The organism is Mesorhizobium amorphae, assembly GCF_014843845.1.
GTDB lineage: Bacteria > Pseudomonadota > Alphaproteobacteria > Rhizobiales > Rhizobiaceae > Mesorhizobium > Mesorhizobium amorphae_A.
The window spans coordinates 1-57,546 of sequence record NZ_JHQS01000008.1; the positions used below are offsets into that span (position 1 = coordinate 1).

54 protein-coding genes (1 of these 54 only partly in view) are annotated in these 57,546 nt (G+C 62.1%); 36 read left to right on the forward strand and 18 right to left on the reverse strand.

Annotated elements, in window-relative coordinates; translation table 11 throughout:
• The 13 genes from DH08_RS04105 to DH08_RS04165 form a co-directional block, all read left to right on the forward strand.
• Positions 1–770, forward strand: a 770-nt coding sequence (locus tag DH08_RS04105) for an NAD(P)(+) transhydrogenase (Re/Si-specific) subunit beta (RefSeq protein ID WP_192178028.1), incomplete at its 5' end; no start/stop codon positions are given.
• A gap of 123 nt (positions 771–893) precedes the next feature.
• Positions 894–1,856, forward strand: coding sequence for a quinolinate synthase NadA (gene nadA / locus DH08_RS04110; protein WP_192178029.1), 963 nt, complete (start codon positions 894–896; stop codon positions 1,854–1,856).
• On the forward strand, positions 1,853–3,394 hold the full coding sequence (locus DH08_RS04115; RefSeq protein WP_192178030.1) for an L-aspartate oxidase: 1,542 nt from the start codon (positions 1,853–1,855) through the stop codon (positions 3,392–3,394). Before nadA ends, DH08_RS04115 begins: the two co-directional genes overlap by 4 nt.
• Entirely contained in the window at positions 3,394–4,248 is an 855-nt protein-coding gene (nadC, locus tag DH08_RS04120) for a carboxylating nicotinate-nucleotide diphosphorylase (protein WP_192178031.1), read from the forward strand. The genes DH08_RS04115 and nadC overlap by 1 nt, the downstream gene beginning before the upstream one ends.
• A 123-nt stretch (positions 4,249–4,371) precedes the next feature.
• Positions 4,372–5,346: a biotin synthase BioB gene (bioB, locus tag DH08_RS04125; RefSeq protein ID WP_192178032.1), complete on the forward strand. Its 975-nt coding sequence runs from the start codon at positions 4,372–4,374 to the stop codon at positions 5,344–5,346.
• On the forward strand, positions 5,343–6,482 hold the full coding sequence (locus DH08_RS04130) for an 8-amino-7-oxononanoate synthase (RefSeq protein ID WP_192178033.1): 1,140 nt from the start codon (positions 5,343–5,345) through the stop codon (positions 6,480–6,482). Before bioB ends, DH08_RS04130 begins: the two co-directional genes overlap by 4 nt.
• Entirely contained in the window at positions 6,479–7,114 is a 636-nt protein-coding gene (gene bioD, locus DH08_RS04135; protein ID WP_192178034.1) for a dethiobiotin synthase, read from the forward strand. Before DH08_RS04130 ends, bioD begins: the two co-directional genes overlap by 4 nt.
• On the forward strand, positions 7,114–8,379 hold the full coding sequence (locus tag DH08_RS04140; protein WP_192178035.1) for an adenosylmethionine--8-amino-7-oxononanoate transaminase: 1,266 nt from the start codon (positions 7,114–7,116) through the stop codon (positions 8,377–8,379). Before bioD ends, DH08_RS04140 begins: the two co-directional genes overlap by 1 nt.
• Positions 8,376–9,359, forward strand: coding sequence for a beta-ketoacyl-ACP synthase III (locus DH08_RS04145; protein WP_192178036.1), 984 nt, complete (start codon positions 8,376–8,378; stop codon positions 9,357–9,359). Before DH08_RS04140 ends, DH08_RS04145 begins: the two co-directional genes overlap by 4 nt.
• 105 nt (positions 9,360–9,464) lie before the next feature.
• Entirely contained in the window at positions 9,465–9,917 is a 453-nt protein-coding gene (panD, locus tag DH08_RS04150) for an aspartate 1-decarboxylase (protein ID WP_192178037.1), read from the forward strand.
• A gap of 698 nt (positions 9,918–10,615) precedes the next feature.
• Positions 10,616–12,355: a retron Ec67 family RNA-directed DNA polymerase/endonuclease gene (locus tag DH08_RS04155; protein ID WP_192178038.1), complete on the forward strand. Its 1,740-nt coding sequence runs from the start codon at positions 10,616–10,618 to the stop codon at positions 12,353–12,355.
• A 158-nt stretch (positions 12,356–12,513) separates the two neighbouring features.
• The gene (locus tag DH08_RS04160; RefSeq protein WP_192178039.1) at positions 12,514–14,499 is read left to right on the forward strand and encodes an AAA family ATPase; all 1,986 of its coding nucleotides are present in this window, start codon (positions 12,514–12,516) and stop codon (positions 14,497–14,499) included.
• A 104-nt stretch (positions 14,500–14,603) separates the two neighbouring features.
• Positions 14,604–16,460 carry a UvrD-helicase domain-containing protein gene (locus DH08_RS04165; RefSeq protein ID WP_192178040.1) on the forward strand — a complete coding sequence of 619 codons (1,857 nt, stop codon included), beginning with the start codon at positions 14,604–14,606 and terminating at the stop codon, positions 16,458–16,460.
• Positions 16,461–17,766: 1,306 nt separating this feature from the next.
• On the opposite strand, the gene DH08_RS04170 is transcribed toward DH08_RS04165, so the two are convergent.
• From DH08_RS04170 to DH08_RS04180, 3 genes are read right to left on the reverse strand one after another with little or no spacing between them, the layout of a single operon-like run.
• The gene (locus tag DH08_RS04170; protein ID WP_192178041.1) at positions 17,767–18,282 is read right to left on the reverse strand and encodes a hypothetical protein; all 516 of its coding nucleotides are present in this window, start codon (positions 18,280–18,282) and stop codon (positions 17,767–17,769) included.
• 14 nt (positions 18,283–18,296) lie between these two features.
• Complete coding sequence (locus tag DH08_RS04175) at positions 18,297–18,575, reverse strand: helix-turn-helix transcriptional regulator (RefSeq protein WP_210328531.1); 279 nt, start codon at positions 18,573–18,575, stop codon at positions 18,297–18,299.
• Positions 18,572–19,222, reverse strand: coding sequence for a hypothetical protein (locus DH08_RS04180; protein ID WP_192178042.1), 651 nt, complete (start codon positions 19,220–19,222; stop codon positions 18,572–18,574). The genes DH08_RS04175 and DH08_RS04180 overlap by 4 nt, the downstream gene beginning before the upstream one ends.
• A 660-nt stretch (positions 19,223–19,882) precedes the next feature.
• On the opposite strand from DH08_RS04180, the gene DH08_RS37065 reads away from it, so the two are divergent.
• Complete coding sequence (locus DH08_RS37065; protein WP_345892349.1) at positions 19,883–20,125, forward strand: toll/interleukin-1 receptor domain-containing protein; 243 nt, start codon at positions 19,883–19,885, stop codon at positions 20,123–20,125.
• An 11-nt stretch (positions 20,126–20,136) separates the two neighbouring features.
• On the forward strand, positions 20,137–20,343 hold the full coding sequence (locus tag DH08_RS37070) for a hypothetical protein (protein ID WP_345892344.1): 207 nt from the start codon (positions 20,137–20,139) through the stop codon (positions 20,341–20,343).
• A gap of 13 nt (positions 20,344–20,356) precedes the next feature.
• Here the strand turns inward: DH08_RS37070 and DH08_RS04190 are convergent, their stop codons facing one another.
• The 3 genes from DH08_RS04190 to DH08_RS04200 all read right to left on the reverse strand — a co-directional run bounded on the left by DH08_RS04190 (position 20,357) and on the right by DH08_RS04200 (position 21,250).
• Entirely contained in the window at positions 20,357–20,782 is a 426-nt protein-coding gene (locus DH08_RS04190; protein ID WP_192178043.1) for a hypothetical protein, read from the reverse strand.
• 80 nt (positions 20,783–20,862) lie between these two features.
• Complete coding sequence (locus tag DH08_RS04195) at positions 20,863–21,090, reverse strand: hypothetical protein (RefSeq protein WP_192178044.1); 228 nt, start codon at positions 21,088–21,090, stop codon at positions 20,863–20,865.
• On the reverse strand, positions 21,083–21,250 hold the full coding sequence (locus DH08_RS04200) for a hypothetical protein (RefSeq protein WP_192178045.1): 168 nt from the start codon (positions 21,248–21,250) through the stop codon (positions 21,083–21,085). Before DH08_RS04200 ends, DH08_RS04195 begins: the two co-directional genes overlap by 8 nt.
• Positions 21,251–21,468: 218 nt before the next feature.
• On the opposite strand from DH08_RS04200, the gene DH08_RS04205 reads away from it, so the two are divergent.
• The 3 genes from DH08_RS04205 (at position 21,469) to DH08_RS04215 (ending at position 23,500) form a co-directional block, all read left to right on the forward strand.
• Complete coding sequence (locus DH08_RS04205; RefSeq protein WP_192178046.1) at positions 21,469–21,771, forward strand: PadR family transcriptional regulator; 303 nt, start codon at positions 21,469–21,471, stop codon at positions 21,769–21,771.
• Entirely contained in the window at positions 21,768–22,340 is a 573-nt protein-coding gene (locus DH08_RS04210; protein WP_192178047.1) for a hypothetical protein, read from the forward strand. The genes DH08_RS04205 and DH08_RS04210 overlap by 4 nt, the downstream gene beginning before the upstream one ends.
• A gap of 317 nt (positions 22,341–22,657) precedes the next feature.
• Positions 22,658–23,500, forward strand: a complete 843-nt coding sequence (locus tag DH08_RS04215; protein ID WP_192178048.1) for a PhzF family phenazine biosynthesis protein — start codon at positions 22,658–22,660, stop codon at positions 23,498–23,500.
• 650 nt (positions 23,501–24,150) lie between these two features.
• On the opposite strand, the gene DH08_RS04220 is transcribed toward DH08_RS04215, so the two are convergent.
• The 6 genes from DH08_RS04220 to DH08_RS04245 form a co-directional block, all read right to left on the reverse strand.
• Entirely contained in the window at positions 24,151–24,444 is a 294-nt protein-coding gene (locus DH08_RS04220; protein WP_192178049.1) for a GYD domain-containing protein, read from the reverse strand.
• A 163-nt stretch (positions 24,445–24,607) separates the two neighbouring features.
• A complete protein-coding gene (locus tag DH08_RS04225; RefSeq protein WP_192178050.1) occupies positions 24,608–26,179 on the reverse strand; it encodes an indolepyruvate oxidoreductase subunit beta family protein in 1,572 nt (523 codons plus the stop codon).
• Positions 26,172–28,325 carry a thiamine pyrophosphate-dependent enzyme gene (locus tag DH08_RS04230; protein ID WP_192178051.1) on the reverse strand — a complete coding sequence of 718 codons (2,154 nt, stop codon included), beginning with the start codon at positions 28,323–28,325 and terminating at the stop codon, positions 26,172–26,174. The genes DH08_RS04225 and DH08_RS04230 overlap by 8 nt, the downstream gene beginning before the upstream one ends.
• Before the next feature lie 46 nt (positions 28,326–28,371).
• A complete protein-coding gene (locus DH08_RS04235) occupies positions 28,372–28,854 on the reverse strand; it encodes a MarR family winged helix-turn-helix transcriptional regulator (RefSeq protein WP_192178052.1) in 483 nt (160 codons plus the stop codon).
• Complete coding sequence (locus DH08_RS04240) at positions 28,854–30,425, reverse strand: phytoene desaturase family protein (protein WP_192178053.1); 1,572 nt, start codon at positions 30,423–30,425, stop codon at positions 28,854–28,856. Before DH08_RS04240 ends, DH08_RS04235 begins: the two co-directional genes overlap by 1 nt.
• Positions 30,426–30,583: 158 nt before the next feature.
• On the reverse strand, positions 30,584–31,375 hold the full coding sequence (locus DH08_RS04245; protein ID WP_120012139.1) for a cyclase family protein: 792 nt from the start codon (positions 31,373–31,375) through the stop codon (positions 30,584–30,586).
• 119 nt (positions 31,376–31,494) lie between these two features.
• On the opposite strand from DH08_RS04245, the gene DH08_RS04250 reads away from it, so the two are divergent.
• The 12 genes from DH08_RS04250 (at position 31,495) to DH08_RS04305 (ending at position 44,634) form a co-directional block, all read left to right on the forward strand.
• Positions 31,495–33,069: an FAD-dependent oxidoreductase gene (locus DH08_RS04250; RefSeq protein WP_192178054.1), complete on the forward strand. Its 1,575-nt coding sequence runs from the start codon at positions 31,495–31,497 to the stop codon at positions 33,067–33,069.
• A 106-nt stretch (positions 33,070–33,175) separates the two neighbouring features.
• Positions 33,176–34,705: an ABC transporter substrate-binding protein gene (locus DH08_RS04255; protein WP_192178055.1), complete on the forward strand. Its 1,530-nt coding sequence runs from the start codon at positions 33,176–33,178 to the stop codon at positions 34,703–34,705.
• Positions 34,706–34,776: 71 nt separating this feature from the next.
• The gene (locus DH08_RS04260; RefSeq protein WP_192178056.1) at positions 34,777–35,784 is read left to right on the forward strand and encodes an ABC transporter permease; all 1,008 of its coding nucleotides are present in this window, start codon (positions 34,777–34,779) and stop codon (positions 35,782–35,784) included.
• Positions 35,777–36,625 carry an ABC transporter permease gene (locus DH08_RS04265; protein ID WP_192178057.1) on the forward strand — a complete coding sequence of 283 codons (849 nt, stop codon included), beginning with the start codon at positions 35,777–35,779 and terminating at the stop codon, positions 36,623–36,625. Before DH08_RS04260 ends, DH08_RS04265 begins: the two co-directional genes overlap by 8 nt.
• The gene (locus DH08_RS04270) at positions 36,622–37,503 is read left to right on the forward strand and encodes an ABC transporter ATP-binding protein (protein WP_192178058.1); all 882 of its coding nucleotides are present in this window, start codon (positions 36,622–36,624) and stop codon (positions 37,501–37,503) included. The genes DH08_RS04265 and DH08_RS04270 overlap by 4 nt, the downstream gene beginning before the upstream one ends.
• Positions 37,496–38,332 (forward strand): ATP-binding cassette domain-containing protein, encoded by an 837-nt coding sequence (locus DH08_RS04275; protein ID WP_192178059.1) that lies wholly within the window; start codon positions 37,496–37,498, stop codon positions 38,330–38,332. The genes DH08_RS04270 and DH08_RS04275 overlap by 8 nt, the downstream gene beginning before the upstream one ends.
• Before the next feature lie 144 nt (positions 38,333–38,476).
• Positions 38,477–40,771 carry a bifunctional salicylyl-CoA 5-hydroxylase/oxidoreductase gene (locus DH08_RS04280; protein ID WP_192178060.1) on the forward strand — a complete coding sequence of 765 codons (2,295 nt, stop codon included), beginning with the start codon at positions 38,477–38,479 and terminating at the stop codon, positions 40,769–40,771.
• Positions 40,768–41,541 carry an SDR family NAD(P)-dependent oxidoreductase gene (locus DH08_RS04285; RefSeq protein ID WP_192178061.1) on the forward strand — a complete coding sequence of 258 codons (774 nt, stop codon included), beginning with the start codon at positions 40,768–40,770 and terminating at the stop codon, positions 41,539–41,541. Before DH08_RS04280 ends, DH08_RS04285 begins: the two co-directional genes overlap by 4 nt.
• Positions 41,535–42,005 (forward strand): MarR family winged helix-turn-helix transcriptional regulator, encoded by a 471-nt coding sequence (locus DH08_RS04290; protein WP_192178062.1) that lies wholly within the window; start codon positions 41,535–41,537, stop codon positions 42,003–42,005. The genes DH08_RS04285 and DH08_RS04290 overlap by 7 nt, the downstream gene beginning before the upstream one ends.
• A complete protein-coding gene (locus tag DH08_RS04295) occupies positions 42,002–42,814 on the forward strand; it encodes an enoyl-CoA hydratase family protein (protein WP_192178063.1) in 813 nt (270 codons plus the stop codon). The genes DH08_RS04290 and DH08_RS04295 overlap by 4 nt, the downstream gene beginning before the upstream one ends.
• Positions 42,815–43,023: 209 nt before the next feature.
• On the forward strand, positions 43,024–44,172 hold the full coding sequence (locus tag DH08_RS04300; RefSeq protein WP_192178064.1) for an acyl-CoA dehydrogenase family protein: 1,149 nt from the start codon (positions 43,024–43,026) through the stop codon (positions 44,170–44,172).
• 66 nt (positions 44,173–44,238) lie between these two features.
• Positions 44,239–44,634 (forward strand): RidA family protein, encoded by a 396-nt coding sequence (locus DH08_RS04305; protein WP_192178065.1) that lies wholly within the window; start codon positions 44,239–44,241, stop codon positions 44,632–44,634.
• 1 nt (position 44,635) lies between these two features.
• Here the strand turns inward: DH08_RS04305 and DH08_RS04310 are convergent, their stop codons facing one another.
• On the reverse strand, positions 44,636–45,727 hold the full coding sequence (locus DH08_RS04310; RefSeq protein WP_192178066.1) for an LLM class flavin-dependent oxidoreductase: 1,092 nt from the start codon (positions 45,725–45,727) through the stop codon (positions 44,636–44,638).
• A gap of 124 nt (positions 45,728–45,851) precedes the next feature.
• Between DH08_RS04310 and DH08_RS04315 the strand changes: the two genes are divergently transcribed.
• The 5 genes from DH08_RS04315 (at position 45,852) to DH08_RS04335 (ending at position 51,096) form a co-directional block, all read left to right on the forward strand.
• Complete coding sequence (locus DH08_RS04315) at positions 45,852–46,628, forward strand: HpcH/HpaI aldolase family protein (RefSeq protein ID WP_192178067.1); 777 nt, start codon at positions 45,852–45,854, stop codon at positions 46,626–46,628.
• A 180-nt stretch (positions 46,629–46,808) separates the two neighbouring features.
• Positions 46,809–48,005 (forward strand): pyridoxal phosphate-dependent aminotransferase, encoded by a 1,197-nt coding sequence (locus DH08_RS04320; protein WP_192178212.1) that lies wholly within the window; start codon positions 46,809–46,811, stop codon positions 48,003–48,005.
• Between the two features lie 73 nt (positions 48,006–48,078).
• Positions 48,079–48,876: an ABC transporter substrate-binding protein gene (locus DH08_RS04325; RefSeq protein ID WP_192178068.1), complete on the forward strand. Its 798-nt coding sequence runs from the start codon at positions 48,079–48,081 to the stop codon at positions 48,874–48,876.
• A gap of 219 nt (positions 48,877–49,095) precedes the next feature.
• Positions 49,096–49,770, forward strand: a complete 675-nt coding sequence (locus DH08_RS04330) for an amino acid ABC transporter permease (protein WP_006202866.1) — start codon at positions 49,096–49,098, stop codon at positions 49,768–49,770.
• 45 nt (positions 49,771–49,815) lie between these two features.
• A complete protein-coding gene (locus DH08_RS04335) occupies positions 49,816–51,096 on the forward strand; it encodes a cysteine desulfurase-like protein (protein ID WP_192178069.1) in 1,281 nt (426 codons plus the stop codon).
• Positions 51,097–51,132: 36 nt separating this feature from the next.
• Here the strand turns inward: DH08_RS04335 and DH08_RS04340 are convergent, their stop codons facing one another.
• Genes DH08_RS04340 through DH08_RS04360 form a run of 5 tightly spaced genes read right to left on the reverse strand, consistent with a single transcriptional unit; the run spans position 51,133 to position 56,376 of the window.
• Complete coding sequence (locus tag DH08_RS04340; protein WP_006202864.1) at positions 51,133–51,963, reverse strand: dipeptide ABC transporter ATP-binding protein; 831 nt, start codon at positions 51,961–51,963, stop codon at positions 51,133–51,135.
• A complete protein-coding gene (locus tag DH08_RS04345) occupies positions 51,960–52,817 on the reverse strand; it encodes an ABC transporter ATP-binding protein (protein ID WP_192178070.1) in 858 nt (285 codons plus the stop codon). Before DH08_RS04345 ends, DH08_RS04340 begins: the two co-directional genes overlap by 4 nt.
• The gene (locus DH08_RS04350) at positions 52,817–53,677 is read right to left on the reverse strand and encodes an ABC transporter permease subunit (protein WP_246800684.1); all 861 of its coding nucleotides are present in this window, start codon (positions 53,675–53,677) and stop codon (positions 52,817–52,819) included. Before DH08_RS04350 ends, DH08_RS04345 begins: the two co-directional genes overlap by 1 nt.
• 47 nt (positions 53,678–53,724) lie before the next feature.
• Entirely contained in the window at positions 53,725–54,732 is a 1,008-nt protein-coding gene (locus DH08_RS04355; protein WP_192178072.1) for an ABC transporter permease subunit, read from the reverse strand.
• Positions 54,733–54,777: 45 nt separating this feature from the next.
• Positions 54,778–56,376 carry an ABC transporter substrate-binding protein gene (locus DH08_RS04360; protein WP_192178073.1) on the reverse strand — a complete coding sequence of 533 codons (1,599 nt, stop codon included), beginning with the start codon at positions 56,374–56,376 and terminating at the stop codon, positions 54,778–54,780.
• A 469-nt stretch (positions 56,377–56,845) separates the two neighbouring features.
• Here DH08_RS04360 and DH08_RS04365 point away from each other — a divergent pair, with 469 nt between their 5' ends.
• Positions 56,846–57,546 carry the beginning of a long-chain-fatty-acid--CoA ligase gene (locus tag DH08_RS04365; RefSeq protein ID WP_192178074.1) on the forward strand. 1,279 nt of this gene lie beyond the right edge of the window, so the window shows 701 of its 1,980 coding nt (coding positions 1–701); the start codon lies at positions 56,846–56,848; its stop codon lies off the right edge, out of view.

Below are 57,546 nucleotides of genomic sequence, written 5' to 3' on the forward strand. Positions count from 1 at the left end.
TCGGCGGCGCCGACATGCCGGTCGTCGTGTCGATGCTGAACTCCTATTCCGGCTGGGCGGCGGCGGCACTCGGTTTCACGCTCGGCAATTTGGCGCTGATCATCACCGGCGCGCTGGTCGGCTCGTCCGGTGCGATCCTGTCCTACATCATGTGCAAGGGCATGAACCGCTCGTTCATCTCGGTCATCCTCGGCGGCTTCGGCGGCGAGACGGCAGCAGCGGCCGACGACGGCATCGAGCGTACGGTCAAGCAGGGCTCGGCCGACGATGCCGCCTATCTGATGATGAACGCGCAGAAGGTCATCATCGTGCCCGGCTACGGCATGGCGGTCGCCCAGGCGCAGCATGCGTTGCGCGAAATGGCCGACAAGCTCAAGGCCAATGGCGTCGACGTCAAGTATGCGATCCACCCGGTCGCCGGCCGCATGCCCGGCCACATGAACGTGCTCTTGGCCGAGGCCAACGTGCCTTACGACGAGGTGTTCGAGCTCGAGGACATCAACTCGGAATTCGCACAGGCCGACGTCGCCTATGTCATCGGCGCCAACGACGTCACCAACCCGTCCGCGCGTGATGACAAGAGCAGCCCGATCTACGGCATGCCGATCCTCGACGTCGACAAGGCCCGCACCTGCCTGTTCGTCAAGCGCTCGCTCGGCTCCGGCTATGCCGGCATCGACAACACGCTGTTCTACAAGGACGGCACTATGATGCTGCTCGGCGACGCCAAGAAGATGACGGAAGAGATCGTCAAGGCCATGGATCACTGATCCGTCCGCTTTTACCGAAAATCGTGGGTAACAAAACCAGTTGGCACCCGATTCTCTCGCTCGGCCTCAGCGCGGCAGCCGCGTCATTGACTAGGCAATGAGCACCTGTAGGAGACGACAAAAATGACAGCAAGCGCCGCGCTCTACGACCGCGTACGGCGGGTCATTCCGTCCATCGAATGGCCGGCATTCACCGATGATATCGAGGCCATTCTCGATCTGAAACAGCAGCGAAACGCCGTCATCCTGGCGCACAACTACCAGACGCCGGAGATCTTCCACTGTGTTGCCGACATCGTCGGCGACAGCCTGGCGCTTGCCCGCAAGGCGATGTCGGTCGAAGCCGATGTCATCGTGCTGGCCGGCGTGCATTTCATGGCCGAAACGACGAAGCTGCTCAATCCGCAAAGGACCGTGCTCATTCCCGATTTGCGCGCAGGCTGTTCGCTGGCGGACTCGATTACCGTCGAGGACATCCGGCTGCTGCGGCAACGCTATCCGGGCGTGCCGGTCGTCACCTATGTCAACACCTCGGCCGAAGTGAAAGCCGAGTCCGACATCTGCTGTACATCCGGCAATGCGAAAGCCGTGGTGGAGTCACTAGGCGTTCCCTGGGTCATCATGCTGCCGGACGAGTATCTCGCCCAGAACATCGCCGCCCAGACCGACGTGCAGATCATCGCCTGGAAAGGGCATTGCGAGGTGCATGAGCGCTTCACGCCGGCCGACATCAGAGAGTTGCGCGACAGTCATCCGGGCGTGACGGTGCTCGCGCATCCCGAATGTCCGCCCGAAGTGGTAGCCGTAGCCGATTTTTCCGGCTCGACCGCTGCCATGTCCGATTATGTCGGAAGGCAGAAACCGCCCCGCGTCGCGTTGATGACGGAGTGCTCGATGAGCGACAATGTCGCAGTCGAGCATCCCGAGGTCGAGTTCATACGGCCCTGCAATTTGTGCCCGCATATGAAGCGGATAACGCTCGCCAATATCCGTACGGCACTCGAGCAGAACCGCCATATCGTCACCATCGAGCCGGAGATCGCCGGGCGCGCGCGGCTGGCCGTCGAGCGGATGCTGGCAGTATGAGCGTGGACATCCGCGATCTCGCCGGCCGGCCGGTCATCATCGGCGGCGGCATAGCCGGTCTGACGACCGCGCTGCACCTGGCGCCCGAGCCGGTGCTTCTCCTGTCGAGACCTCCGCTTGGCGCGGACGCGTCCAGCGCGTGGGCGCAAGGCGGGCTTGCGGCCAGCCTGGGTGAGGATGATGACCCGGCGCTCCATCTTGCCGACACGCTCGCAGCAGGCGACGGTCTTTGCGATGCGCAAGCGGCAAGGCACATCTTATACGGCGCGCCCGCCGCGATCGAGGATCTGGCACGCCTTGGGGTTCGCTTCGATCGGACACCGGCAGGCGTTCTTCGTCTCGGGCTGGAGGCCGCGCACAGCCGGCGGCGCATCGTTCATGCCGGGGGTGACGGTAGCGGACGGGAGGTCATGCGCGCCCTGGTCGCCGCAGTGCGCTCCACGCCGACAATAGAGGTCATCGAGGGCGTCGAAGCACGCCGGCTGCTCGTGGAGGATGGCAGGGTCACCGGCGTGCTGGCGAGTTGTTCGACGGGTCCAGCGTTCCTCGCCACGGGACGGGTCGTTCTCGCCACTGGCGGGATTGGCGGGTTGTTTCTCGACTCAACCAACCCGATGGGCAGTTGCGGACAGGGCCTGGCGCTCGCAGCGCGCGCTGGTGCCGTGCTTGCCGACCTGGAGTTCATCCAGTTCCACCCGACAGCCCTTGACGGGCCCCGCCGTCCAATGCCGCTCATCAGCGAGGCGGTTCGCGGCGAAGGTGCGGCGCTCGTCGACGAGACAGGGCGGCGCTTCCTCGACGGCGTGCGCGGCGCGGAACTCGCACCGCGCGACATCGTCGCGCGCGCTGTCTGGAAGCATCTCGCGGACGGCCATCGCGTCTTCCTCGACGTGCGCGAAAGGCCGGGCGCGGCATTCGCGCAGCATTTTCCAACGATCGCTTCAGCCTGCAGCAAGGTCGGCATCGATCCGGCGCGTGACCTCATTCCCATTCGGCCGGCGCAGCACTACCACATGGGTGGCGTCGCCGTGGATCTGGGCGGGCGCACGTCGGTTCCGGGACTTTGGGCTTGCGGAGAGGTCGCCTCGACCGGGCTGCACGGCGCCAACCGGCTTGCCAGCAACTCCTTGACCGAGGCCGTCGTCTGCGCGCGCTGGGTTGCGGAAAGCCTGACGGGAACCCCTGCCCGCCGAACAAAGCCGGCGATTGCAAGCGACTGCCCTTCACCCGACCCGACAACCGTGCGCCCTCTTCTATCGCGCGCGCTCGGCGTCTTGCGGGACGGTGAGCCATTGAAAGCAGCCGCACGCGCCTTGTTGCCGCTCGCCGAGCGCAAGGATGCGGCATCGGATCCCGCCGCTGTGGGGCTGATGATCGCGGTTGCCGCCTTGCGGCGACAGGAAAGCCGTGGAGCCCACCATCGGACGGACTTCCCCCTCCATGCCGCCGTCGCCCGCCGTTCCCAGATTGCGCTCGAATCGGCCATTGCTGCAGCGCGGGAATTCGCATCCTCCCCAATGCTGGAAAGCGTCGCGTGATGAACCTCTCACCACTTCCCGCAATCATGCTCGAGCCCCTTGTGCGTGCAGCTCTGCTCGAAGACCTCGGCAGGGCCGGCGACCTGACCTCGGACGCCATCGTGCCGAAGGACCGTCGGGCCACAACCGTGCTGACGGCGCGGCAGGCCGGAACTGTCGCCGGGCTCGATCTGGCGACGCTCGCCTTCCGACTCATCGATCAGAACGTTGATATCGAGGTGCATCGTGCGGACGGCAGCGAAGTGGCGCCCGGAGACATCATTGCAGAGGTAAGCGGTCCAGCCCGGGCGATACTCACGGCGGAACGGACGGCGCTCAATTTTCTCTGCCATCTGAGCGGCATTGCCACGGCGACGGCATCGGTCGTCTCGGCGGTCCGCGGGCACAAAGCAAAGGTCGTCTGCACGCGCAAGACGACGCCTGGGTTGCGGGCAGTCGAAAAATATGCCGTGCGCGCCGGTGGCGGCTCCAACCACCGCTTCGGCCTCGACGACGCGATCCTGATCAAGGATAACCACATCGCCATCGCCGGCGGAATTCGCCCTGCCATCGAGCGCGCGCGAAGCAGCGCCGGCCATCTCGTCAAGATCGAAGTCGAGGTCGATACGCTGGCCCAGCTGGAAGAGGTTCTGGCGCTCGCTCCCGACGCCGTGCTGCTCGACAATATGTCGGTCGACGAGCTTCGCCAGGCAGTGGTACTGGTTGCCGGCCGGGCCACAACCGAGGCGTCGGGTAGGATCACCGCCGCGATTGCGCCAGCCGTTGCCGCAACCGGTATCGATCTGATTTCCATCGGCTGGTTGACTCACAGCGCGCCGGTCCTCGATATCGGCCTCGACTACCGTGAGCCTTGACCGTCGAGGCTGACCATCTAGCCTACCCAGCTTCTTACGACCGTGTCCGCCATTTCAAAGGCGCCTGTGTCGCACAACGCAAGGAACAGGATGGAAATGCAAACAGCGATTTCGGAAAAGACCATGCCTGAGGCTCAATCCTTCGACGGCGGCCGGACGTGGACTCTGGAAGAGGCTCGGGCGCTCCATGATGCGCCCTTCAACGACCTGCTGTTTCAGGCGCAAACCGTTCACCGCCAGAATTTCGACCCCAACAAGGTCCAGCTCAGCCGGCTTCTCAGCATCAAGACCGGCGGATGTCCGGAGGATTGCGGCTATTGCAGCCAGTCGGCGCATCACGAAACCGGCCTGAAGGCGTCGAAGCTGATGGATGTCCGGCGCGTCATTGCCGAGGCGACCAAGGCACGGGACGCTGGCGCCACCCGCTATTGCATGGGGGCGGCCTGGCGAAACCCCAAGGCGCGCGACATGGATGCGGTGGTGGCGATGGTCGAAGGCGTCAAGGCGCTGGGCATGGAGACCTGCATGACCCTCGGCATGCTCGATCTCGAGCAGGCCGCTCGTCTGAAGCAGGCAGGCCTCGACTACTACAACCACAACATCGACACCTCAGAGCGCTATTACTCAGAGATCATCTCGACCCGGACGTTTGCCGACCGGCTGGATACGCTGGCCAATGTCCGCGACAGCGGCATCAAGGTCTGCTGCGGCGGCATTGTCGGCATGGGCGAAGAACCGGCGGACCGGATCGACATGCTGGTGACGCTGGCCAACCTGCCGGAGCATCCCGAAAGCGTTCCGATCAACATGCTGATCCCGATCGACGGCACCCCGCTTGCCGAAGCCAGGCCGATCGAGCCGATCGAGTTCGTGCGCGTGATTGCGCTGGCGCGCATCATGATGCCGAAATCACATGTCCGACTTTCGGCCGGCCGCACCGCCATGACCGACGAGATGCAGGCGCTGTGCTTCTTTGCCGGCGCCAACTCGATCTTCGTCGGCGATACTCTGCTGACGGCGGACAATCCGGGCGAGGACAAGGATAGCCTGCTGTTCCGGCGTCTCGGCATCGAGCCGATGGAACTCGAGGCGCAATGAACGGGGCACCGCTTGCCCGCTATGACGCGACCTTGCAGGGGCTGGCGCGCAAGGACCGGTTGCGGACGCTGTCGCCGCGCGCCGGCCTTGACTTCTCGTCGAATGATTATCTCGGGCTCGCCGCCTCCAAAAGGCTTGGCGACGCGGTTGAGGCGGCGATTGCGCGGGGCACGCCGGTTGGCGCCACCGGATCGCGGCTGTTGCGCGGCAACACGCCGGAACACGAGGCCCTGGAGGCAGACGCGGCAGTGTTCTTTGGAGCCGACCGCGCGCTGTTCTTCGGCAGCGGCTACATCGCCAACTTCGCTCTGCTGACCGCGCTGCCGCAGAAGGGCGACCTGCTGGTCCTCGACGAGCTTGCTCATGCCAGCATGCATGAGGGGGCACAGGCCGGACGCGCCCAGTTCGTGCTGGCCGCGCACAACGACATGAATGCCGTCGAGGATGCGATCACGCGCTGGCGCGCGGAAGGCGGCACGGGACGCGTCTGGATTGCGGTCGAAAGCCTCTACAGCATGGATGGCGACCGCGCGCCGATGGAGAGCCTCGTGGCGCTTGCCGATCGGCACGAGGCATTCGTTGTCGTCGACGAGGCGCATGCCACCGGTGTCTGGGGACCGGACGGCCGCGGGCTTGCAGCTGCTTTCGAGGGTCGCGACAACATTGTCGCGCTTCACACATGCGGCAAGGCGCTCGGCGCATCGGGCGCGCTGGTCACCGCTCCACGAACGGTGTGCGACTATCTCGTCAACCGCTGCCGGCCATTCATCTACGCTACTGCGCCATCGCCATTGATGGCAGTCGCGGCGCGCGAAGCGATCACAATGTTGTCCGACGAGCCCCATCGCCGTGTCCAGTTGCAGGAGCGCGTTGCCTTCGCCGGTCGGCAATTGGCCGAGCGCTGCGGCGTTACGCCCAGCGGCTCGCAGATCCAGCCCTTCGTCATCGGCGATAACAGGCGCACCATGACGGTGGCGGCGGCGCTGCAGGCGCGCGGCTTCGATATTCGCGGCATCCGTCCGCCGACGGTGCCCGAGGGCACATCGCGCCTGCGCATTTCGCTGACGCTCAACGTCGACGACGCCGACATTTCGGCCATGGTCGAGGCCCTCGTCGACGTGTTGGGCACGGCATGACCAAGCGCATCGTCATCACCGGAACGGACACCGGCATCGGCAAGACGGTGTTTTCAGCCGGGCTCGCCGGCCTCCTCGACGGCTTCTATTGGAAGCCGGTGCAGTCGGGCCTCGATGGCGAGACCGACAGCGAGGTCGTTGAGCGGCTTGCCGGCCTACCGCCGGGGCGCGTGCTGCCGGAAGTCTACCGCTTGAACGAGCCGCTGTCGCCGCATCGTTCGGCCGAACTCGATGGCGTTGCGATAGACGTGGCAAGGCTCTCGCTTCCAGTCTTGCCGGGTCCGCTCGTCATCGAAGGCGCCGGCGGCCTGATGGTGCCGCTCAACCGGCAGACAAAGTTCATCGACATATTCGCGCAATGGCAGCTGCCGGTCATCCTGTGCGCTCGCACCGCGCTCGGCACGATCAACCACACCCTGCTGTCGATCGAGGCCCTGCGGGCCCGCTCAATTCCGCTCATTGGCCTCGCCTTCATTGGCGACGAGGTGGCCGATACGCAAAGGACAATCGTGGAATTCAGCGGCGTGCGCCAGCTCGGCAGGCTGCCGCAACTCGATCCGCTGACGGGTGAAACGCTGAGAGATGCGATGGTTGCCGGCTTCGACCTTGCCCTGATTGCCGGAGGTGGCTGATGTCGCAGTCTCGAGTCTGGCATCCCTTCACCCAGCACGCGCTCGAACCAGCGATCCCTGAAATCGTCCTGACGGAGGGAGCCTATCTCCACAAGGCCAATGGCTCTCGCATCCTGGACGCCATTTCCTCCTGGTGGGTCGTCACCCATGGCCACCGCCATCCCCGCATCATGAAGGCCATCGAGACGACTGCGGCGAGCCTCGACCAGATCATCTTCGCGGGCTTCACCCACGAGCCGGCCGAACGCCTGGCCAAGGCGCTTGTCGACCTTGCTCCGCCCGGGCTCGACCGGGTGTTCTATTCCGACAGTGGCTCGACCTGCGTTGAAGTCGCACTGAAGATGGCGCTCGGCTATTTCCGCAATATCGGCGCGCCGCGCTCGCGCATCGCCGTCATGGAGCACAGCTATCATGGCGACACGATCGGCACGATGAGCGTCGGTGCCCGCGGCGTGTTCAACGCCGCCTACGAGCCTTTGCTGTTCGAGGTCGACACCATCCCCTTCCCGCTCGCCGGGCGCGAGCAGGAAACGCTGGATCGTTTCGAGGCTGTGAGCCGTGACAGACGCGCTGCCGCGCTGATCGTCGAGCCGCTGGTGCTCGGCGCCGGCGGCATGCTGATGTATCCGGCCTGGGTTCTTGCCGAATTGAAGAAGATCGCCGAGGCCTCCAGCACGCTGCTGATCGCCGACGAGGTGATGACCGGCTGGGGGCGCACCGGAACCATGTTCGCCTGCGAGCAGGCGTCCGTCTCTCCAGACATCCTGTGCACCTCGAAGGGCCTGACCGGCGGCGCTATCCCGCTGGCCGCCACGCTTGCCACCGATGCCATCTTCCAGGCTCACTATTCGACGGACCGTAGGAAGACCTTCTTTCATTCGAGCTCCTACACCGCCAATCCGATTGCCTGCGCGGCAGCACTCGCCAATGTCGAGATCTGGCGTGACGAGCCGGTGACCGAGCGGATCGCGGCCTTGAGCGCGAAGCAGGCCGCCGGACTTCAACGCTTTCGCGACAATCCATATTTTACCGACTGCCGCGCGACGGGAACAATCGCAGCGCTCGATCTGCGCACCGATTCCGCAGGCTATCTGGCCGAGATCGGGCCAAAACTGCGCGCGTTCTTCCTCGAGCGCGGCCTGCTGGTGCGTCCGCTCGGCAATGTCCTCTACCTTCTGCCGCCCTATTGCATCACTGGCGACGAGTTGAACGGTCTCCATGACGCCATCGAGGAGGCCGGCGAACGCTTCGGTTCGAAACAATGAGCGCATCGTCGCGCCTTCTCGGGTTTGGTCATCATGCGCCGTCGCGCAAGGTCGAGAACCCGGAAATCGAAGATCGTCACGGGCTCGAGCCCGGCTGGATCGAGCGGCGGACCGGGATACGGTCACGCTTCTGGGCAACGGACGAAGACACGCTGTCGGGCCTTGCCGCCTCTGCCGGCGACATGGCGCTGGCGAATGCCGGCATCGACCGGAGCGACATCGGCCTCCTGTTGCTTGCGACCTCGACCCCCGATCACCTTTTGCCACCCAGTGCGCCGCTGGTCGCACATCAGCTGGGGCTCGGCCGGGCCGGCGCGATCGATCTCACCGGCGCCTGCGCCGGCTTCATCTATGCGCTGATGTTCGCCGATGGCTTCACCCGGCTGCACGGCAAGGCGAGCCTCGTCATTGCCGCCAACATCCTTAGCCGCCGCATCAATCCCGCCGAGCGCGCCAGCGCCGTGCTGTTTGCCGATGCCGCCGGCGCCGTGGTGATCGGTCCGTGCGAGGACCCGGATCGGGGCGTACTCGGCGCTTCGGTGGATTCCGACGGCTCACGCTACGGATTGATCCAGATTCCCGCCGGAGGAAGCAACACCCCGTTCCATCGCGACCTCGACCTCGCGCAGACCCGGATGACGATCACCGACGGCCGTGAAGTGTTCGCCAAGGCCGTGGAGATGATGACTGCCTGCTCGCAGGACGCGCTCACTGCTGCCCGAATACGCTCGCAGGATATCGATCGGTTCGTGCCGCACCAGGCCAACGCGCGCATTTTCGATGCCGTTGGGAGAAACCTTGGCATCGCGGATGAAGCGATCGTCAAGACAATCGTCGACTACGGCAACTCTTCAGCTGCGACGATCCCGCTCTCGCTCTCGCTCACCCATCGAACGGAGCCGTTGCGGCCGGGCGAAAAAATTCTACTGGCGGCGGCGGGTGCGGGTCTCAGCGGCGGAGCCCTCGTCGTCGGGATTTAGCCCAGCGACCGGCAGCGGCTGGGACTGGGACTGGGACTGGGACTGGGACTGGGACTGGGACTGGGACTGGGACTGGTCATGAATGGCAATAGGACCACGGGACCAATGCGAAAAATAGTCGCCGGCAAGCTGCACGGCATCCACGTCACCGAAGCAAATCTCAACTACCATGGTTCGATTACGCTCGACCCTGCCCACTGCGAAGCAGCCGGGATCCTGCCCATGGAATTCGTGGAGATATGGAACAAGAATTCCGGTGCGCGGATTTCGACCTATGTCATTCTCGGCGAGCGCGGCTCACGATGCTGCATCCTCAATGGTGCGGCCGCCCGCACCTGCCAGCCCGGCGATCAGGTCATTGTCTGCAATTCCATCTACCTGGATGAAGCGAAGATCACTTCGCTGAAGCCGCGGATCGTCACTTTCGACCAGGACAACCACATACGTGACCGCCTGACCTACTCGGTCGATCTCGACGCATGTGGCCGATACAGTTTTTCCATCCTTGACGAGGCGAATGCGGCTTTGGCCATTCCTGTCCTGGTATCCGGGGCGTGACTGTTCCCGACTCATGCGCGAGCTTTCTGCCCGGTTTGATCGGCCGTCGATCACCGCCGCGGCCCGAATGCGCCCTGGGTGGGCGAGTGGTGCGGTCCGAATAACGCACGACGGACCTGTGCGGCGCGAGGTCGTTGATAAGCCGTGCGCACATCGGACTCCTTCGGGCACGGCAAGCCGGTGCACGCCGACGACATCCATGGCGGCGGCTACCTAATATGTCGCCTGCAACGGCCAGGAGGCGCCGGGCGATGATAAGGGCGGTGGTATTGACCCAAAGCGGATTCTCCCAGGAGAAAGCCCCATGACCGCTTTGCGCCTCAAGTCGGCCATGATGAGAGGTCTTGCCACTTCCCAAAAACGGACACAGTGCACGAACATGCCAAAGACCGCCGGGCGACGACTGCTTGATGCAGGCGGCCTCGTTGTTGAAGGGCTCGGAGGAAATTTAAGCATGATCGTGGGATACGTTGGACAGACCCTCGCTAGCAGTCGTAGGCAACCTCTGACTTTTACAGCTTGAATTGCTTAAAGATTTCGTCCAGCTTACCGAAAGGCTTGCGGACAGATTCTTCTATCATGTTTCGTGATAGGTGGAAAAGTTGCTGGGGTGGATTGCCCACCTGCGGTTTCTACAATTTATCGATGTCTCTTCGTGCCTAGGAGTGTCCGCAAGCCGCCTTCCTTCTGGGGTATCAGTGACAGGTTCTACCCTCAAAACACTCCAGGCTATCCAGAATCTGCACGGTTTCGCCGCCTTTCTCGGGGTAACGCCGAAGGCGCTGGGGCATGCCATCCACGGCATCCCTGAGGTCAGCAAATACACAAAGTTCGAAATTGCAAAAAAGAGCGGGGGCAAACGGGAGATTTGTGCGCCTGTTCCCCACCTGAAACGCATTCAACGGCGGCTGGCCAACAAGCTTAAAGAAATTGAGATGTCACTCGAAGGCGAGCTCACCACGAATGAGCACGTCCTTTCGCATGGATTCAAACCAAATCTCTCCATCGCAACGAACGCGAGAGCGCACAGAGGTCGGCGCTGGGTGTTCAATATAGACCTTGCCGACTTCTTCCCAAGCATCAATTTCGGGCGCGTCTACGGCTTCTTTCTGAAAAACTCCCGATACGGGGTCAGCAAGACAGTCGCCACACTGATTGCCCAGATCGCCTGCTACGAGAACCAGCTACCGCAGGGCAGCCCGTCTTCGCCAGTGATATCCAACATCGTCGCGCATATCCTCGACATACGGCTGCACGAACTGGCCGCGTCCCTGAACTGCACATACACCCGCTACGCTGATGACTTGACCTTTTCGACGAATGAAAAAGGGTTTCCGGGCGCCATCGCCAAGAGGTCGCAGGACGAAGATGACGTTTGGAAAATTGGGAAAAAAGTCAAGAGCATCATCAAACAAAGCGGCTTTGAGATCAATCCAAAGAAAACCCGCATGCAGTATCGCATTTCCCGTCAGGACGTCACTGGGCTTGTTGTCAATGAGAAGGTGAACGTCCGCGCTGAATACTCCCGGACGGCGCGCGCGATGTGCCACCAACTGTGGACAAAAGGAGCGGCTTTCCAGAAGGACGGTAAGCTGAAACTGGCGAAAACTCCGGAGCAAGTTCGGGGAATAATGAATTTTGTTTATCACATTAAGGAGTGCGAAGAGGTCCGGCAGTCAGATGGCGCCGAGTTTGATCCAAGCGCACCTCTACCCGGTTACGCACGCATCTATGCCAAACTCCTGGACTATCTTTCATTCTGGGGCACCGACAAACCTGTCCTCCTTTGTGAGGGCAAGACAGATAATATCTACATCAAGTGCGCCATCGAGAACCTTGCGGCTAGCTTCCCCACGCTGATCGAGTCAAGCGGCGGCGTGATCGAGCCCGCCGTTCGTTTTTTCAATCGAAGCGATGTGAAAGACACAAAGGACAGTCTGACATGGAAGCTACAAAAGCTAGCCGGCGGCGTGACCGAGCTGACCAGTTTCCTGGGAGAGTATCGCGAAAGGATAAAGGACTTCAAACATGGCGGGAAGTATCCCCTGGTTATCGTCGTTGACAATGACCAGGAATCAAAGGGTATGTTTAGTCATATAAAGAATATAATCAAATCCGCGGCGCCTGTGGACGGCTCTGCTCCATTCTATTACATCTACGCCAACCTTTACGTCGTCGCTATTCCAAAAATTGGCAGCAAAGATACGTATATTGAGCGCCTGTTCTCGGACAAAGTTCTCAAGAAGACTCTTGACGGCAAAACGTTCGACGTTACCGGCAAAAAAAATAACAAAACTCACTACTTCAAGAGCGATTTTGCAAAAAAAGTTATTAAGAAAAACAAGGCAAATATAGACTTCAAGAGATTTAAGCCACTTTTGGAGCGGATTGCAGCTGTTAAGGCTGACTATGCAACGCGGATTAAGACTACGCCGTAGCTGGCTATCCACCGTACAATCTCAATTTTTGTCGTTGGCTCGGTGCATCCAAGAGGCAGGCGGACCCTCCACTGGGAACTTGCCCGCTGGAAAGACATTCCAGCTTGACAGTTGTATGCCAGATGTCAGCGTCTCTCCGTTAGTGGGAGAGCGATTCGGTGTATCTGTCCAAGTTGGAGATTAGTAATTTTCGCCAGTTCGGTGAAGGTGAAAATGCTTTTGTCCTTGAACTCAACAGAGGCATCACCGCTCTTGTGGGTGAAAACGACTCTGGAAAAACTGCAATCATTGACGCCATACGGATGGTTTTGGGGACCCGTGACCAAGAATACCTGCGCGTTCAGCCCAATGATTTCCACTTCGATATCGCTGCGAAAGCGCAGGTCGAGAACATCAGCATCTGCTGCACATTCGATGGTCTGACTTCCGCCGATCGGGGCGCGTTCGCGGAGTATCTCAGTTACATGCCCACCGGAGGGACGGTTCTTCATGTAACGTGGACCGCCAAGCGCATGCACGCAGGCACCCGTCGGCTCATTCCCACCGAGTGGCGGTCAGGTGACGGCGGAGAAGGGCCGGTCCTTGATAGTAAGGCTCGCGCGCTCCTTACTGCAACCTATTTACGTCCCCTGCGCGATGCGGAACGCGCCCTGTCTGCGGGCAGGGGCTCCCGTCTGGCCCAGATCCTTCAGAATACGAAGGAAATCAAGTCGCATGGGGTCGCCTTCGACAGCGCCGCGCTCGCCGGTCTTGACCCAGCCTCTCTTAGTCTCGTCGGTCTTCTCGATTACACGAACCACCATTTTCAGAGCAATGAAGGTATCAGGAAGACGAGGGAACGCCTGAATGACGATTATCTTTCCCCGCTCTCGTTCGCAAACGACGAGCTGACCGCGCATATCGCCGTAAGCGGCAACGGCGACGACGATGCCCGCCTGCGGCAGATACTCGAAAAGCTGGACGTCATCCTCAACGCGCCGGGTATCACAGATGGTCTTCTGGGCCGCGGTCTTGGTTCCAACAATCTGCTTTTCATGGCCTGTGAACTTCTACTGCTGGCCGGAGAAGAAGAAGGATTTCCGCTCCTGATGATCGAGGAACCGGAAGCCCACCTGCATCCGCAGCGGCAGCTCAGGCTCATGGACTTCCTGCAAAGCCACGTCGGCAAGACGAAGGCTGACGGTCAGAAAATCCAGGTCATCGTCACCACCCACAGTCCGAATCTCGCATCGGAGATTAAGCTGGACAACATGGTGTTGATCAAGGATCGCAAGGCATTTCCGCTCGCCAAAGGCAAGACCAGCCTGACCGCATCGGATTACCCGTTCCTGGAGCGCTATCTCGACGTCACCAAAGCCAACCTCTTTTTTGCCCGCGGCGTGGTTGTGGTCGAAGGGCCCGCCGAAGACATCCTCATACCCACACTTGCCCAACTCCTAGGCAGAAATCTTGAGAAGTACGGTGTCTCGATCATTGACGTGAAGGGCACCGGGCTTGGGCGCTTTGCCCGTATCCTCCAGCGTGAAAATCCAAAGGCCGATGGCGAGATCGGTATCCCGGTAAGCTGCGTCACTGACATGGACGTCATGCCGGATTGCGCCCCGTGGATCGTCGGTGCGCTGAAAATTGGCGAGGCGTTTCCGCCGCTTAAGGGCTCAAAGCGAAAGTGGAGAGCAAAGCAGGATTTTCCCGGGACCGAGCTTGCAGGTCGGCGGGCGGATATTGAGGCGCGGGTAAGCGGTCAGAAGATCAAAACGTTCGTCGCGAACGAATGGACCCTTGAATATGACCTCGCATTCAGCGGCCTGGGGGAATTCGTCTGGCTCGCCGCTCACCTGACTGACAACGATGACACATTGCTGAAGTCTCCCGAAAAGCGTGACGCTGAAATCGCATTTGCAAAGGCGGAGTTCGCTGCGCTTGCAATCGCCGGAAAAGCCATCGAGGAACTGGCTTCAGAGGTCTACGCCCGTTTCATGAAGGACGGGGTTTCCAAGGCGATATCTGCGCAGTATCTGGCTTCCCTACTATCTGAGGCGGTCGAGACCGGCCAACTCACCGTCGCGGAATTGCGGCAAGCACTACCCAAATATCTGGTCGACGCCATCGAACACGTCACCGAACCGCTACCAGTCATTCCCTGATGTTTGTCCTTCCAACGGTCACAGAAGGCGATGTCGACTGGGTGTGCCGAGTCATGGGGCTGCCGCCTACGGCTTTTTCGGGCCCCGACGGCAAAGATCCACGCATGACGGTAATCCAGCGAATGGATACCATTGACGTTGAAGCCTGCCCAGGTAGCGGCAAGACGACACTGCTCGTCGCAAAGCTGGCAATTCTGGCCCGGCGGTGGCCCTCCCTGCGCTCCGGTATGTGCGTGTTGTCACACACCAACGCCGCCAGAGACGAGATAGCGCGCGGCCTGAGTTCTTGCGCCGAAGGCGCCATGCTCATGGGGTATCCACACTTCGTAGGCACAATTCATGGCTTCGCTAACGAATTCCTGGCGTTGCCCTATCTCCGGTCCAAGGGCAATCCGATCAAGGTCATCGACAGTGAAGTCGCAATCGAACATCGCTGGAAGAAGGCCCCCTACAAGAAAAAGCTTTATCTGAATCAGCAAAACAACGGTGATGGCCGGTCCTTCCTCCGCTATGACGAAGAAGATTTTAGCGGTGATAAAATGCGGTCGCGATGGAAGCCCCATACGGAAACATTCAAGCTCATTCAGGAAATCTGCAAATCGAGTTCTGAGGAGGGCTATTTCTGCTACGATGAGCTGTTCGTATGGGCTCGGAAGCTAATCGCGGAACGCCCTGACTTGGCCCACGATATGCGTCATCGGTTTCCTTTGGTGTTTATGGATGAGGTTCAGGACAATGACGAAGAACAGTCGTCGCTGTTGAGCCAAGTTTTTATGGACGGCGATAACCCGTCGGTGCGGCAACGCTTTGGGGACTCCAATCAGGCTATCTACCAGCGCAGCGGCGTCACCAACGGCGCGGAAACGGACAGGTTTCCCGGGCCAAAGATCGTCCGCGTCGATCTTCCCAACAGTTTCCGTTTTGGAACCGTCATAGCCGGCCTCGCCGATCCATTCGCCGTCACGCCACAGGGGCTGGTGGGTCTCGGACCGAATAATCCGCGACCCCCAGCGATTTTCCTCTTCGATGACGCATCCGTACAGTCAGTTCTGCCCCGGTACTGCAAGTATCTGGTCGAAGTTTTTTCTGCCAATGAGCTTCGGTCTGGCGAGTTCACCGCAGTCGCCGGCGTCCATAAAGAGGGGGAGGACGACAAGATTCCTCGTTGGATGGGCCACTATGTTCCTGCCTATAATCCTGACATCGTCCACCGCGAACCAGCTCCTGAATCTTTCAGCCAGTACGTCATGGCCGGGTGGCGTGAAAGCGACCGGCTTCGTCGCACAGCCCCGCTCGTGAACGCCGTCGCCCACGCCATGCTCGAGCTTCTTCGTCTTGAAGACTACGAAGGAACATCTGAGAGGGTCAAAAATCCGCACCAAGTTATTCTGTCGATCACCACGGATGAGAAGGCATCGTTTAACTACAAGCGGCTATTGGACTTTTTTGTCAGGAAGGCGGGAAGCATCACGCCTGAGCTGTGGAACACCAAGTTGGCCAGGGCAATCGAGGCAGTTGCCGGAAAACTCCGCGGCGCGTCCATCGCCACTCCTGAGGCCAAAGCTTTTCTTTCCTGGGTCGTCGCTGCAGGCAAAGTGTCCGAGGTTTCAATCTCCGCTTCGTCCAACGTGTACCAATATCCTGCGAACGAGCCACAAGTATCCGTCAGACTTGGCTCGATCCACTCGGTAAAAGGGGAGACTCACACGTCGACGCTCGTGCTGGAATCTTACTACCGGCACCACTACCTGAGCACACTAAAGCCTTGGCTCCTGGGGATTTCATCGGGGGGAGCGAAGCAGGGCGTTCTTTTACAAAGAGGTCTAAGGCTTCATTACGTCGCGATGAGCCGGCCCTCACATTTGCTTTGTCTAGCCCTGAGGAGTGACGCCCTGACGGAGTCTGATCGACTTGTCCTAAAGGGGCGTGGGTGGGTACTTTTAGAGTGTCCGCCACATTAGACCAGAGGCAGCAGAACAGGGACGTCGACACCACCACGGCTGCGGATCGTTGTGGGAATTGGAATGTCGAAACAGGTTAGGGCTGCTTCTCCGATCCGGGAAACTCTGTATTTAGGCCGGCTTTAACGTCCTTTCGTCTGAAAGCCGACCGGCAGCTTTCGGCCCCAAGGCGACAGCAGAATATCTGCTCGGCAAGGACCGCTTCTGGCGCAAAGTGGTCGTTAAAAATCGAATGTCGGAAGTCACCTCGGGTTAAGTTCAGACATAGGTGCACGACTGCCGATGAAGGACAGTGGGCCTAGAAGGCTAAGGGCAGACGAAGTTGCCATGTGCCGCACCGGCCGTTAAGCAGCTTCTATCTGGAGGTGTATGGCTATGTCGTCCGATAAAGAATCAACGTTGAATGGGAAGGCTTTGGTAGATAGGAAGCTGGATACCGCCGCTGCATCACAGATGTTGACCCCATCTGAGCTTGAAACGCTTCGGCAAAAATCAACGGGCGATTTCGCTCTCAGGGCGTTCAAGCATCTGCGACCGCCGCGGGAATAGCCCGCTCGGCGCCAGGTCCCTCGGCGCGCGAACGGTCTCAGAACGTTCACGGTGACGCCGCCGGCATAGTAGCTGATCTTGGAGTGGAAAATAAATCTCCGGCGAAACTCGGGCACAAATCCCCGGCACCTTGGACGTGGAAATTCTCCGCCGAAGGTCGGACGAGACGGGGCGCTTTCCGGAGCGGAGTTTGGTCATCTTCGGGCACGAAAGATTGTGGAAAACAGCCACTTCGCCAGCAGTGAGCAACCAGAAAAATAGTCCGATTTTCAAGTCAACATTTGTCAACAAATTGCTCGCCCGCGAAACACATCCGAAGGGCGCCAGTTGGGTCCGATGCTCCGGAATTCCGCATATTTCTATGTATCTTATCGCAGCGCAGATTTTGTTGACTTTCAATGAGATGAGAATGGACATCCGGGAAGCAATGGTGACGTCCGCAAACGTCTAGCGGAACGCAATTTTGGCCCCCCGACGGATCCGCACCTAGTGGATATCGACTACCTTCGACCACATGCGCATCGCGGCAGTTATCATTGGCTCTCTGAATCGATGCGGACGTTGTGATGACCATCCCTATCTCAACAGACAATTTCGCAGCTCGTTTTGTTGAAGCTCGTCCAGAGACCTAGCGGTCTCAGGTTTTGGTTTTGGTCTTGGTATGTCCACACCGTCTCGCACCGAAAATTTCAGCCAGAACACCGTGTGGACACGGTGCCCGCACGGTGCACGACTTGGCGTCGGTCAGTGATCGGCCTTAGCGTCTGGCCGTCCTTTCCAGGCTTCGTTGTAGATGGGATCCTGCATCCGGAAATTCGATGCGCTCTCGAGCTATCTTGAGGTCGCGATCAGCCTTCTTCTTGGCTTCCCGCGCGAGCCTCAGGGTGTCGGCCTCTGCGAAAAACGAGGCCACCTTTTCCCGCAACCTTTCGCTTTTGACCTTTTCAATAAGCCGAAGCGTCCCGGCGCTGTGGCTGCCGTTCATTGGCGGATTATGCTTGAACCAGCCTTCGACCATCAGGAAGCTGTGCTCATAGTCAAAGTCGATCATCCCCGCCCTGATTAGTATGGCACGGTTCTGATGATACTTGTCCAACTGGAAGCCGAGGTCATCGACCGCATAACCGTCCGTGAGACGGTAGACGCCCGATGAGTTCACATGCTCATTTGTCGCGTAGTAAATGAACTGAAGTTTCGCATCGGTCTCTAAGCCAAGAAACCGACGCGACCTCCAAATTGCCGGGGAAATCTTACTGAAGTCTCGGGCACTCATTCAATGCCCCGTGGCTAGACGTTGCGCGGGAGACGGGAATTGTGCTCGTCAATTTCCGTCTTGCGCCAACCAACGCTGCGTTTGCCCAGTTTGTACGAGCGCGGAAAAGTTCCAGCTTCCATCATCGCATAGATCGTTGAGCGTGACAGACCGGTGATGGCCTTCACGTGGGGAAGGCGGAGGTAGTTCTCAGACATTTCAAGACCTTTCGGGTTGTCTTTGTGACAAGCCGAACCTGACCGATCTTGCTGCGCCGTTCGAACTTTTTGTTCGCGGCAGATTGTTAAGTTCAAGCGAACAGCGCGTCCCAAGATCTGATTTCCGGTATTTGGTCCCGGCAGTTCCACACGTTGGCAACTCCGTCATAAGTAATGCTGTTGCCCAATCTTCCCCAGGCTACTGCTATCGCATCACACGCTGACTCGGCCGGTTCCGTGGCCTTGTTCCGGGTGGGTTTGAACCCCACCTGTGCCAAGCGCTTGATTTCGCCGACCATGAATGTGTCTCTAACCAAGTTTTTATAGCGCGATTGTCCGCTATTTTTCGGCGGCTCGAAGAGAAGTCCGGCAACCAATCGGGAGTGCCAAGCGCTGAGGCGCGGCGACGACACAAGATTTGTTTTGATCTGGGCAATGAACCTCACCGCTTGAAAAATGTCATACGACCGCTCCGAAAGCTCAATCATCTTTTCGATCGATGCTTTATCCCATTCGCCTGGACCGAGGTGCTTTGGCTTGAAGCGTTCCGCCTCGACAATTCCTACGATCACGTGAAAGTGCCGTTTTTCATATTCAGGTATGCGACCCAGGCGATCCACTGACATAAATACTGCGATTTCAAATGGGATACTTTCTCCATATATTTTATGAAGCTCTGTATATAACTTATCGTGAAAGTGTTTTATCTCTAACCTATCGGCGAACTGTGACAGAAGGCTCATCGAAATCTCTTTTTAACTATACGACCGTTCTTTCTGAATTTACGAAGCTAGAATGCGACGCTGAAGGCAGGTCCGGCACTTTGCCGGATTTTTCGATCCATTCTGGTCACTCGCGGCGAATCGTTGGACGTTAGTGGACAATTTGTAGCGGATCTGTTGCAGCCGACCAGTCGGCGTCACTGGCATTTGATTCTGCCGGCCTCGGCAGCACGTTTTGCGTTCCAACCCATCATTTTATCGTGGGGGCATTTGTGGGGGTATTTCCTTTCCGTTCCTTAAAATATTGTATGAAATTCAATTTCCAATGGTCTCTATTTGGTGCCCGCGGCACCAATCTTTCCAAAGGGTTGCGGGTCAAAGCGGGCTCAGACGCGGCCTCATAATTGCGATCAGGACACATTTCGGGACACGATTAGATGTCAGGATGCACAGCAGCACCAGTAAGAGGCCACCGCACAGCGCGCTCGAGCGGACTGCCCCCGATGCGGTGGCAGCTATGGCCGCCGCTACAGCAGCTACGAGTCGTACCCGTCCCCGTCCCCGTCCTACTCCTCGTCGGGGAGCAGCGGGATCGGCCGGAGCAGCGGCGGCGGGTCCGGCAGCAGTGTAAGGCCGAGATGGTCGCGAGCCGGTTCGTCCGTGGCGTACACGCCTGCCGAGGTGCGGGCACTCACGCCGATCCGCGAGACCGTTGAAAAGCGACCGCCCCTGCCTGACCGTCTAGATGTATTTCTTTGCCACGCGTGGGACGACCGGCAGGGAGCCGCCAAGCAACTGCACGATCTGCTAGTGTCGCTAAGCGTTACAGTCTGGTTTAGCGAGAAGGACGTTATTCTGGGCTCTCCACTGCTGCGTGAAATTGACAAGGGACTAGCGAAGACGCGAGTCGAATCGTACTGGTGACCCCTGCGTTTTTGGACCGCATCCAAAGCGGGGGCATTGCCGACAAGGAGCTTTCGACGCTGTTGGCGCGCGATCTGCTCGTTCCCATCGTACATAACACGACCTACGAAGCTCTGCGCGATGTCAGTCCCATGCTCGCCTCGCGTAGCGGTCTGAGCACTGCGGAAAATCCGATGGCAGACGTCGCGGCCAAGCTCGCCGAGCTGGTCGCCCCCTAGGTTCGGCTGGAAGTCACAGCAGCGAGGGCTGTTCCGGCAGCTGGCGCTCCGCGCCAGGCAGTTTCGGATGCTGATGGCCGCAACCGTGGAGGCCGTACTCGGGAACCTGGAGACCGACCTGGTCGAAAAGCCAAGCACTGACATAGCCGCGGTGGCAGAAAACGCCATCCCGAGGCCGCTCCCAGCAGAGCAGCGCCGCCGGACGGCCGCCCGCAAGATCCTGGATCCTGCGGACGGTTTCAGGTGGATCGAGCTTGGCGAGCTGCTCTAGGTAGCGCTGGCGATACTCGTCGACGTCGACGCTCTTGAACCAGTCGCCTGGGGTGAGCTCGCGCAGCGTGGGGATCTCTCGAAGGCGATGCGGCGCCCAGCGCGTGATCGATATCAGCGCGAACTCCGGCGGCAGCTTGGTGAAAAAACTCGACGTGGCGATCTTCATAGGCGCGCCTCGGTAGTGCCCGGCCGCCGTGGCAACCGAGCACCGCTCTCTCCGTGGTAGGGTAACATGGACGCCGCCGGTCAGCGCTTGAAACGCTGCGGAACGCGATCGGCTGGCACCTGAGCCCGCCAGAGCGCGAACACGACCTGGTCCGCTTTCCGCCTGCCGGCCACCGCCTCGATGAACAGAGCTCCGGCACACATCTGGGCTATGGCGAGGCGCACCGCCTCGTCGCGGCTGGTGCGATTTTCAAGGTGGCTGAGCTCGGCCATCGCATCGACGATGGCGACTTCGTCCTGTTCACGCATCGGCCTGCTCCTTGACCTTCTCCGCGGCACCGTCGGTCAGCACCGGCCGGCGTGGGGCGGGAATCGCCGGCTGGGTGCCTTGGTCGCGTTCGCCGCGCCCCAGGAACGCAGCGACGATCGGATCGCGTGCGATTTTCGAAAGACTGTTTTTTCTTTTCACGACGCTTACCTCATTTGTTGGCGTTACTTATCTCACCCAACAAGTTCAATATATGTCGCAATGTTCACTGATGAAATTGGTAAAAATGGTTATTTTGTCACCATTGTGGTTACATAATACTTTCTGTCACCAATGCGGTGACGATGCCTGGCAGAGGCTTGACGTCCAGTCTTACAAACTGTAAAAGCCAGTCTTACGGACGCTTTGGAGCGATGCAAATGAAAGACATGCCGCGAATCTCGCGCGTGGAATTTGAAATTCTGAGCCTGCTGCGCGCAAAAGAGATGTACGGGCTGGAACTGGTCAAGGAGTCTTCGATGTTGAAGCGGGGCACCGTCTACGTAACGCTCGAGCGGATGACCGATAAGGGCTACGTCAACTCTCGGGAAGCCGAGCGCGCCCCGCATGAGAGCGGCCTGCCTCGACGGATCTACAATATCTCAGGCCTTGGGCAACGCGCGTTGGCTGCCGCACAGGCTGCGGCTGCTGCCTACAGTTCCTGGGAGGCCATCGCCCAATGAGAGCGCTTGCCTCCTTTTTTCGAGCAGTCGACCGCGGCAGTACGGTAGTCGAGAATTTCCTGGCAGGGCCGCCATCACGGCGGCCGACGAAGGCTGACCGCGTTGCTCGCCTGGGCCACATGCTCCCCACTGGGAAACACGGGGCAGCAGTGTTCGTCCGGCAGTTGCTTATTCAGATTGACGACGTGAAGCATGGCCTGCCGCAAATTAAGTGGCGGTCGGTCCGGCTTTTGCTCTATGTCGGGTTCGGGCCCGTACTGCTCACCCATGATATTCTGAGTTTCTGCATCCGCCTCGGCCGAAGGACCAGACGAACCATCGTTTCCGCTCCCGCTTCTGGCGTCCTCGCGGTGATCAGGTTCCTAGTGCCCAAGAAGGCCTATGAGCGCATCTTCGCGCAGGCGGTCGAGGATTTTCGCGAGGAATATTACCTCGAGCTCTCGGAGCGCAGAGTGTGGCGCGCGCGCTGGCTGCACGTTTGCCTGTACGTGACGCTGCTCGCAACGGCCGCTCTCTGGCTCGGAACGTCAGCAGCAAAAAAGGTGTTCGATCTCTCGAAGATCAGCTGACGGGCAAGGCCGATGTGTCCCCGATCGTGTCCTAAATCGGCGCTCGGCCGGCGGACTGCTGCGCTGGCCCTTACAATCTAAGGTCCTGTTGCGCACGCGCCACAGAATGTCGACATATGTGCTTGGGTGTCGCTGTGTCACGGCGTTGCGCAGCATGTCGGCCGTTGAGGTTAGCTTGGCCACCGCCTGAGAGCAGACCGTGCCGGTGAACCACGCCGGAAGTCGCCGTTGCGCCAGATTCGGAAATGGACCACGCCGGTACAATTGGCTAAGAACCATGCTGTCCGGCAGCGGATCACTCGTAGGAAGCCACCGACATGATCAGTCGACGATTTGTTCAATGCGACGTATTCACGTCTGTACCTACTAAAGGAAATGGGCTCGCCGTCGTCATTGATGGGGAGGGCCTTTCAGATGAGGCAATGCAGGGCTTCGCCGCCTGGACGAATCTCGCTGAGACAACTTTTCTTATGTCGCCGACCGCCACCGAAGCGGATTACAAGGTGCGCATCTTTACGCCTGCGCGGGAAATGCTCTTCGCTGGGCATCCGACGCTCGGAAGCTGCGCGGCATGGCTCCGTTCAGGCGGAAGACCGAAGATTCAAGGCGTGGTCAAGCAGGAATGCGGTGTTGGGATCGTCGACATCGACTTAAGCGGCCCCATTCCTGCTTTCGCTGCCCCCAAGACGACCGTCGTGCCTCTCCCGGATGATAAGCTCAAAGCAATTATGTCCGCCCTTGGCCTCACGCCCGACCGCATATTGCGCACAGCGCAACTATCCAATGGACCGGTCTGGCAGGTGATTGAACTTGCAACCGCCGCCGATGTATTGGCGGTGGATTCCGCGAAGATACGATATCCCCAATTCCTTGGCGTCGGTTTAATCGGAGCGCACGCAGCCGGCTCCGAATGCGACTACGAGGTCCGCATGCTGGGAGCATCGAGCGGAATGAGCGAAGACCCGATTACGGGTTCTTTGAATGCTGCTATCGCCAGATGGAAATATGGCTCCGGCGAATGGCAACGGCCTATCACAGTGGCACAAGGCACGTGCATTGGTCGCAGCGGGAGGGTGTCGATCCGTTATGACAGCGCAGCAGAAACCGTTTGGATCGGCGGTCAGACTTGCTTCCTGATTGAAGGTACACTCAGCTTGTAGTGAGCCCTTCTGAGGGGCTGACGGACCCTGCGCCATGACAGGCCGATGACCGTTGTGGGTCAGGTCACGACGATGCCCAGCCGGCCTGAATGTCGCCCGTTCCGCCGGGGAACGGGTTAGAGCATCCCGAACACTCCGAACACTCACGCGCGCGCGAGAGGGCCAGCATCTCGGACAACTCGGACACTCACGCGGGCGCGCGAGCCACGCACTCGATGCGAAAGATCTACGATGTGGTGCCAGCGGGGGCCGCATCTCCAGCCGACAGTTTCTATGGGGAGCGGGGCGGCAGTGGGCCTTGCCATCGGCATGGCCTGCGAGCCGGCGGCGGACAGCATCAAAGTGCCGGCCGCCAATGCGAGGGGCAGGATGTGTTTGGTGAGCATGACTGTGGTCTCCATGGGTCACCCCCACGACGAAAATACCATCGGACGGGCTGAATGCCGGGTGAACGAGACAATCACATATTCGTCATTTCGGCCGCCGCTCTCGCAGGCCAAGACAGGATTAGCTGCAATGCCTGCGCCTTCGCGAGGTCCCAAAAACCCCGGCCACGCGCCGGGGTTTTTGCTTGAGGGAAAACAGACAAGCCTGCCGCATTCGGCTCAGCGGCCGGCTTCAATCGTCTGCGCAGGGCAGCACAGTGGCGGTCAGGCCATCTTTGCCAGGATCTTGGCCATATCTGCCGTGTCGAAAGCCCTCAATGTCTGGGTTCTGATGTTACCCATCGATGCGATCGATAAGGCCAGGGCGGTCGCGGCAATCTCGTCGTCGGCTTCTGCAATCGCCACGACGTCATACTGACCAAGCGTCCACAACAGCGTGTGAACCTTGACGCCGCTCTTGCTGGCCATCGCCTTGAAAGCCTCGGCACGCTTCTGCGTGTCCTTGATGCTCTTGATACCTTGATCTGTGAAATTCGACAGCAATACGTAGTAAGCCATTGGTTCCTCCCACAATTGAGGAGCGTACGGGCGCTCACGGCGCGTCCGCCGTCTCCCAGAAATACGATAGCACGAGCCGGGCGGGCGAACCACAAGCGGCACGGAAGGTGCGGCCGCGGCAGCCGCTATCTCACCGATCGGCTTGAGGCAGCAGGATCCGTTGCTACAAGGACGCCACGGTCTTCAGCGCGCCGTCGAGCATGTCGCCCTTCTCATCCTTCAGCGCCGCTTCGCGCAGGCGGCGGATCCAGTCGGCGGCGTCGGGGCGGCCCTTGACCAGATCCAGTGCCGACAGCACGCGGTCGAACTTAGACTGGGCACGGGCGTGGGTGTCGCTGTAGCCCTTGATCAGCCGGCGGCAGTTGAGGATTTCGACGGCCAGCGCATAGTCTTCGCGGACATGGCCAAGCGCCAATTCGTACCAGCGCTCGAGGTGCGCGACCTCTACCTTGTGGCGCAGCAGGCTGCGGCGCCAGCGGCGCAGGCCGCCGATGAACCAGAGCGCGGCAAAGCCGGCGAAACTGTCGGTGCGGATATGGCGGCCGCGATTGATGCGGCGGTCGAGGAAGGCGGCGAGTTTTGGCCGGCTTTCGATATAGCTGCCCAGCCCCGCCGGCAGCGTACCGCAGAATTCCTCGATGCGCGGGTGGAAATATTCTGTCACCTGCAGGACCGTTCCGTCCTTGACGCCGACCTCGCGACGCACCCGCTTGTCGCGGGTCGAGCGGGTCTTGAGGTCGGCGACGCGGATCATGTCGTCGTAGCACATGGCATTGGCGAGATGCTTGGCGGCGGCGACCGACAGCGCGTAGGCATGTCCGGCATCGTCCAATGCGAGCGCCCGGCCGAGCCGGTCGAGATATTCGCCGCCATAGGCGATATCTTGGTAGTCGACGACTTTCTTCAGGCCGCGCAGCGCCATGTCACGAACAGGAGCCGGCAAAGCATCGATGCGAGCTGCCAGCTGCTGCCAGCCCTGCAGGAGGCTTTCCGGCCCGCTCACTTTCGCCGCGCCTGGACCGGTTTCCGAGGCCGGCGGCGTCTCGGTCGTTCCGCTTGCGGGTGCAGCGCCCGCGATACCGCGCGCGCGATCATAGGCAGCGCCGAAGGCGGCGAGGCTGGCCTTGACGCCCCGGCCACCCGCCCCGATCGCCTGCTCGTAGGTTTCGCGGGTGAACGGGAGCGCATCGGAACCAGCCAGCGCGCCGAGCAGGCTGGCCGAAATCATCGTGCCGTTATCGGCGGCGATCTTTTCCATGTCGAAGGCGATGAAGCGCCTGGCGGCGGCTTCGGCGGTCGCGTGCACCTTGGCGGACGAGGCGCGACCATCGCCCGGTTCGATCTTTTCCGAAACGGCGGCGATGCGGTGCGAGGACGTGATCAGCGTCGTGCGCTCGGGCGTGACGAAACCTCTGATGATGGCGCGTCCGGCTTCCATCAGTTCGGCGGCGATCAGGATATCGACGTCGCCCTGTGACGGCGACAGCGCGAAGACCGGCAGGCGGCCAGTGTCACGGGCCATTTCGACATAGTAGATGGTGGCGCCGGTGCGCTGGGCGACGCCGGCGACCGAGGTCGACTGGGCGACGTAGCCATTGCGCTCGGCGACGTCGGTGATCCAGTCGGCCAGCACGCCCCCGCCCTGGCCGCCGACGGCGAGCACCGCGAGCTTGATGACGCGCTGATCTTCGGCGGCACCCGCCTTCGGGTGCAATGCGGCCTTGTGGTCAAGCATCGGCGAAGGTCAGGCGCCGGCTTTCGCGACGCCGCTGCATAAGGCTGATCGCCGCGCGGCGCGCGCTTTCGAGGAATCGATCCCAGCGGCTCGGATTGTGCACGACGTCGGCGCGGTAGAAGGACGGGCAGAGCACGGCAGCATCAGCCACTTCGCCGCAATTGCCGCAGCCGACGCAGTTCTGGTCGATATGTGCGACCGGATCATCGCGCAGCGGATCATCGAGCGACTTCACCGACAGTGACGGGCAACCGGACAGCCGCATGCAGGCGTGATCGCCGGTGCAGATATCCTCGTCGACGCCGAATTTCGGTTTTACGACCCGCTCGCCGCCCTTGATTGCCTTGTCGACCAGCGGCTTTTCGCGGCGCTGGCGGTTGAGCATACATTCCGACGAGGCGACGATGACCTTCGGCCCCCTCTCCTCCGTTGTCAGCGCCTCGCGCAGTGCCTCCTGCATCTTGCCGACATCGTAGGTGCGGTCGATATGGCGCAGCCATTTGACGCCCATGCCCTTCACCGCCTCGGTGATCGGATGCTTGGTCGATTTCGTCCGGTTGCCGGCGCGCGAGGACAGAATGTCCTGCCCGCCGGTGGCAGCAGAGTAAAAATTGTCGACGATGACGATGACGCCGTCATTCTTGTTGAAGACCGCATTGCCAATCGACGAGGTCAGGCCGTTGTGCCAGAAGCCGCCGTCGCCAACGAAGGAGATCGAGCGGCGTTTGGCGTCGGGCGAATTGAAGGCCGAAGCCGAGGCCGGCCCCAGCCCGTAGCCCATGGTGGTCGCGCCAAGTTCAAAGGGCGGCATGATCGAGAACAGATGGCAGCCGATGTCGGAGGCGATGTGATGCTTGCCAAGCTCCTGCTCGACCAATTTTGTCGCGGCGAAGATCGGCCGCTCCGGGCAGCCGATGCAAAAACCGGGCGGTCGTCCTGGAACGACATTGATGAGGTCGGCGGTGTCGACGCCCTCGCCTGATTTGTTCGGTGCGCGCACCTCGCCGGGCAAAAGATGTGGCGCCTCGGCGCGCAGGAAGGAGCCGATGCCGTCGAGCATGACCTGGCCGGTATATTCGCCGGCCATCGGCAGATGTTCCTTGCCGACCAGCCTGGTGCCGCGCCCCGCCTTGTGCAGCATGGCGGCAAAGGCTTGCTCGATGTAGTTGGGCTGGCCTTCCTCGACGACCAGCACCGCCTGCTTGCCCTCGCAGAAGGACAGGAACTCGTCGTCGACCAGCGGATAGACCGCATTGAGCACATAGAGCGGCACGTCGGTGTCGCCATAGGTGTCGGCGAGGCCGAGGCGCTGCAGTGCACGGATCACCGCATTGTACATGCCACCCTGCATGACGATGCCGACCGAGCCGTGGTCCGATCCAAAAATCTCGTTGATCTTGTTCTTGCGGATGAAATCCACCGCCGCCGGCCAGCGTTTTTGCACCTTCTCCTTCTCGTGCAGGAAGGAAGCAGGCGGCAGCACGATGCGGCCAGTGTCGCGGCGCGGCGCGTCGAGCGCATCGGCCACCGACATTGGCGGCCGCTTGTTGTCCTTGGCGATGAAATGGCCGTGCACGTGGCAGCAGCGGATGCGCACCTGCAGCATGACCGGCGTGTTGGACGCTTCCGACAGCTCAAATCCGTCCTCCACCGCCTTGACGATCGACGGCAAATTGGGGCGCGGGTCGAGCAGCCAGACCTGGCTCTTCATGGCGAAGGCGTGGCTGCGCTCCTGCATGATCGAGGAGCCCTCGCCATAGTCCTCGCCGACAATGATCAGCGCGCCGCCGGTGACGCCGCCGGATGCCAGGTTGGCCAGCGCGTCGGAGGCGACATTGGTGCCGACCGTCGACTTGAAGGTGGCGGCGCCGCGGATCGGATAATGCACCGAGGCCGCCAGCATGGCGGTGGCGGTGGCTTCCGAGGCGCTCGCCTCGAAATGCACGCCAAGCTCGCCCAGAATGTCCTGCGCGTCGGCCAGAACGTCCATCAGATGGCTGATCGGCGCGCCCTGGTAGCCGCCGACATAGCCGACGCCGCATTGCAGCAGCGCCTTGGTGATGGCGAGGATGCCTTCGCCGGCAAACTCCTCGCCGGCACCGAGCCTCAGCTTTTCGACTTCCTTGGCAAAAGACCGTTCGGCCATTTCTTCTACTCCTTCCGTTACCGCCCGGCGCTGGCGGCGCGTAGGTCTAGATGTCGTGCTTGCGGATGTTCTTCAGCATCTTCAAAAGCGTGGCGATGAGCGCGGCATATTCGGCGTCGTCGACGCCGTCGAACATGGCCTCGAAGGCGTCATGCATGGCTGGCCAGGCGCGGGTGAACAGAGCGCGGCCATCTTCTGTCAGGAATACATGGCGGAAGCGGCTGTCGGTGACGCCCTGCTCGCGCCGCACAAGGCCCTGCCCCTCCAGCGTGTCGAGCGTGCGGCTCAAGGTCGACTGTTCGATCACCGTGTAGACCGAGAGATCGTTTACGGTGACGCCGTCGGCGACCGACAGCACGGCCAGCGTGCGCACCTGCGGGATGGTCAGACCCTGCTTGCGGAAATCCTCGCGCAAGGTGGCGTTGTAGCGGCCCATGATGCGGTTCATCAGATAGGGCGCGAATTGCTGCAGGCCGATCTCGCCAAGGGTCGAGATGCGCTGGCGTTTTTCGGGAACCTTCTGTTCCATCACAGCCTCCCCGCCAGCAGGAAGCCGGAGCCGCCGCCAAGGCCGGCGCCGGGATGGGTCGAGGCGCCGATGTGGTAGAGGTTTTTGATGCCGGTGTCATGATTGCGGCTTGCCTTGAACGGCCGCCACAGGAACGACTGGTCGATGGTCGAGGAGCCGCCATAGGGATCGCCGCCGACCAGATTGACGTTCATCGCTTCGAGATCGGCCGGCGAATAGGCGCGCCGTGCGATGACGCTGTCCTTGAACCCGTCGATATGGTTGGCAAGGATGGCCTCGGCGCGATCGGCATAGGCCTCGCGCAGTGCTTCGGTCCACAGGCCGTCGGCCGGCGCCTGCAGCTTGCCGGCGGCATCGCCCTTGATATGGCGCGGCGCCTCGGGCAGCTGCAGCCACAGGATCGCCTTGCCGTCCGGACAGCGCGAAGAATCGAGCGCGTGCGGCTGGCCGACACAGATGGTCGGCACCTCCGGCAGCAGGCCGCGCACTGCCTCGTTGCATGCCTTGGACACGCCATCGAGCCCTGGCGTCAAGTGCAGGAGCGCGACCTTGTCGAGGCCTTCGCCGCGCCATGTCGGCGGCTTGTCCAGGGCATAATGGATCTGGAAGTTGCCCTTGCCATAGCGATAGTTCCGCACGGCTTCAGGAGCCGCCGCCGGCGCATCCTTGCCGAGCAGCCGCTCGTAGAGTTGGGTCGGCGTGGCCGAGCAGATGACGCCCTTCTTCGCGTGGACCGTCTCGCCCGAAGCAAGCCGCACACCGGTGGCACGGCCTCCATCCAGGATGATGGAAGCAACGTCGGCTTCGGTGGAGATGACGCCGCCGCGCTCGATGATCAGCGCCTCAAAAGCAGCAAGCAGGTTTTTCGCGCCGCCCTTGACGATCGGCGCGCCGGCGGCCTCCAGCGCAAAGGCAATGACCTTGGCGATCTGGCCGGAAAACGCATCTTCCGGACCAAGGCCGGCATGCAGCACCCAGGGCGCCCAGAGCGCTCGGATGGTTTCGGATTGATAGGTACTTTCCAGCCAGCTGCGGGCCGGCACCAGCGCCTCGCCAAGAAAGGCGGCAAGACCGCGCGGGCTGCGCCGCCAGGCCTCGCCAGCCAGCATTTTGACCGTCGGATAGGACCACAGGGCACCGCCGAGCAGGCCGAACAACAGGCCGGCATTGCGCTCGATATCGCCGACGTCGCCGCCGTGCCGGTCGCCGTCGCCGGATGCCAGCGCATTGAGCGCCGCGATGTTGGCGGCGCGATCGGTGCTGAGCACGGCATGGCTGCCGTCCGGCCGCAGCACACCGGTGGGCGTCGCGGTTTGGCAGAATTCCAGCCCATGCCGCGCCAGATCCTTGCCCAGTGATGCAAAGGCCGGCGAGGTGATGAACAGGACGAAAGTCGTCGCCATCACGTCATGGACGAAGCCGGGTGCCGTGATCTCCTCGGTACGCATACAGCCGCCGATGCGGTCGTTGCGTTCGAGTACGAGCACCTTGGCGCCCTTGCCGCCCAGCATCGCCGCGCAGACCAGCGCGTTGATGCCGCTGCCGACGATGATGTGATCGGGGGCATTCATCGACGATCGCTCCCTGCCGGCAGGTGGGGGTCAAATGCGTGGGGTAGCGTTCCTTCGCGCCCCCCTCTGTCCTGCCGGACATCTCCCCCACGAGGGGGGAGATCGGCTGTCACCACCGCCTTCGCCATGATCTTCTCCCGAAGACCGCCACCTCGCGCCTATTTCCCCGGCACCAGCGCCAGCGCGCGGATCGGGCTGCCGGTGCCGTGCTCGATCTTGAGCGGGGCGGCGATCAGGATCGCGCCCTTCGGCGGCAGCTGGTCGAGGTTGCAGAGGCTGGCGAGGCCGTAGCGGTTGGCCTTGTGCATCAGCGTGTGCGCCGGGAATGGCGGCTCCATGCCACCGGCCTTGCCGGCATCGGTGCCGATGGTTTCGCTGCCCCAGCCCTTGATGTCCTTGCTGATCAGGAACTGGATCGCCTCGGCCGTTGGGCCGGGCGTGTGAGGCCCGGTCTCGTTGGCGTTGAGGAATTCGGCTTCCGAGCCGTTGCGCTTGTACCAGTCGGTGCGCATCACCACCCACTCGCCGGCGTTGATGGCGCCATGCTTGGCTTCCCATGCCTTGATGTGGTCGACGGTGAGCAGGAAATCGTGGTCGGCGGCGGCTTCCTTCGAGCAGTCGATGACATTGACCGGACCGACGAAGTTCTGGGCCGGAATGGTGTCGGTGGCGCCGTCCGGATAGTCCTTGCCGGTGATCCAGTGCTGCGGCGCGTCGAAATGCGTGCCCGAATGCTCGCCGAGCTTCAGCCAGTTCCAGGCCCACCACGGGCCGTTCTTGTCATAACGGGAGATCGAGTGGATCTCGACCTTCGGCGTGTCGACGGCAAGCTCAGGCGGCAGCTTGATCAGTGGCGTGTCCGGTCCGAGCGGCGCCGACAGGTCGACCACCTTGATGCCGCCTGAAAGCAGCTGGCCGGCGACTTCGCCGAGGAGTTTTTGCGTGTCCATGGTCTCAGTTCCCTCTTTGTCGATGATGATCGAGGCTCGTCTCGGCCCTTAATATCCTACTAGACGAAAACATATGCATCTGCAATTATCTTTAAGCATAAAGGAAATGGGTTTGGGGCGTGAGCGAGTTCGACGCCATCTTTGTCGGGGCCGGCCACAACAGTCTGGCATGCGCCGCGCATCTGGCGCTCAAGGGCTGGAAAACGGCCGTTTTTGAACGCAGTGCAACAATAGGCGGCGCTGTCCAGACCCACGAATACACCGTTCCCGGCTTCCGCCACGATTTCGGCGCGATGAATCTGAGCCTGTTCGCCGGCTCAGCCTTCCACCGGAAATATGCAAATGAATTGAAAACCCACGGGTTGGAATTCGCACCCGTAGCTGATTGTTTCGCCAGCGCCTTTCCGGACGGACGCTGGTTCGGCGTCAGCAACGACCTGGAAAAGACGGCATCCAGGCTGGCAGGTTTTTCCGCCGCCGACGCCGCCACATGGCGCCGGCTGGTCGCCGGTTTCATGCCCGAGGCCGAGCATCTGTTCCGCCTGCTGGGCTCGCCGATGAGCGGACGCGCGCTCGCCGGCACCGCCTGGAACCTGTGGCGCAAGAAGGGTTTTTCCGACGCGCTCGATACTGGTCGATTGCTGCTTTCTTCACCTCGCGCGTGGCTCGAGGAGACTTTCGAATCCCCGCATGTCCGGACGACGCTTGCCGCCTGGGGCATGCATCTCGACTTCGCCCCCGACATCGCCGGCGGTGCGGTGTTCCCCTATCTGGAATCGATGGCCAATCAGGCTTTCGGCATGGTGCTCGGCGAGGGTGGCGCCGACACCATGATCCGCGCGCTCTCCGGCATGGTCACCGCGGCCGGCGGCAAGATCGTCACCGGCGCCGAGGTGGCGGAGATCACAGTCGCCGGTGGCCGTGCGACCGGCGTAAGGCTTGCCTCCGGCGACTTCCATATCGCCAGCAAGGCGGTCATCGCCAGCGTTGCGCCGAGAGCGCTTACCGGCAAGCTTTTACCCGATGGGTCCGGCGATGCCGGCTTCGACGCGGCGATGAAGAAATTCCGGTATGCGCCGGGCACGATGATGATCCATCTGGCATTGGATGAATTGCCCGACTGGCGCGCCGGCGCCGAGCTTCGGCAATTCGCCTATGTGCATCTTGCGCCGTCGCTCGACGCCATGTCGCGCACCTATCAGCAGGCGATGGCAGGCATGTTGCCGGACGAGCCGGTGCTGGTCGTCGGTCAGCCGACAGCCATCGACCCGTCGCGCGCGCCCAAAGGCAAGCACATCCTGTGGGTGCAGGTGCGCATGCTACCGGCCGAAATCCTCGGCGACGCGGCAGGCAAGATCGCGCCGGACCGTTGGGACGAGGTCAAGCAAGCTTATGCCGAGCGTGTGCTCGATATCATCGAGAGCTACGCGCCCGGACTGCGCCAAAAAATCCTCGGCCGCGCGGTGTTCTCGCCGCTCGACCTCGAACGCGAGAACCCGAACCTCGTCGGCGGCGACCAGATCTGCGGCAGCCACCATCTGGCGCAGAATTTCTTGTTCCGCCCGGCGCGCGGTTACGCCGGTTGGAATACGCCGGTCGCCAACCTGCACCTGACAGGTGCTGCGACGTGGCCGGGCGCCGGCACCGGTGCGGCATCCGGCTACATGCTCGCCCAACAGCTCGGAGGGAATTAGGAGCCGAAGACTTCCAGGATGGACAAGGCGCGGTTGCCCAAGAGCCTGAACCTGACAATCGAACAATGATGCCGCGCGGACAAAGACCACTAACAGGGGAACGACCATGACAATCAACAGACGAGACTTGCTCGGATACAGTGCTGCGGCGCTCGGTGCGACCGCCCTCGGCTTGCCTAAGATCGCCAAAGCCGCGGCCGGCGAACTGACCATCGCCTACAACGTCAACCTGCCGTCCTGGGATCCGACCACCGGACCTTCGGCGGTCAACCCGACCATCCAGGGCCTTTACCAGTCGGTGTTCGACCAGTTCGTCCCGCAGAAACCGGATCTGTCCTTCGCGCCGGGCCTACTCACCGAATGGGGTTGGAACGACGACCGCACCAAGATCATGATGACGGTGCGCGACGGCGTGAAATGGCATGACGGTTCGCCTTTCACCGCCGAGGACGTGGTCTGGTCGCTGCAGCGGGCGGGCGACGAGAAGACCGGCAACCCGATCCAGTTCGTCTGGAAGAACGTCAACAACTTCAAGATCGACGGCAACAAGATCACCGGCGACGTCGTGCAGTTCGACCCGGTGTATTTCAAATGGATGTCGTTCCTGACCGGCTACATCATGCCGAAGGCCTATTACGAGAAAGTCGGCGCCGAAGGTTTCGAAAAAGCACCGATCGGCACCGGCCCCTATATGGTCGACAAATTCGAGCGCAACGCCTTCCTGCGGCTCAAGGCCAATCCGAACTACTGGGGCGGCAAGCCGGCCTTCGAGAATGTGACGATCAAGTTCGTCACCGATGCGGCAAGTCGCGTCGCCGAGATCGAGTCCGGTTCCTCGCAGGTGACGCTCGAAATCCCCTATGAGGAGTATGACCGGCTGATCGCCAAGGACGGGCTCGCCGGCTCGTGCAAGAACGTTTCCGACATCGGCATGATCTTCTTCAACGACATCGAGGCGATGCTGGACAAGAATGTCCGCCAGGCCGCGGTCATGGCGGTGGACAAGGAACTTCTCGTCAAGCGGCTTCTGCGCGGCTACGGCCAGTCGATCGCGACGCTGGAGACGCCGGAATACACGGCCTTCGATGCCTCGATCAAGGTCGAGCACAATCCGGAAAAGGCCAAGGAATTACTGGCGGCTTCCGGCTATTCGCCGGAAAAGCCGGTCAAGTTCACCATACAGACGACCAAGGGCTTCAAGCCCAAGGATTACGAGATGATCCAGGCGATCGTCGGCATGTGGCGCAAGGTCGGCATCGAGGCGACGATCGAGATCTACGAGATCGCCAAGCACTACGAATTGCGCGCCGCCGACAAGCTGGCGCCGGCGGCCTTCTACAACTGGGGCAACGCCATCGGCGATCCGACGACATCGACCGGCTTTGCCATGTATGGCCCGAGCCCGCATTCGGTGTGGGACAGCCAGGATCTGATCGACATGATCAATCCGCTGTGGGGCGAGAAGGACGAGGCCAAGCGCATCGCCGGCTGGAAGGCGGTCGACAAATACATCGCCGAGCAGGCCTATGTGTTGCCGCTGATCCAGTATGCGCAGCCGATCGTTCATGCCAAGGGCGTCAATGTCGTGCAGCATGTGTCCGGCGCGCTGCTGCCGGCGCTGATGACCCCGGCCTGATAGCCGCATAGACTGCATGCGCGCCACAGCAAGAGGTGGCGCGCCCTTTTTCGCCAGACGTACAGGCGACCATGCTTCTGCAAAGATTTCTGATCCGTCTGCTGACGATGGCGATCACGCTGTTCGGCGTCGCTGTCGTCGTCTTTGTCGTCATCCGCGTCGCGCCCGGCGACCCGATCGCGATGATGCTGCCGCCCGGTGCCAGCGATGCCGACATCGCCAGGCTGCGTGCGCTGTACGGTCTCGATAAGACGATCGTGCAGCAATTCTTCATCTGGCTCGGAGGCGTCGTGCGCGGCGATTTCGGCACCTCGATCTCGCTGCGGCAAGACGTGCTGGGGCTTGTTTTCAACCGGCTGCCGGCGACGCTGGAGCTCGCCACAGTCGCGCTTTTGATGGCGGTGGCGATCGGCGGCTCGGCGGCGATCCTCGGCGCGCGCGAACGCGGCACGGCGGTCGAGGCCGGCATCGACATCGCCAGCGGGACAGCACTTTCCATCCCAGACTTCCTGTGGGGCCTGGTGCTGATCCTGCTGTTCGGCGTGCTTATACCCGTGTTCGACATTTCCGGCCGGGTGTCGCCACAGCTCGACCTGCCCTTCGTCACCCAATTCTATCTCGTCGAGAGCATGCTGCGGCTGCGTTTCGACCTCACCTGGGACCTGCTGAAACATATGCTGATGCCGGCCGTGGCGCTGGCGCTGCCGCTGGCGGCGATCATCGCGCAGTTGCTGAAACAGTCGCTGAAGGAAGTGCTCGACCTCGACTATGTCGTGCTGGCGCGGGTGAAAGGCTTTTCGGAAACGCAGGTCATCCTGCGCGAGGCGCTGAAGAACGCGGCGCTACCGACGCTGACGCTGGTCGGCGTGCAGTTCACCTTCCTCATCGGCGGCACGGTCATCGTCGAGCGGCTGTTCTCCTATGAGGGTCTCGGCAATATGGCGATCGATGCGGTCATCAACCGCGACCTGCCGCTGATCCAGGGCATCGTGCTGGTCTTCGCACTGCTGTTCGTGCTGATCAACCTTGCTGTAGACATGATGTATGCGCTGCTCAATCCAAGGCTGCGCCATGGATGACGCACGCATCGCCAGGCGTGGCGTGGGGCCGAGGCTGTGGCTTGCCGGCGGCTGGCTGCTGCTTGCGCTGCTGGCGGCGATCCTGGCGCCGCTGGTCGCGCCGCAGGATCCGCTGGCACAGGACCTTATGCTGGAGCGGCTGCCGCCCTTCTGGCTGGACGGGACAGAGCCCGGCTATTGGCTGGGCACCGACAGCCTCGGCCGGGATCTGCTGTCGCGATTGATCTTCGGCGGCCGCATCGCCTTCATCGTCGCCTTCGCCGCGGCAATCGCCGCTTGTCTGGTCGGCTCGGTGCTCGGGCTGATCGCCGGCTATTTCGGCGGCTGGGCCGACCGAATCATCTCGCGCATCGTCGACATCTGGATGGCCTTCCCGCCGGTGCTGTTCGCTATCCTGCTGGTCGCCGTGCTCGGCACCGGCCTCAGCTCCGTCATCATTGCGATTGCTGTCATCGACTGGACACGCTTCTGCAGGGTGATCCGCGCCGAGGCGATGGGCCAGTCGCGCATGGACTATGTCGAGAATGCCCGCATCGCCGGCTATGGCCGCATCGGCATCATGCTGCGCGAGGTGCTGCCCAATGTGGTGCCGTCGATCGTCGCGCTTTTGTCGCTCGAGATGGGCATCGCTGTCATCGTCGAGGCGATCCTGTCCTTCGTCAATCTGTCGATCTCGACCGACGACCCGACCTGGGGCGGCATCATCGCAGAGGGCCGGCTGTCGATCCACCAGGCCTGGTGGGTGCTGGTGTTTCCGCTGATCACGCTGATCCTGACCGTGCTGTCGTTCAGCCAGTTCGGCGAGGCGCTGAAAGCCCGTTTCGATCCGGTGCTGCGATGAGCGCGGCTTGCCTCGACATCCGCTCGTTGAGCGCCGTGCTGCCGAACGGGCAGCGCGTACTACGTTCGGTGTCGCTCTCCGTCCAGCCCGGCGAAGTGCGTGCGCTGGTCGGAGAGAGCGGCGCCGGCAAGACGATGATCGGCAAGGCGGTGCTCGGCGTGCTGCCGCCCAGCGTGCGCATCGCCGAAGGCGACATGCTGCTCGAAGGCGAAGACCTCGGCCAACTTCAGCCGAAGGCAAGACGCACGCTGATCGGCGCCCGCACGGCGCTGATCCCGCAGGATCCCCTGACCGCGCTCAACCCGTCGCGCCGCATCGGCCCGCAGATGACCGACCGGCTGGTGCGCATTCTCGGTTGGAGCGACGAGAGGGCCGACAACCGAATCCGCCAGTTGCTGGACGAGGTGCAGATCCGCGATCCGGAGCGGGTGCTGAAAAGCTATCCGCACGAGCTTTCCGGCGGCATGCGCCAACGCGTGCTGATCGCGGCGGCCTTCGCCGCCGAACCAAGGCTGATCGTCGCCGACGAACCGACGACAGCGCTGGACGTGACGGTGCAGAAGCAGATACTGCGCCTGATCGCGCAATTGCAGCGCGATCACGGCACGGCGATCCTGTTCGTCACCCACGACCTCGGCGTCGTCGCCAAGATCAGCCAGAGGGTCTCGGTGCTCTACGCCGGCAAGGTGGTGGAAGAGGCCGAGACCGCGGCGCTGTTCGCAGCACCCCAGCACCCTTATACGCGGGCGCTGATGGCGGCCACGCCGCGCTATACCGATCCGCTCGCCTCGCTGAGACCGGTGGATGACGCCGTGCTGGCCGGGCTGGCTGCCGAGATTGCCGCCGCCGACCAGGCCTGGAGGCGACCGCATGGCTGAGCCGCTCATCTCCGTGCGCGGACTGAAGGTCGCGCTGCCCGACATGACCCGCAAGCCGCTGATCGGCCGGGCGCCGCTAGCCGAGATCCTGAAGGGGCTCGATTTCGACCTGCCCAAGGGATCGGTGACCGGCATCGTCGGCGAATCCGGTTCCGGCAAATCGACGCTCGGCCGCGCCCTGGTGCGGTTGATCGAACCCAGCGCCGGCTCGATCAGCTTCGAAGGGCGCGACATCAGCCATCTTTCGGAAGCTGAGCTTCGGCCGCTGCGCCGCGACCTGCAGATGATCTTCCAGGATCCGATGTCGTCGCTCAATCCGCGCCGAACCATCTTCAGCATCATCGCGGCGCCGCTGAAACAGAATGGCCTTGGCGACAATCTCAAGACCCGAGTCGCCGAGGCGTTGCAGCGCGTCGGCCTGCCGCAGAATTTCGCCGGCCGCTACCGCCACCAATTGTCGGGCGGCCAGCGCCAGCGCGTCGGCATCGCAAGGGCGCTGGCGCTGTCACCAAAGTTCGTGCTGGCCGACGAGATCGTCTCCGGCCTCGATGTGTCGACGCAGGCGCAGATCCTCACCTTGCTGGAAAAGCTCGCGGCCGAGATGGGCCTGACCGTCGCTTTCATCAGTCACGATTTGTCGGTGATCCGGCGGCTCTGCCAGCAGGTCATCGTCATGCGCGAAGGCAGGATCGTCGAAGCGAGCGCCACCGACGCTTTGTTCGACAGTCCCAAGGACGCCTACACACGCGACCTGATATCAGCCATCCCACTGCCCGAAATCGACCCGGCCTGGCTGGGTACACTTGCCATGACAAAGGCATCGGCGTGAACGCATTCGCATGCCACGCGGGGATGCGGGGAATCATTTCGATATAAAACTTTAAGCTTGAAATAATTTGCCCGCGGCGCGATACTGAGCGTCGGGATCGCCGGCCTTGCCGGCGACCCGGAAAGCGAAGAGGAGATCGCAGGCATGAAGGTTGCGGTTCTCGGCGGCGGACCGGCCGGCCTCTACTTTGCCATCTCGATGAAGCTACGAGACGCCACGCACGAGGTGACGGTATTCGAGCGCAACCGTGCCGACGACACGTTCGGCTGGGGCGTCGTGCTGTCGGCCGAAACGCTGGAGAACCTGACCAGAAACGATCCGGTCAGCGCCGTCTGGATCAAGAAGCATTTCGCCTATTGGGACGACATCGCCGTCATCCACGATGGCGTGCGCACGGTCTCGACCGGCCACGGTTTCTGCGGCATCGGCCGCAAGCGGCTGCTGATCCTGCTGCAGCGGCGGGCGCGCGAGCTCGGCATCAGACTGGAATTCGAGACCGACATCGCCGATCCGCGCCCGTACATGGAGAGCCACGATCTGGTGGTTGCCGCCGACGGTCTGAACTCGAGAGCGCGCGGCACTTTCGTCGACGTGTTCAAACCGGACATCGATACCCGCAAATGCAAGTTCGTCTGGCTGGGCACGCAGCAAAAGTTCGACGACGCCTTCACCTTCATCTTTGAGAAGACGGAGCATGGCTGGGTGTGGGCGCATGCCTACCAGTTCGACAGCGAAACCGCGACTTTCATCGTCGAATGCAGCGAGCAGACCTGGGAGCGCTTCGGCTTCGGCGCGATGACGCAGCAGGAGTCGATCGCCGTCTGCGAGCGTATCTTCGAAAAACATCTCGGCGGCCATGCGCTGATGACCAATGCCAACCACATAAGAGGTTCGGCCTGGATCAATTTCCCGCGCGTGCTGTGCGAACGCTGGTCGTACAAGAACCTTGCCCTGATGGGCGACGCGGCGGCATCGGCGCATTTCTCGATCGGCTCCGGCACCAAGCTGGCGCTGGAGAGTGCGGTGGCGCTGGCCGACTATGTCGAGTCCGAGCCTGACCTCGAAGCGGCGTTCCGCAAATACGAGGATGCGCGGCGCACCGAAGTGCTGAAGCTGCAGTCGGCGGCGCGCAATTCGCTCGAATGGTTCGAGGAGGTCGAGCGCTATCTGGGTCTCGACCCGGTGCAGTTCAACTATTCGCTGCTGACGCGCTCGCAGCGCATCAGCCACGAGAATCTCAGGCTGCGCGACGCCGAATGGCTGGCCGGCGCCGAGGAGTGGTTCCAGCGCCAGGCCGGCGCCGGCGGCAACAGCCTGCGCCGCGCGCCGATGTTCGCGCCGTTCAAGCTGCGCGACATGGTGCTCGCCAACCGCATCGTCGTTTCGCCGATGGCGCAGTACAAGGCCGTCGACGGCTGTCCGACCGACTGGCATTTTGCCCATTATGCCGAGCGGGCCAAGGGTGGTGCCGGCCTGCTCTACATCGAGATGACCTGCGTCAGCCCGGAAGGCCGCATCACGCCCGGCTGCACCGGCTTCTACACGCCGGCGCACGAGGTGGCCTGGAAGCGCCTGGTCGATTTCGTCCATGCCGAGACCGAGGCGAAAATCTGCGCCCAGATCGGCCATTCCGGCGCCAAGGGCTCGACCCGGGTCGGCTGGCAGGGGACTGACGTGCCGCTGTCATCCGGCAACTGGCCGGTGATGGCGCCATCGTCGGTGCCATGGTCGCCGCAGAACCAGGTGCCGAAGGCGATGGACCGCGCCGACATGGATCTGGTGCGCGACCAGTTCGTCGCTTCCGCCGAGATGGCCGAACGCTGCGGCTTCGACATGCTGGAGATCCATGCCGCGCACGGCTATCTGCTGTCGTCCTTCATCACGCCGATCACCAACCGGCGCACCGACGACTATGGCGGCTCGCTGGAAAACCGCATGCGCTTTCCGCTCGAGGTCTTCCGCGCGGTGCGCACCGTATGGCCAGGCGAGAAACCGATCTCGATGCGCATCTCGGCCAATGACTGGGTCGGCATCGAAGGCGTGACGCCTGCCGACGCGGTCGAGATCGCCAAGCTGTTGCACGACGCTGGCGTCGATATTTGCGACGTTTCGGCCGGGCAGACTTCGGCGTCGGCAAAACCTGTCTACGGCCGCATGTTCCAAACGCCGTTTTCCGACCGAATCCGCAACGAGGTCGGCATGGCGACGATGGCGGTCGGTAACATCTACGAGCCGGACCATGTCAACTCGATTCTGATGGCCGGCCGCGCTGATCTGGTTGCGCTGGCAAGGCCGCATCTCACCGATCCCTACTGGACGCTGCATGCGGCGGTCACGCTTGGCGACCGCGGCGTCAAATGGCCGGATCCCTATCTGCCGGGCCGTGACCAGATTTATCGGCTGGCCGAGCGCGATGCGGCAGCGGGGCTGAAAGTATGAGCGCGCCTGGAACAATCACAGGCAAGCACGCGCTGGTCACTGGCGGCGGCTCCGGCGTCGGCCGGGCCATCGCGCTGGCATTGGCCGGTGCCGGCATCAACGTCACCATCTGCGGCCGGCGCGAGGCAGCACTTGCCGACGTCGCAGGGGAAAGCGATCGCATCTTCGTCATTGCCGCCGACGTTACCGATGAGGCGTCGATGACCTCCCTCTACAGCCAGGCGGAAGCAGAGCGCGGACCGTTCGACATCGTCGTCGCCAATGCCGGCATGTCGGGCAGCGCCCCGGCGCACAGAACCGCGCTCAGCGACTGGCAGCGCACGCTCGACGTGAACCTGACCGGCGCGTTCCTGACGGTGAAGCCGGCGCTGGCCGGCATGGCGGCGCGGAAGGTCGGCCGGATCGTCTTTGTTGCCTCGACCGCCGGTTTGAAAGGCTACGCTTACGTTTCGGCCTATGTCGCTGCCAAGCATGGTGTGGTCGGGCTGATGCGGGCTCTCGCCGCCGAGACCGCCAGATCCGGCGTCACCGTCAATGCCGTCTGCCCGGGCTTCGTCGAGACAGAGATGCTGGAAACCTCCATCCAGCGCATCGTCGAAAAGACCGGCCGCTCGGTCGAGGACGCACGCACAAGCCTGTCCTCGACAAATCCGCAGGGACGTTTCATCCAGCCGGAGGAAGTCGCCGCCGCGGTGCTGTGGCTGTGCGGCGATGCGGCAGCATCGATCACCGGGCAGACGATTTCGATTTCAGGAGGCGAGACATGGTAGCCGGTCCCCTGCCCACCCCTTCAGGACCCGGCAAGGACCGGCTGCGTCTATGGATACGTCTGCTGCGCGCCTCGCGCACCATAGAGGCGGAGCTGCGCGAGCGGCTGAAGAAGGAGTTCAACACGACGCTGCCGCGCTTCGACGTGATGGCGGCGCTCTACCGTGCGCCGGAAGGCATGCTGATGAGCGATTTGTCGCGCTTCCTGCTGGTGTCCAACGGCAATGTAACGGGCATCGTCGACCGGCTGGTGTCGGAAGGGCTTGTCGCCCGGGCCCGCCGCAACGGCGACCGCCGCACTTCGATGGTGCGGCTGACGGAGGAAGGTGTGAGGTCCTTCGCCATGATCGCCGCCGCGCATGAAGGCTGGGTCGGTGAACTGCTAGGCAATGTCAGCGAGGACGAAGCGCGCCGGCTGACCGGCATGCTGACCTCGTTCCGCAGCAATTGGGAGGGACGCGAATGACCCAAATGGCAGGCCGCAAGCCGAAGCATTTTCTCTGGCAAGTCGAAGGCCGGGTGGCAAAGATCCGGCTCGATCGGCCAGAACGCAAGAACCCGCTGACCTTCGACAGCTATGCCGAATTGCGCGACACGTTCCGCGACCTGGTCTACGCCGACGATGTCGATGCCGTCGTGTTCCTGCCCAATGGCGGCAATTTCTGCTCGGGCGGCGATGTCCACGACATCATCGGCCCGCTGGTCAAGATGGGCATGAAGGAACTGCTCGCCTTCACCCGCTTGACCGGCGATTTCGTCAAGGCGATGCTGAATTGCGGCAAGCCGATCATCGCGGCGGTCGACGGCGTGGCGGTCGGCGCCGGCGCCATCATCGCCATGGCATCGGACATCCGCATCGCAACACCGGAGGCGAAGACGGCGTTCCTGTTCACGCGCGTCGGCCTTGCGGGCTGCGACATGGGCGCCTGCGCGATCCTGCCGCGCATCATCGGCCAGGGCCGTGCCGCCGAACTGCTCTACACCGGCCGGACGATGAGTGCTGCCGAAGGCGAGCGCTGGGGGTTTTACAACCGGCTTGTCGATGCCGCGACACTCGAGGCGGATGCGCTGGAGATGGCAGCGCGCATCGTCTCCGGCCCGACCTTCGCGCATGGCATGACCAAGACGCAGCTCAACCAGGAATGGTCAATGGGGCTCGACCAGGCGATCGAGGCGGAAGCACAGGCGCAGGCGATCTGCATGAAGACCGGCGATTTCGAGCGGGCTTACGAGGCGTTCGTGGCCAAGGAAAAGCCGGTGTTCGAGGGCAATTGAGATGAACGGTTGTCGCCCAGGCACCCCCCTCTGGCCTGCCGGCCATCTCCCCCGCAAGGGGGGAGATCAGCTGACCGCAATGCTTTCGCCAATCACTGACATTGCAGGATGGGCGGTGAGATCGAAACTGCCAATCTCCCCCCTTGCGGGGGAGATGTCCGGCAGGACAGAGGGGGGTGTGACGGAACGCGACGCAGGAGGCTTCCGGCATGCCTGACCGTTCCTTCCTCAACTGGCCGTTCTTTGAGGATCGCCACCGCGCGCTCGCCGAACAGCTCGACACCTGGTGCGCGAAAAACCTGCCGGTCGAACACCACGATGTCGACGCCGCCTGCCGTGAGCTGGTGGCGAAGCTCGGGCGGGACGGCTGGCTGAAACCAACTGCGCTCGATACCGAAAATCCCGGACCGCTCGACGTGCGCACGCTTTGCCTCGCCCGCGAGACGCTGGCCCGGCATGACGGGCTGGCCGACTTCGCCTTTGCCATGCAAGGGCTCGGCACCGGCGCGCTCAGCCTGTTCGGCACGCCCGAGCAGCAGCAATGGCTGGCGAAGACACGCGCCGGCAAGGCGATTTCCGCCTTCGCGCTGTCGGAGCCGCGCTCGGGATCGGATGTCGCCAACATGGAGATGTCGGCCACGCGCGACGGCGACTTCTATCTGCTGTCGGGCGAAAAGACCTGGATCTCCAATGGCGGCATCGCCGACCTCTATATCGTCTTTGCCCGCACTGGCGAGGCGCCCGGCGCAAAGGGACTTTCAGCCTTCATCGTGCCGACAGAAACGAAAGGCCTGAGCATTGCCGAACGGCTTGAGGTGATCGCGCCGCATCCGCTGGCACGGCTCTCCTTCGAAAACGCCCGTGTTCCAACCTCGGCGCTGATCGGCAAACCGGGCGATGGCTTCCGCATCGCCATGTCGGTGCTCGACGTCTTCCGCTCGACCGTCGGCGCTGCAGCGCTTGGTTTTGCCCGCCGGGCGCTGGACGAAAGCATCGGCAGGGTGGCCGACCGAAAACTGTTCGGCGCGCCGATGGCCGAGCTGCAGATGGTGCAGGGCCATATCGCCGACATGGCGCTCGATGTCGATGCCGCCGCCTTGCTCATCTATCGCGCCGCCTGGACCAAGGACATGGGGGCCCCGCGGGTGACGCGGGAGGCGGCGATGGCAAAACTGTTCGCCACCGACAAGGCGCAACAGGTGATCGACAGGGCCGTGCAGCTTCACGGCGGCGACGGCGTGCGCAAGGGCCATATCGTCGAGAGCCTCTATCGCGAGATCCGGGCGCTGCGCATCTATGAGGGTGCATCCGACGTGCAGAAAGTGGTGATCGCCAGGCAAGTGATGGGCGCCGCCTGAGGCCGGAAATTATACGGCTAATTATTTTCGAACTGGACATTTTTGCGAAGTATCGGGAGGCCAGACATGCACACCATCCTGCAGCCGGAAGGCTGGGCGAAACCCGTCGGCTATGCCAATGGCGTCGCCGCGCGGGGGCAGCTCGTGTTTATCGGCGGCCAAGTCGGCTGGACCGGGCAATGCCGGTTCGAGACCGATGATTTCGTCGGCCAGGTGCGGCAGACGCTGGCCAACATAGTCGCGGTGCTGGCCGAGGCCGGCGGTGAGCCGCAGCATATCACCTCGATGACCTGGTATTTTACCGACAAGGCCGAGTATCTGGCCAACCTCAAGGGTATCGGTGAGGCCTATCGTGCGGTGATCGGCCGGCATTTTCCGGCCATGGCCGCCATGCAGGTGGTGGCGTTGGTCGAGGATCGCGCCAAGGTGGAGATCCAGGCGACTGCGGTGATTCCGGACTGAGCTATTCCCGGTAGCCCGCCTGTCTCAGCAAAGGCAGCACGCGGTCGCAGAAATAGGGCAGGTCCTGCGTGTAGTTGACGAAGGATAGCGCAATCCCCTGGTAGCCGTGCCCGGCGATGGCGATCATGTCGGCGGCGATGGTTTCAGGCGTCCCGATCAGCGGGTAGGTGCCGGCGCCGCCGGCGAAGCGCTGCCGGTAGCGATCATAGGCATGCGTATCGTGCGACTGCGAGAATTCCTTCTTGCCCGCCATATGCGCATCGACCGCATCATGGTCGGCCATATCAACGGCATAGCGCGTGTAATAGGCTTGCGCCTCCTCCATCGTCTCGCGGCAGACGACATGCGCCACCGTGTAGACGCCGACATCACGCCCCTGCTTGTCCGCCCGCTCACTTATGTCGGCGACGTGCTTGCCGGCATCGGCCATCTCGGAAAAGGTCGTGAACAGATAGTCGCATTTGGCCGCCGCGAAATCCCGGCCCGGCCCCCCGAAAGCGGCATTCATGGTCACCGGCCGTGGCCGCTGCAGGCTGGCCGGGCGGCTCACCGCCTCCTTGAGGTGGTAGTAGGTGCCTTCATAATCGAGAGGCTCGTCCAAGGCGTAGAGTTTTTCCAGGATTTCAATCCATTCGGCTGCCTGGTCGTAGCCCTTCTCGACCAGAGGCATGCCGAACATACCGAATTCCTTCGGATTCCAGCCGCAGACGATGTTGAGCCCGGCGCGGCCCTGGCTGATATGGTCGACCGTGGCCAATGCCTTGGCGGCGTAAAGCGGATGCACGAGCGGCACATGCACGGTCATGAACAGGCCGATCTGTTCGGTGGCCATGCTGAGTGCCGCCGCCCAGGTGAAGGTCTCGAACGACCACTCCCGCACGTTGTTGCGACCGCCAAAACCGCGCCAGCGCGCGATCGGCAGCATGAATTCGAGCCCGGCGCGGTCGGCGATCCGGGCCGCCGTCAGATTGTACGGCCAGCTCGCCGTCCAGCGTTCCGGTACATCGGTGATGGCAAGCCCGCCATCGGCATTGGTCGAAAAGACGCCGAGCTTCAACCTGTTCGGGCCATGCAGGGGATGGGCTTTGATCATGTCTGAAAACTCTCGGCGGGAGACGGCAGGCTACGGCTACGGGAAAATATTTCAAGCCTGAAATAGCTTCGCTCGACCGTCGTTTGCGGATATGGATTTGGGCAGGACCAGGAAAGGGATGGGCATGAGCGAATTCCGCCAGAAATGCATCAGCAAGAAGAACCTCGTCGGCTCGTTCGCCGCCATACCGCATGCGGTTGCGGTGGAGGTGATGGCGCAGTCCGGTCTCGATTTCCTCTGCATCGACTGGGAGCATGCCCAGATATCGCGGGACACGATCGAAAACATGGTGCGGGCGGCAGACATCCATCGCGTGCCGGCCATGGTGCGCGTGCCCGGCCATCAGCCGGAAGCGATCGCCGCCGCACTCGACAGCGGCGCGCAGGGCGTTCTGATCCCGCGCATCTCGACCGCCGCCCAGGCCCAGGCGGCGGTGATGGCCTCTCGCTATCCGCCGCAAGGCGAGCGCGGCGTCGGGCCCGGTCGAGCCGCCGGCTATGGCTACTGCATTCCGGAATATATCGCCGAGGCCAACGCCAAAATCGTGGTCGCGGTGCAGGTCGAGACCGCCGACGGGCTCGCCAATATCGAGGCGATCGCAGCCGTAGACGGCATCGATGTGATCTTCGTCGGCCCCGGAGACCTTTCTGTGTCGATCGACGCTATTGGCGCGAAAGGCACCGACAAACTCAACGCAGCGATCCGGACGATCATCGGCGCGGCGATCGCGCACAACAAAGCTGCCGGCATATTTTGCGCCAGCCCGCAGCCTGTCGGCCAATGGGCAGCCACCGGCGCCAGCTTCTTCATCCTGGCCAGCGACACGATGTTCCTCGGCGCCGGCGCTGCGGCCAACCATGCCGCCGCCCGCGCTGAACTGGGACGAGACGAACGTCGGTAATTCGGCCTGAAGTGCACCGCCTATGGTACAGCGGAAAACTTTTTAAGCTTAAAACTTTTACCTTGAAAAGTCCGGCGCTTCGGATAAGCATTCAATATCGATCGTGGCTGCCGTGCCGGACGGGCTTGCCGGCAGTCCCTGTCGAGGCGTTCAGGGTGCGAGGTTCAGTCCTTGTCGTTCATGCTGCCCCAGTCGTCGTCTCTGGCCAGCGCGCGTTACGCTTTCGATGGTGTGCGCGCCCAAATTCGCGATCTGCATACCGAAAACATCGCCAACCTTGCCGTGCGCGCCCGCGAATTGGGCGACGTGATCGCGCTCTGGTACGGCGAAGGCGATATGGTGACGCCCGCCTTCATCCGTGATGCAGCCAAGACGGCGTTCGATGAAGGCCTGACCTTCTACGTTCCCAACATGCGCGGCCACGGCCCGTTGAATGAAGCGCTGTCTGAGTACCAGACGCGCATCCACGGCCGGCCGATCCCGATCGCGCGCACCACGGTCACGCCCGGCGGCATGCAGGCCCTGTTCCTGGCTCTGGATCTGCTCGTCGATACCGGCACCAACGTCGTCTACGTTGCGCCGCAATGGCCCAACATCCACAACGCCATCCATTTGATCGGTGGCGAGCCGCGCCCATTTTCACTCGACTTCAAGGGCGACTGGCAACTCGATCTCGACCGGCTGTTTGCGACCTGCGATGCGCGCACGCGCGCGATCTTCCTGTCGACGCCGTCAAACCCGACGGGCTGGACCGCGTCGCGCGAGGAGATGCAGGCGCTGCTCGACTTCAGCCGGCGCACCGGCATCTGGATCATCTCCGACGAGGTCTATAGCCGGCTCTATTTCGACGGCGACGTGGCGCCTTCGATCCTGCAGATCGCCGAGGACGGCGACAGGGTGCTCTCGGTCAACAGTTTCTCGAAAGCCTGGGCGATGACCGGCTGGCGCGTCGGCTGGCTGACCCATCCCTCTGATGTGGCCGACCAGCTCGGCGCCATGACCCAATACGTGAACAGTGGCACGGCAGCCCCGATCCAGGCCGGCGCCGTGGCGGCGATCCGACAAGGCGAGCCGCTGGTCGAGGAGATCCGGCAGCGGATCAAGACCGGCCTCGACCTCGCCTATGACAGGCTGGCTGAGATCCCCGGCATCGTTCTGCCCAAAAAGCCGCGCGGCGGCATGTATGCGTTCTTCGCGATGGAAGGCGAAGGCGACGCCCGTCGCGCCTGTGCAAAAATCCTGGAGACGGCGCGCGTCGGGCTGGCACCCGGCCACCTGTTCGGAAGTTCGGCAACGGCCTTCCTGCGGATGTGCGTGTGCCGTGACCGCGACCAGATAGCGACCGCGCTCGATCGCATGGTCGCTGCCATGAATTGACGCCCTGCCGGAAACGGGGCGGCAAAAAGCCGTGCGGGACCAACCCGCCCGTTCAACAACAGAGGGAACACCAATGAGCTTCACGCGTCGCAATCTGCTTCTTCTCGCAGCCGCCATCGGCATCGCCACCGGCCCCGCCACCGCCTATGCCGCGGATGTGCTCAATGTCGGCGCCTATCCGACCAACCCGCCGTTCGAATACAAGAACGAGAGCGGCACTTTCGAGGGCTTTGAAGTCGACATCGTCAACGAAGCGGCAAAGCGCATCGGCATGACGACGGAAATCGCCGATCTCGGCTTCCAGGCACTGTTCGCCGCCACCACGTCGAAGCGCATCGACGTGGCGATTTCGTCGATCACCATCACGCCGGAGCGGCTGAAGTCGCAGTCCTTCACCCAGCCCTATTATGATTCCGACATGGGCATCGCCACCAAGACCGACAGCCCGATCAAGGCCGAGGCCGACCTCAAGGGCAAGATCATCGGCGTGCTGTCCGGCTCGACCGGCGAAACCTGGGTCAAGGAGCACCAGGCGGCCGGCGGGTTCAGCGATGTGAAGGGCTATGACACGCAGCAGAACCTGCTGCTCGATCTCAGCGCCGGCCGCGTCGACGCCGCCGTCAGCGACATTCCCGGCATGGAATACTCCTTCACCAAGATGAAGGACCTCACCGTCAAGGAGCGCATCAAGACCGGCGAACAGTACGGCCTGATGATGACCAAGGATCATCCGCTGCTCGGCAAGCTGAACGACGCGCTGAGCGCGATGAAGAAGGACGGCACGATCGCCGCGATCCACAAGAAGTGGTTCGGCAGCGACGCACCGGCCGATTCCTCGACCGTCAAGGAAATGCCGCTGCCGAAGGCCTGACCGGCAGGTTTCGCTGCAATCGTGCCGGCTCTCCAGGCCGGCACGATTTTCACGGTGGCGCCGCGCCTGCTGCCGATCCGCAGAGGGCGCACAGCGCTCCTATTTCATGCACCAGCGCCAGCGGCCGCGTTGTCTTGCCCTCAGCGGGACATATTGGTTTCAACTTGAGCATCCTTTGCTCTAGCGTCGCGGGACGCCAACCGTTTCGGGAATGCTCCCATGTCGCTGCTGGACACCTTCTTCAACGCCGACGTCATGATGTCGAGCCTGCCGGCGCTGCTGCGCGGCTTCCTGAATACGCTGCTGCTCGGCATCCTCAGCATCGGCATCGGCATCCCGATCGGGCTGGCGATCAGCCTGGTGCGGCTCTACGCGCCGAAGCCGCTGCGGCTCTTGGCAGTCGGCTACATCGACATCTTCCGTGCGATGCCGGTGCTGGTCGTGCTGATCCTGATCTACTACGCGCTGCCGTTCCTCGGCATACGCCTGTCGTCCTGGACGTCCGCGGTGACGGCGTTCGCCATCATCATGGCGGCCTATTCGGCCGAGGTGTTCCGTTCCGGCATAGAAAGCATTCCGAGCGGCCAGTTCGAGGCGGCGCAGGCGCTCGGCCTGCCGTTTCTGCTGACCTTGCGCAAGGTGGTGCTGCCGCAGGCGATCCGTGTGGTCATTCCGCCGATGACCAGCAATTGCGTTTCGATGTTCAAGGACACTTCGCTGGCTTCCACCGTGGCGCTGCCGGAACTGCTCAAGGAAGCGACCAACGCGCAGTCGCTCTACGCCAACCCCTCGCCGCTGATCGGCGCGGCACTGGTCTATCTCATCTTCCTCTGGCCGATGGTCCGCCTCGTCAGCCTGCTTGAACGCCGCTTCAAGACGGAGAAAACGCGCTGACCTCAGCTCGACCCCATCCGCAAAAGCACTACGCAGGAGACGACCTTGAACAAGCATCAAACCGCCAATGCGAACAGCGCCGCCAGCGCGTTTCCGGTCGAGGCCATCCGCGCGATGTTCCCCGCCCTGCAGCGGGCCGGCGACTTCATCTTCCTGGACAATGCAGCCGGCGCGCAGATTCCGCAGAGCGTGCTCGACGCGGTGACCAACCATCTGGTGGCGCACAATGTGCAGCGCGGCGGCCGCTATGGCCGCAGCGTCACCGTCGACCAGTCGGTCGCCGATGCGCGCGAAAGCGTCGCGCTGCTGGTCAACGCCTATAGCCCATCCGAAATCTGCTTCGGCATGAACGCCACCTCGTTCATCCGCCTGGTCAGCCTCGGCATCGGCCAGATGCTTTCTGAACGCGACGAGATCGTCATCACCGACATGGACCACGACGCCAACATCGCCACATGGCTGGCGCTGGAATCCGCCGGCGCCAAGTTCAAATGGTGGCGCATGCGCGAGGATGGCAATCTGCATGTCGACGACCTCAAGCCGCTGGTGTCGGACCGCACTCGCCTCGTCGCCTGCACGGTGACGGCGCACTCGATCGGCTCGATCGTCGACGTCGCTTCCGTGGCGAAGATCGCGCACGCCGCCGGCGCCGAAGTGTTCCTCGACTGCGTGCATTACGGACCGCACGGGCTGATCGACGTACAGGCCTGGGACTGCGACTATCTGGTCTGCTCCGGCTACAAGAATTTCTCGCCGCATATGGGCTTCCTGTGGGGCCGCTTCGAGACGCTGAAGCGACTGCCGACCTTCCGCGAGGATTTCATTCCCGACGAGCCGCCCTACAAGGTCGAGGCCGGCACTTTCATCTACGAGAATGTCTCCGGCATGGACGCCGCCGTGCGCTATCTGGAATCGATCGGCCGCAATCTGTTGCCCGAGAACAACCGGTCGCGGCGCGACAACATCGTCGCCGGCATGAACGCCATCCGCGACTACGAACTGGTGCTGGCGCGCGAGATGTTCGCCGTGCTCAAGAACTGCAATGCCACGATCTACGGCGTCGCCGACGAGGCCCGCATTCATGAACGCGTGCCGACCTTCTGCTTCAACATCGGCACGATGTCGCCGCAGCGGATCGTCGAGGAGATGGCCGAGCTGCAGATCGGCATCCGCGACGGCCACATGTATGCGCCGCGGCTGATGAAGCGCCTCAACCTCTCGATGGACAGCGGCGCCATCCGCGCCTCGCTGGTGCACTACAATACGGTGGATGAAGTGCGCCGCTTCGGCGAAGCGTTGCGCACGATCATCGCCAAGCTATCGTGATCTCTTTGAAAATTGCCCTGATGCGCCTTGGCCGCGTCAGGCAGCCTTCTTCTTCGCCAGCCTGGCCTTGATCGAGGCGACGTCGGCGCGCGGCGTCGCGGCGAACAGCGTCTTTGTGTAGCTGTGCTTGGGATCGGCAAAGACCTCGTCGCGTGAGCCGTATTCCACCGCTTCGCCGAAATACATCACCATGACGTCGTCGGCGATGTAGCGCACCACTGAAAGATCATGGCTGATGAAGACATAGGTCAGCTGGAACTCGTCCTGCAGATCGGCGAGCAAATTGAGCACCTGCGCCTGCACAGACAGGTCTAGGGCCGAGACCGGCTCGTCCAGCACCAGCAGGCTCGGGTTCAGCATCAGCGCACGGGCAATGGCGATGCGCTGGCGCTGGCCACCCGAGAACATGTGCGGGTAGCGGTTGTAGTGCTCGGTGCCGAGGCCGACCTTCTTCAGCATCTTCATCGCAAGGTCGCGGCGTTCTTCGGCCGGCTTGTCGGTGTTGATCAGCAGCGGCTCGCCCAGCACGTCGCCGATCTTCTGGCGTGGATTGAGGGAGCCGTAGGGGTTCTGGAAGACGATCTGCACCTTGCGGCGCATCTCCTTCGTCAGCCCGTCCCTGGCGATGTCGACCTTGTTGCCGTCGATGAACAGCTCTCCGGAAGTCGCCGGATCGATCAGCGTGATGATGCGGGCGAGCGTGGACTTGCCGCAGCCGCTCTCGCCGACGATGGCGAGCGTCTTGCCCTTGTCGACGCTGAAGGAAACGCCCTTGACCGCATGTACCGTGCGTGCACCACGAAACAGCCCGCCGCCGACATGGTAGTCGCGCCTGATGTCCTTGCCCTCGAGGACCCTGACGCTCATCGGGCGGCTCCTGCTGCAGAGGGTGCCGGTTCGAACAGCATGTCGGAAACGGTCGGCAGCCGGTCGCCGACGGCGTTTTCCGGCAGCGCCGACAGCAGCGCGCGGGTGTAATTGCTCTTCGGCGATTCAAACAGGGACAGCACGTCGGCCTCTTCCATTTTGCGGCCCTTGTACTGGACGATGACGCGGTCGGCGGTCTCGGCCACGACGCCCATATTGTGGGTGATCATGATCAGGCCCATTCCGTATTTGGCCTGCAGCGAGACAAGCAGGTCGAGGATCTGCTTCTGGATGGTGACGTCGAGCGCAGTCGTCGGCTCGTCGGCGATCAGCAGCCTCGGATTGCAGGCAATGGCAATGGCGATCATGACGCGCTGGCACTGGCCGCCCGACATCTGGTGCGGAAAGGAGTCCAACCGTTCCGCCGGGTCGGCAATGCCGACCTGCTTCAACAACTCGATGGCGCGGGCACGACGCTGGGCTTTGTCCATGCCCATATGGAAGCGCAGCACCTCCTCGATCTGGAAACCGATGGTGAAGCAGGGATTGAGGCTGGCCATCGGCTCCTGGAAGATCATCGACATGTCCTTGCCGACGATCTTGCGCCGCTCGGCGGAGTTCATCTTCAGGAGATCGCGTCCGGCAAAGCTCATCTTGTCAGCCGTGACCGTGGCCGTCCACGGCAAGAGGCCCATGACCGCCAGCATCGACACCGACTTGCCGGAGCCGGATTCGCCGACGATGGCCAGCACTTCGCGCTCTTCGACGTGAAGCGAAACGCCGTCGACCGCGCGGAAAGAACCGGAAGCGGTCTGGAACTCGACAACGAGATTCTGGATGTCGAGCAATGCCATCACGACCTCCTGAGCTTCGGATCGAGCGCGTCGCGCAGGCCGTCACCGACCAGATTGATGGCGAGCACGGTGATGAGGATGGCGAGGCCCGGGAAGGTCACCACCCACCAGGCGCGCAGGATGAATTCACGCGCCGAGGCGAGCATGGTTCCCCATTCGGGAGTCGGCGGCTGGGCACCTAGCCCGAGGAAACCGAGGGCCGCCGCCTCGAGAATGGCGTTCGAGAATGACAGCGTGCCCTGGACGATCAGCGGCGCCAGGCAGTTCGGCAGGATGGTGCGAAGCATCAGCCTGAGATGTCCAGCACCCGCAACCTTCGCGGCCACGACATATTCGCGGCTTTTCTCCGCCATGACGGCGGCGCGTACCAGCCGGGCGAAATGCGGCTGCAGCACGAGCGAGATCGCCAGCATCGCATTGAACAGGCCAGGCCCGAGAATGGTGACCAGCACAAGCGCGAGCAGCAGCGACGGAAAGGCGAGGATCAGGTCCATCACGCGCATGATCGCGACGTCGACCCAGCCGCGGAAGTAGCCGGCGAGCAGGCCGAGTGTGATGCCGCCGAACAGCGACAGCGTGACCACGACCGCACCGATGAGCAGCGAGAAGCGGGCGCCATAGAGCAGGCGCGAGAGCATGTCGCGACCGACCGCGTCGGTGCCGAGCAGATACTGGGCGCTGCCACCGGCCTGCCATGCCGGAGGTCTCAAGAACGCGGTCTTGTCCTGAACATCCGGCGCATAGGGCGCCAGCACCGGTGCAAGCACTGCCGCCAACACCAATAGGATGAAGACGAACAGGCCGATGACGGCGCCACGGTTGACCGAGAAATAGTGCCAGAAGGTCCTGAACCCCAACATGCGGTCAGGGCTGGCGGCAAGCGGCGTGAGTTCGGTCGACTGGCTCATCATGCCGCCCGTATGCGCGGGTTGATGACGGCATAGAGCACGTCGACGATCAGGTTCACGGCCATGACGATGAGCGCGATCAAAAGCAAGCCTGACTGCACGACGACATAGTCGCGCTTGAAGATGGAATCGACCATCCACTTGCCGATGCCCGGCCAGGCGAAGATGGTTTCGGTGAGGATGGCGCCGGCGAGCAGCGTGCCGACCTGCAGGCCGATGGTGGTGACCACCGGGATCAGCGCATTGCGCAAGGCGTGCACGCCGATGACACGGGCCGACGAAAGGCCCTTGGCGCGCGCGGTCCGCACATAGTCCTCACCCAGCACCTCGAGCATCGCCGAACGCGTCTGGCGGGCGATCACTGCCAGCGGGATGGTGCCGAGCACGATGGCGGGCAGGACCAGATGGCTCAACGCCGAGCGGAAGGCGTCCCACTTGCCATAGATCAGGGTGTCGATGGTCATGAAGCCGGTGATCGGCTTGAAGAAGAACTGCAGGCCGATGCGGCCCGAAACCGGGGTCCAGCCGAGGTAGCCGGAGAAAAAGATGATCAGCAGCAGGCCCCACCAGAAGATCGGCATGGAATAGCCGACGAGCGCCGTGCCCATCAATGACTGATCGAACCATGAGCCGCGCTTGACCGCAGCGACGATGCCGGCGGGAATGCCTAGCACCATGGCGAAGATCATGGCGAAGAACGACAGTTCCATCGTCGCCGGAAAGAGGGTCTTGAACTCTTCCATGACCGGGCGCTTGGACGAGATCGAGACGCCGAAATCACCGGTCGCGACCTCGCCGACATAGCGCGCATATTGCTGCCAGATCGGCAGATTGTAGCCGAACTGTTCTTTGAGCTGTTCGTAGCGCGCCGGCGCCACGCCGTGCTCGCCGGCCATGGCAAGTATCGGATCGCCGGGCAGCAGCCTGACGAAAGCGAAGGCACAGATGGTGATGCCGATGAGTGTCGGGATCACCAAAGCGATTTTGTTGAGGAGATATCGGAGCATCTTGAAAAGGGGGCGGCGCTTTGTGGCGCCGCCCGCCTAACCGTTCTATTCGGCCTTGTCGACGCCGTCGAAGCGATGAATGCCGAGCGGGTCCATCATGAAACCGCTGACGTTCTTGCGCACGACTGCGTAGACTTGGCTGTGTGCCATAAGGAAGGCAGGAGCCTGCTTCTGGAAGACAACCTGCGCCTGCTCATAGAGCTTGGTGCGCTCGCCCTGGTCGCTGGTCTTCTTGGCCTTCTGGATCAGGTCCTCGAAGTCCTTGTCGCACCAGCTCGAGTAGTTCGACACGCCGATGGCGGAGCAAGCGAACAGCGTGGCGAAGAAGTTGTCCGGATCGCCATTGTCGCCGGTCCAGCCGATCTGGAACGCGCCGGGGCGGTCCTTCTTCTTGCCTTCCTCACGATACTTCGTCCACTCGTAGTTGACGATCTCCGCCTTGACGCCGACCTTGGCCCAGTCGGCCTGGATCAGTTCGGCGGCACGCTGGAAGTTCGGGTTATAAGGACGAACGCGATCGGAAGCCCAGAGCTGGATTTCCTTCAGCCCGGCATCGGCCAGCACTTTCTTGGCCGCTTCCGGATCATAGGAATCGAACTTCACGCTCTTGTCCCACGACCACATGGTCGGCGGGATCAAATTGTCGGCCGGCGTGGCGCCGGCGTCCTGGAACAGCGACTTGATCAGCGCTTCCCGATCGATCGCCTGGTTGAGCGCATGGCGCACCTCGGGCTTGTCGAGCGGCGGGACGGTGGTGTTGTAGCTCATGTAGCCGATGTTCAGGCCGGCCTGATCCATCAGGGTCACGTCCTGGTTGGCCTTGATCGTGCCGATGTCGGCAGGATTCGGATAGGGCGCGATGTCGCACTCGCCGGCAAGCACCTTCTGGATGCGGGCGGTCGCGTCGGGCGTGATGGCGAAGACGAGATCGTCGATCTTTTCCTTGCCCTTGAAGTAGTCCGGATGGGCCGCATAGCGGATGACCGAATCCAGCTGGTAGTCGACGAACTGGAACGGACCGGTGCCGATCGGCTTGGTCGAGAAATCGGCCATCTTGCCGGATTTCTCCAGCTGCTCGGCATATTCCTTCGATACGATCGAGGCGAAGTCCATGCCGAGATTGGCAAGCATCGGAGCGTTCGGCTCGGTCAGCGTCAGCTTCACGGTCAGGTCATCGACCTTTTCCCACTTGGCGACATATTTCGGCATGTCCATGCCGGTGTAATAGTCCCAGGTCAGGTTCGGCAGGTACTTCTCGCCGTTCCAGGGGTTTTCCTTGTTGAACTGGCGATCAAAGGAGAAGACGACGTCGTCGGCATTGAGGTCACGGGTCGGCTTGAAATAGTCTGTGGTCTGGAACTTCACGCCCGGATGCAGGTGGAAGGTATAGACCAAGCCGTCGTCGGAGATTTCCCACTTGTCGGCGAGACCGGGCTCGATCTCGGTGCCGCCATGCTTGAACTCGACCAGACGCGAATAGACCGTGCGCGACGAGGCGTCGAAATCGTTGCCGCCCGTTGTGGTACCCGGGTCGAAGTTGGCCGGCGATGCCTCCGAGCAATAAACCAGCGTCTTGGCATTGGCCACGCCGCCGAGGACGCTTGCAGCCAGCAACGCGGCTGCAAAAGTCAGTTTCTTTTTCATTGAGCACTCCCTGATGTTCTTCCAAGCCCCTCTATCAGGCTCGCGAAGCGCGCATATAAGCACCGTTTTCCCGGCTTTGGAACTCCCCGTTTGCCTACCCCACCGTAAGCAGAAAATGTTTCTCGGTTTTTGCGCAATTTCGGAAAAAAATAGCAAAACCTACCAATCACGGTATTGTTAACGACTGCATTTTTTTATTGATTGCCGATGCGGCGATTACAATGAACCACAGGCATCGCTTCGCCACCGGCGTGACAGGAGGCTAGGGCTCGAGAGGGCCAGCGCCGGAAAGATTTCGACGGCAAATCTTTCCCGTTCTGCCGCAAGGGCAAGACTTGCACGGTCGCCGATAGTCGCAATACATAGGCGGCATGCTGGATTTCTTGGGGAATCCGCAACGCTGCGGCGGAGGACGTTTCTGTCATTCAGAGGCGACGCGGCACGAAGGAAAGATCGAGGGAGGCAACAGGTGGCAAAAGCAGCAAAGACAACGGCTCCGGAGAAGGCAAAAGCCAAGGCCGCTTCAAAGCCGGCCGCCGGCTCCGGCAAGGCGAAAGCGCCAGCCGCCAAGGCCGCCGCGCCGGCCAAGCCGAAGGCGGCAGTTCCACCGGCAAAGGCAGGCGCAAAGCCCGCGACCAAAGCCGCGGCTGCAAAGACAGCCAAGCCGAACGCCAAGACAGCGGCGGCGGCCAAGCCCGCTTCGGCAAATCCCGCGTCGAAGCCGGCATCGAGCCCGGCCAAGCGACTGCCGAAGGCGTTGACAGCACTTGCCGCCGGCCTGCCGCAAAAGCCATGGCTCGCCAGCTACCCGAAAGGCGTTCCGGCCGAGATCGGGCCTCTACCCTATAGTTCCATCGGCGACTTGCTGATCGGCGCCTGCAAGCAGTTTGCCGGCCAGCCGGCATTCGTATGCATGGGCAAGTCTATCACCTATGCCGAACTCGAGCGGCAGTCGACCGCCTTCGGCGCCTACCTGCAATCGACAGGGCTGCAGAAAGGCGCACGCGTGGCGCTGATGATGCCGAACGTGCTGCAGTATCCGGTAGCGATGATGGCCATCTTACGCGCCGGCTATACGGTGGTGAACATCAATCCGCTCTACACGCCGCGCGAGCTGGAGCATCAGCTCAAGGACTCCGGGGCGCAGGCCATCGTCATCCTCGAAAATTT

Coding starts and splice junctions, on each gene's coding strand:
- DH08_RS04225 (WP_192178050.1), bottom strand. CDS start 26,179: ATGCTTGACCACAAGGCCGCATTGCACCCGAAGGCGGGTGCCGCCGAA.
- DH08_RS04180 (WP_192178042.1), bottom strand. CDS start 19,222: ATGAGCCTTCTGTCACAGTTCGCCGATAGGTTAGAGATAAAACACTTT.
- DH08_RS04265 (WP_192178057.1), top strand. CDS start 35,777: ATGGATGACGCACGCATCGCCAGGCGTGGCGTGGGGCCGAGGCTGTGG.
- DH08_RS04240 (WP_192178053.1), bottom strand. CDS start 30,425: ATGAATGCCCCCGATCACATCATCGTCGGCAGCGGCATCAACGCGCTG.
- nadC (WP_192178031.1), top strand. CDS start 3,394: ATGAACCTCTCACCACTTCCCGCAATCATGCTCGAGCCCCTTGTGCGT.
- DH08_RS04295 (WP_192178063.1), top strand. CDS start 42,002: ATGACCCAAATGGCAGGCCGCAAGCCGAAGCATTTTCTCTGGCAAGTC.
- DH08_RS04115 (WP_192178030.1), top strand. CDS start 1,853: ATGAGCGTGGACATCCGCGATCTCGCCGGCCGGCCGGTCATCATCGGC.
- DH08_RS04170 (WP_192178041.1), bottom strand. CDS start 18,282: ATGAGTGCCCGAGACTTCAGTAAGATTTCCCCGGCAATTTGGAGGTCG.
- DH08_RS04205 (WP_192178046.1), top strand. CDS start 21,469: ATGAAAGACATGCCGCGAATCTCGCGCGTGGAATTTGAAATTCTGAGC.
- bioD (WP_192178034.1), top strand. CDS start 6,479: ATGACCAAGCGCATCGTCATCACCGGAACGGACACCGGCATCGGCAAG.
- DH08_RS04320 (WP_192178212.1), top strand. CDS start 46,809: ATGCTGCCCCAGTCGTCGTCTCTGGCCAGCGCGCGTTACGCTTTCGAT.
- nadA (WP_192178029.1), top strand. CDS start 894: ATGACAGCAAGCGCCGCGCTCTACGACCGCGTACGGCGGGTCATTCCG.
- DH08_RS04190 (WP_192178043.1), bottom strand. CDS start 20,782: ATGAAGATCGCCACGTCGAGTTTTTTCACCAAGCTGCCGCCGGAGTTC.
- DH08_RS04315 (WP_192178067.1), top strand. CDS start 45,852: ATGAGCGAATTCCGCCAGAAATGCATCAGCAAGAAGAACCTCGTCGGC.
- DH08_RS04140 (WP_192178035.1), top strand. CDS start 7,114: ATGTCGCAGTCTCGAGTCTGGCATCCCTTCACCCAGCACGCGCTCGAA.
- DH08_RS04360 (WP_192178073.1), bottom strand. CDS start 56,376: ATGAAAAAGAAACTGACTTTTGCAGCCGCGTTGCTGGCTGCAAGCGTC.
- DH08_RS04270 (WP_192178058.1), top strand. CDS start 36,622: ATGAGCGCGGCTTGCCTCGACATCCGCTCGTTGAGCGCCGTGCTGCCG.
- DH08_RS04245 (WP_120012139.1), bottom strand. CDS start 31,375: ATGGACACGCAAAAACTCCTCGGCGAAGTCGCCGGCCAGCTGCTTTCA.
- DH08_RS04305 (WP_192178065.1), top strand. CDS start 44,239: ATGCACACCATCCTGCAGCCGGAAGGCTGGGCGAAACCCGTCGGCTAT.
- DH08_RS04310 (WP_192178066.1), bottom strand. CDS start 45,727: ATGATCAAAGCCCATCCCCTGCATGGCCCGAACAGGTTGAAGCTCGGC.
- DH08_RS04195 (WP_192178044.1), bottom strand. CDS start 21,090: ATGCGTGAACAGGACGAAGTCGCCATCGTCGATGCGATGGCCGAGCTC.
- DH08_RS04290 (WP_192178062.1), top strand. CDS start 41,535: ATGGTAGCCGGTCCCCTGCCCACCCCTTCAGGACCCGGCAAGGACCGG.
- DH08_RS04210 (WP_192178047.1), top strand. CDS start 21,768: ATGAGAGCGCTTGCCTCCTTTTTTCGAGCAGTCGACCGCGGCAGTACG.
- DH08_RS04350 (WP_246800684.1), bottom strand. CDS start 53,677: ATGTTGGGGTTCAGGACCTTCTGGCACTATTTCTCGGTCAACCGTGGC.
- DH08_RS04215 (WP_192178048.1), top strand. CDS start 22,658: ATGATCAGTCGACGATTTGTTCAATGCGACGTATTCACGTCTGTACCT.
- DH08_RS04345 (WP_192178070.1), bottom strand. CDS start 52,817: ATGGCATTGCTCGACATCCAGAATCTCGTTGTCGAGTTCCAGACCGCT.
- DH08_RS04280 (WP_192178060.1), top strand. CDS start 38,477: ATGAAGGTTGCGGTTCTCGGCGGCGGACCGGCCGGCCTCTACTTTGCC.
- DH08_RS04330 (WP_006202866.1), top strand. CDS start 49,096: ATGTCGCTGCTGGACACCTTCTTCAACGCCGACGTCATGATGTCGAGC.
- panD (WP_192178037.1), top strand. CDS start 9,465: ATGCGAAAAATAGTCGCCGGCAAGCTGCACGGCATCCACGTCACCGAA.
- DH08_RS04230 (WP_192178051.1), bottom strand. CDS start 28,325: ATGGCCGAACGGTCTTTTGCCAAGGAAGTCGAAAAGCTGAGGCTCGGT.
- DH08_RS04255 (WP_192178055.1), top strand. CDS start 33,176: ATGACAATCAACAGACGAGACTTGCTCGGATACAGTGCTGCGGCGCTC.
- DH08_RS04275 (WP_192178059.1), top strand. CDS start 37,496: ATGGCTGAGCCGCTCATCTCCGTGCGCGGACTGAAGGTCGCGCTGCCC.
- DH08_RS04355 (WP_192178072.1), bottom strand. CDS start 54,732: ATGCTCCGATATCTCCTCAACAAAATCGCTTTGGTGATCCCGACACTC.
- DH08_RS04165 (WP_192178040.1), top strand. CDS start 14,604: ATGACGGTAATCCAGCGAATGGATACCATTGACGTTGAAGCCTGCCCA.
- DH08_RS04340 (WP_006202864.1), bottom strand. CDS start 51,963: ATGAGCGTCAGGGTCCTCGAGGGCAAGGACATCAGGCGCGACTACCAT.
- DH08_RS04235 (WP_192178052.1), bottom strand. CDS start 28,854: ATGGAACAGAAGGTTCCCGAAAAACGCCAGCGCATCTCGACCCTTGGC.
- DH08_RS04130 (WP_192178033.1), top strand. CDS start 5,343: ATGAACGGGGCACCGCTTGCCCGCTATGACGCGACCTTGCAGGGGCTG.
- DH08_RS04285 (WP_192178061.1), top strand. CDS start 40,768: ATGAGCGCGCCTGGAACAATCACAGGCAAGCACGCGCTGGTCACTGGC.
- bioB (WP_192178032.1), top strand. CDS start 4,372: ATGCCTGAGGCTCAATCCTTCGACGGCGGCCGGACGTGGACTCTGGAA.
- DH08_RS04325 (WP_192178068.1), top strand. CDS start 48,079: ATGAGCTTCACGCGTCGCAATCTGCTTCTTCTCGCAGCCGCCATCGGC.
- DH08_RS04300 (WP_192178064.1), top strand. CDS start 43,024: ATGCCTGACCGTTCCTTCCTCAACTGGCCGTTCTTTGAGGATCGCCAC.
- DH08_RS04260 (WP_192178056.1), top strand. CDS start 34,777: ATGCTTCTGCAAAGATTTCTGATCCGTCTGCTGACGATGGCGATCACG.
- DH08_RS04145 (WP_192178036.1), top strand. CDS start 8,376: ATGAGCGCATCGTCGCGCCTTCTCGGGTTTGGTCATCATGCGCCGTCG.
- DH08_RS04220 (WP_192178049.1), bottom strand. CDS start 24,444: ATGGCTTACTACGTATTGCTGTCGAATTTCACAGATCAAGGTATCAAG.